Origin of the sequence: Flavobacterium celericrescens, from assembly GCF_011392075.1 — a bacterium.
Classification (GTDB): Bacteria; Bacteroidota; Bacteroidia; order Flavobacteriales; family Flavobacteriaceae; genus Flavobacterium; species Flavobacterium celericrescens.
The window spans coordinates 288,357-337,519 of the sequence record NZ_JAAJBV010000003.1; the positions used below are offsets into that span (position 1 = coordinate 288,357).

Consider the following 49,163-nt stretch of genomic DNA (forward strand, 5'->3'; position numbering starts at 1 on the left):
AAAGTATACAATGTTTCTTTTGGTTTGGGTCCAATAAATTTAGACATCAAAACAGGTGAAATCATCGGTTTAGTGGGTGAAAATGGAAACGGAAAAACAACTTTGCTTCGTAGTTTATGTGGCGAATTACATCCTACATCTGGAACCATAAATTACCAATTCCTGTATGATGATTTGTATGATTTACGAACTAAATTAGTTTACATTCCACAACGAACTGACACTTGGCGTGGTTCTATGTATGAAAATTTAGAGTTCACTGCAAGCTGCTACGGCTATTCGCCAGAAGAAAATAATTTGGTAGTTGATTTAGTCATAACACGTTTAGGATTGCGAAAATTCAGAAAACATTACTGGAATAATTTATCATCTGGCTACAAAATGCGTTTTGAATTGGCTCGAATGTTACTCCGTAAGCCAAAGATTTTATTAATTGATGAACCTTTAGCTAACTTAGATATTTTGGCACAACAAACAATTTTAGACGATTTTAGAAACATTGCTAATTCGGCTTTTAGACCAATTGCTATTGTGTTGAGTTCGCAACAATTGTACGAAGTGGAAAAAACATCAAATCAAGTGGTTTTCTTAAAACGTGGTTCACAAAAGAACTTGAATTCCGAAAATGATGTGGCGAAAAATTGCATTATCGAATTTGAAAGTTCATTGAATTTAAGCGATTTAAAACAAGCTTTTTCATCTTTAGAAGTAATTTCTTTAGAACAAAATGGCGGTACATTTATCGCTACTTTTCCAGAAAAAATTGAAATGAATGATTTCTTGAAAGTGGTCATAAACCAATCTATTCCAATGACTTATATGCGAAACATTTCAAATTCAACCCGCCGTTTTTTTGTGAACTAATAAAATAAAAATCATGTTTAAAGATATACAGAAAAAATTATTATTAAAATATCCATTGCTTTGGAATACCAAATTTGTTCCTATGATTGCAATTGGATTACTACTTCACATCATCTTTTTTGGATTAGGTTATTTAGACGGAACTATTGATTTTTCAAACAAAAACAATATTGATATAGAAGCAATATCTATTATGTTTGGTGTATTAATCAACATAATAATCACAATATTATGGTTAGTTAACTACTTTAAAAACAATTCATTAAAATCATTTTACAGCAAATCAAAATATAGTTTATTCTACGAATGGTTACAAATATTTATTATTAGTACATTATTTATTACGTTTTATTTGCCATTTTCAGTTGGGAAACAATTGCATCAAAAAAGTTATTATTCGCTTGAAGAAACCACAAATCGTTGCAAAACTATTGCTACTGCTGATATGTTTATTGATGGAAGTTTTGAAGATACAGAATTAGATTCAATACATAAATCAAAATTAAATGATGAAGAATACAATAGATATTTAACCGGTGAAATAGGAGTTAGCAGAGATTCAAATTATTATTATTTTAATAAAGATTACATCACTTTCAAAGAAAAAAAATACAATCAATTTTCGCTACTAAATAGAAATACATATGAATTTACTGTAATTTCAAGAGAGCAAGATTCGCTAAATAAAATACAAGTTCAAAATTGGTTGCATCAAAACGATCAAGCTGAAGTTAAAAAGCTAATGGACAATTATTTAAGTTTAATTAGAGAGCATAATTTAGCAACTAATCTAACTTTAGATAAATGGTTTGACATTGTATATAAAGCGCCTAAATTTGATGAATTTTTATACATTCAACCTTACTTAAAGCAATATGAAACCGAAAATTCTTACTATTATAATGATTATGAAACAGCAGTTGCAGTTCCAGAATATGAAAGAAAATACTCAAAATATTTTGCGCAACAAGACGTTTTAAAAGAAAAATATAACACTGTATCTGAAGCACATACAGATTCCTTTTTTAAAATTGAAATTATTTTAGGCCTTTTGTATGGTGCTTTAGGACTATCCTTATTAATATTCTCATTTAGAACAACCTCTGGGAAAAGTTGGTTAATTGCTAGTGTTACTACAGGTATAATCAATATAATATATGGGATTTTTACTGTGGTTTCAAGAGCTGACATGTTGTATTTTTATTTAATAATACCAACTATTTTAGCAATTATCCTTTACTTTTTTATCATATGTTATAAAAAGAAAAATTTACAATTAAGCAGAATTACATTGAATTTATTATTATGGTCATTTGCAACTATAATTCCTATTACATACTTTATCATAATTGAAGCAAATAGACCAGACTATTACGACAATTATGCTTTGCAACAATTTGAAAATAGAGAATTATATGATTGGTTAAATTATCACATTGTTCACATGTTTACAATAAATTTTATTTTATCAATAATAATCCTATTCTTTTTATCAAAAATCATTAGAAACTGGAAAGGAATTGCAGAAAATTAAACATGATAGTTTATATAAAAAAGCTCCCAAATTTGGGAGCTTTTTTATTTATGATAATCCAGTAATCACACCATTATTATCAATATCAATTCGTTCTGCGTTTGGAACCGCTGGTAAACCTGGCATTCGCATTACTTCACCTAAAAGCGGCACAATAAAGCCTGCACCACTCGCAATTTCAAACTCACGAACGGTAATATCAAAATTCGATGGGCGACCAATTAACTTCTCATTGTCAGAAAAACTCGCTGGTGTTTTTGCCATACAAATTGAAAAGTGACCAAATCCTAAATCATTAATCATTTTTAACTGTGCTTTCGATTTTGGAGAAAATTCTACCGAATTCGCTCCATAAATCGTTTTGGCTACCACATTAATTTTATGCTCAATACTGTCAGAAGGTTGGTACAATGGTTGGTAATTAGCTGTTCCTTTTTCAATTTCTTCAACTACTTTTTGTGCTACTTCAGCCGAACCTTTTCCACCTTGAGCAAATGCAGTACTAACAATAGCAGTTACTCCTTTTGTAGCACAAAGCTCTTTCAATTTATCATATTCCGCTTGCGTATCATCTGGAAAAGCATTGATACAAACCACAGGATTCAATCCAAATTGTTGCATGTTTTCAATGTGTTTTTCCAAATTACAGAAACCTTTCTCAATAGCACTTACGTTTTCCGTTTTAAAATCTTCCGCAGCTAATCCCGCATGGTGTTTAATGGCTCTAATCGTAGCTACTAAAACCACAGCATCTGGTTTCAAACCACTTTGTTCACATTTGATATGCAAGAATTTTTCAGCACCTAAATCGGCACCAAAACCTGCTTCTGTTACTACGTAATCACTTAATGACAAGCCCATTTTGGTAGCAATAGCAGTATTGGTTCCTTGCGCAATACTGGCAAATGGTCCACCGTGTAAAATCGCTGGATTTCCGTCTATTGTTTGAACTAAATTTGGTTTAATTGCATCTTTCAATAAAGTTGCCATGGCTCCTACTACATTCAAATCTCGAGCGAAAATAGCTTTTCCATCTAACGTTTTTCCAACAAATATATTTCCTAAACGGAATTTCAAATCTTCTAAATCTTTTGCCAAACACAAGATCGCCATCACTTCCGAAGCTGGTGTAATATTGAATCCGTCTTCACGCATGGTACCATTCGCTTTCGCTCCTACTCCAATAATAATTTGACGTAAAGAACGGTCGTTCATGTCCATTACACGTTTCCATGCAATTGATTTTGGGTCAAGATTTAAAGAATATTTCGTGTTTTGCAGATTGTTATCAATCACAGCAGAAAGCAAATTATTAGCTTTCTCAATTGCCGAAAAATCGCCAGTAAAATGCAAATTGATATCTTCCATTGGTAACACTTGCACATAACCACCACCAGCAGCACCACCTTTTAAACCAAAAACTGGCCCAAGTGAAGGTTCACGTAAAACGGCAATCGCTTTTTTACCGATGTAATTCAATCCATCTGTTAAACCAATCGACATCGTAGTTTTGCCTTCTCCATATTTTGTTGGTGACATTGCAGAAACTAAAATCAGTTTCCCTTTTGGGTTTTCTTGTTGTAAGTGTAAAGGTAATTTGGCTTTGTACTTGCCATAAAATTCTAAATCGTCTTCAGAAATGTTGATTTTTTTGGCAATATCTTTAATATGAGACATCATTGCGTTTTGCGCAATTTCAATGTCTGATGGAAATGTTGACATTTAAGAGTTGTGTTTTAATTTGGAACGAAATTAAGTGTTTTATTTGGAATGAAAAATGATAAAAATCAATAAAAAAAACCTGCAAAGTAAAAAACCTTGCAGGTTATAAATTATTCTAAAGACAACGTAATTTGTCCGTCGTCGTCTAATTCGATATTGAAATCTGTGATATCAGTACTTTCATTATCATCAGAAGCTTCTTGTTGTGTTTCTGGTTCTTCTAATGCTTCTTCGTAAGGCAACGGATCTAATAAATTAATCTGCTTCAGTTTATCTGTAGTCAATTGGTTCCCCAAAGCTTTAATTCCTTTCACAGAAATAAACTGCTCTAAATCCACTACTTGATTTTCTTTTTGAACACCTTTCACTTTAGCAAAAACTACCTCAGCCACTGGACGCCAATCGGTAGAAACGATTTCTAATTGTGATTTCTCGTGTTCGGTAATGAAGATTTCCTCTTTATTTTCGTTTTCAATTAAGAAACGTTTTACAAAATATCTGTCTTTTTCTCCATCGAAATAAATACAAGAAATCGGTTTATTTGGATTCCATTTTTCTAACACAATCATGTCTTCTTCAAAATGTGTAGAAAGTTCAGGAATTATTGTTTTCAGTTTCCCTGATTGGTTGACGATTAACAAACGGTCGTTTGGTTTAAATTCACCTAACAATTCGCCTCTTCCATCAACATTCAATCGTTGTACGGTATCATCAAACCAAACTTTTCTCGGACGTAAAGTAGAAATTCCTTTCTCTTTTAGTTCGATTTTTTTGATAGGGTATTTTGTAACCGTATTTCCGCGAGAAGCTCTTCCTTTGATGGCAATATCCGAAAAATCGACATCCCATTTCAGTTTTTTCACGCTTCCTACTTGTCGTAATAAAATCGTAACCACTTCGGCTTCTCCGTTTGGATTCGCTGAAAAATACGACACCATTGAACCTGGTTTTTCTTGTGTTAAATCATAAAATTTATCACGAGTTACCCCAGAAACATTAAAACGTTTGATAAATGTAGAACCATTTTTACCATCGCGATACATCATATTGTAAATGGTACGTTTGTCATTTTTATCGAAAACCGCTATGTGAATGATGTCTTTTCCAACAAACTTTTTATCGTCGATTTTGGTCACCATCATTTTTCCATCGCGTAAGAAAACAATAACATCATCAATATCCGAACATTCGCCTACATATTCGTCTTTTTTCAAACCCATTCCCACGAAACCTTCTTCTCTATTCACATAGAATTTTTGGTTACGCAATACTACTTTCGTTGCTTGAATATTATCGAAATTACGTAATTCGGTTAAACGTTCTCTTCCTTTTCCGTATTTGTCTTTTAAAGTGGTGAAATAATCTACTGCATAATCAATCAAATGATCCAAATGGTATTTCACTTGTTCGATTTCGGCTTCCAATTTCGCAATCGCATCGTCAGCTTTATCCGAGTCAAATCGTGTAATACGAATCATTGGAATTTGCGTCAAACGTTGCAAATCATCGTCTTCAATTTCGCGGATTAGAATCTTTTTGAAAGGCTCAAATCGGTCGTACATGTATTTGTAAAGCGAATCTCTATCCGAATACAATTTGAAGTCGATGTACATTTCTTCACGAATGAAAATCTTCTCTAAATTCGCAAAATGCCACTTACCTTCGAGTTCGTCTAATTGAATTTCTAATTCGCGTTTTAAAATATTCAACGTACGATTGGTAGAAATCTTCAAAATATCGGAAACCCCAATAAACAAAGGCTTATTGCAATTTTCAATCACACAACCTAGCGGTGCAATAGACAATTCACAATCAGTAAACGCATATAACGCATCAATCATTTTGTCTGGCGAAGTTCCAGGTTGTAAGTGAATCAGGATTTCAACCTCAGCAGCGGTATTATCTTCAATTTTCTTAATTTTGATTTTTCCTTTTTCATTGGCTTTCAAGATACTATCAATCAATTTGGTAGTATCAGTTGAAAACGGAATTTGGGTAATCACCAAAGTATTTTTATCTAAAGGTGCAATTCTAGCTCTCACGCGTACACGAGAACCTCGCATTCCATCATTATAGTTGGAAACATCGGCAATTCCGGCAGTTGGAAAATCAGGAAATAAAGTGAATGGTTTTCCTTTCAAAATTTTAATCGACGCATCAATTAACTCAATGAAATTATGAGGTAAAACCTTAGTCGATAAACCTACGGCAATACCTTCGCCACCTTGTGCTAACAACAATGGAAATTTTACAGGCAAATGAATCGGTTCGTTTTTACGACCATCATAGCTCAATTGCCATTGGGTAACTTTTGGCGAAAACAATACATCGTGACCAAATTTTGAAATTCGCGCTTCGATATAACGAGGTGCTGCGGCTCCGTCACCAGTTAGGATATTTCCCCAGTTTCCTTGACAATCAATTAACAAATCTTTTTGTCCGATGTTCACCATTGCGTCTCCAATACTCGCATCTCCGTGAGGATGATACTGCATGGTGTGCCCAATGATATTCGCCACTTTGTTGTAACGACCGTCATCCAACTCTTTCATGGAGTGCATGATACGACGTTGTACGGGTTTGAAACCATCTTCAATCGCAGGAACGGCACGCTCTAAAATTACATAAGAAGCGTAATCCAAGAACCAATCTTTGTACATTCCTGTAACTTTGGTAATGGTATCTTCTGGATTTTCGTTGTTTTCGTAAAAATGATGTCCCGTTGACACATGAATATCCTCAAAACCTTCCTCTTTTTGAGGCTGGTCTTGATTTTCTAAATTGTCGTCTTCTGGGATGATGTTATCTTCTTCGTCTTTCATTTTTATGCTGAATTATTTTCAGTATATTATTTATTTTCCGAGTAATTGTTTGCCTAATTCTTTTTCAATCTCTTTTATTTCAGGTGATTTGTCACTTGCAATTTTTAAACCAAAACTTTTTAATAATTGCTCCATTTCAGTTCCCTTTTCTACACAAAAAGCAGGAATATTTTTTAGTCTTTCTGCTTCAACACTTCCACCACATTCAATACAGAATTCATAAAACCCAATTAATTTCTCATTTTTATCGTAAAAAAGAATTAAATGTCTTGGAATATAACATGCTGCATGAGTTCCTGAATTACCACAAATATCATTTTTCAAAAGTGCAAAAAGTTCCTTCTTTTGATTTCCATTCAATTCAACGTTGTCTATTATTTTTGTCGTATCTAATTCGACTTTATTGTTTAGAATCTTTATTCCTTGTCTTTCTTTACCATCTTCAACGTCCCATAAACCCCTTGCAGGATATGACCAAATTTTCACTTTCGTAACCTCCTTTGCAAAAAGCTCAATTGCTTCTTCTTTTTCGCTTTTACACGAAAAAAAGAAAATGGGTATAAATAACAAAACTAAATATCTCATAATCTACTTCTCAACAACATCCAATTCTACTTTCAAATTATTGATGATGAACTCTTGTCGGTCTGGGGTATTTTTACCCATGTAGAACTCTAACAACGTTTCAATCGTGGTGGCTTTATCTAACATGACTGGATCTAAGCGAATGTCTTGTCCTATGAAATGCTTGAACTCATCTGGCGAAATCTCCCCTAATCCTTTGAATCGGGTGATTTCTGGTTTTGGTTTTAGTTTTTCGATAGCGTTTACTCGTTCTTCTTCGCTGTAGCAATAAATCGTTTCTTTCTTATTTCGCACACGGAATAATGGCGTTTGCAAAATATACAAGTGTCCGTCTTTAATTAACTCTGGGAAAAACTGCAAGAAAAACGTAATTAACAACAAGCGAATGTGCATACCATCGACGTCGGCATCGGTGGCGATTACGATGTTGTTGTAGCGTAAATCTTCCATCGATTCTTCAATGTCTAATGCGGCTTGCAATAAGTTGAATTCTTCGTTTTCGTACACGATTTTTTTCGTCATTCCGTAAGAATTCAAGGGCTTTCCACGTAAACTGAAAACCGCTTGTGTATTCACATCACGACTTTTGGTAATCGAACCTGAAGCCGAATCTCCCTCGGTAATAAAAAGCGTACTTTCTAAACTTCTTGGATTTTTAGCATCGGTTAAATGCACACGGCAGTCGCGTAATTTTTTATTATGTAAACTTGCTTTTTTAGCACGTTCTTTGGCTAATTTTCGAATTCCAGAAAGTTCTTTACGTTCACGCTCGGCTTGTAAGATCTTACGCAATAACGCATCGGCTACTTCAGGGTTCTTATGTAAAAAGTTATCTAAATTCGTTTTGATGAAATCATTTACGAACGTACGAACCGTTGGACCATTTGGACCGATATCGGTAGAACCTAATTTGGTTTTCGTTTGTGATTCGAATACTGGTTCTTCTACTTTCACGGAAACCGCAGACACAATCGATTTACGAATATCGGAAGCTTCGAAAGGTTTGTTGTAAAACTCTTTGATGGTTTTTACAATTGCCTCACGGAAAGCACCTAAATGCGTTCCACCTTGCGTGGTATTTTGTCCGTTTACGAACGAATGGTATTCTTCTGAATATTGCGATTTACTGTGTGTAATAGCAACTTCGATATCATCGCCTTCCAAGTGAATGATAGGATATACCATATCTTCAGCCGAAATATTTTCTTCCAATAAATCTTTCAATCCATAGTCTGAAACGTATTTTTCACCATTGTAATAAATCGTCAAACCGCGATTTAAATAGCAATAGTTTTTGAGCATCTTGATGATATACTCGTTTCGGTATTTGTAATTTTTGAAAATCGTATCATCGGCCACGAAAGAAACTTTGGTTCCTTTGCGCTTTGTAGTTTCTTGAATGTCTTCTTCCAGCGTTAGATTTCCTGCTGAGAATTCGGCTGCTTTTTGTTGGTTATCGCGAACTGATTCTACTCGGAAATAATTCGAAAGGGCATTTACGGCTTTTGTTCCGACACCATTTAAACCAACGGATTTTTTGAAGGCTTTAGAATCGTATTTTCCTCCTGTGTTCATTTTGGAAACTACATCGACCACTTTTCCTAATGGAATGCCTCGACCGTAATCGCGAACGGTTACCAATTTATCTTTGATAGTGACTTCAATGGTTTTTCCGGCACCCATAACGAATTCATCGATACAGTTGTCCATAACTTCCTTTAACAGAATGTAAATACCATCATCAGGCGATGAACCGTCACCTAATTTTCCGATATACATACCCGGACGCATACGAATGTGCTCTTTCCAATCGAGCGAACGTATATTGTCTTCGGTATATTGATTTTGCTCTAACATAGACAGATTTTGGATTTTGTGCAATATAGCATTTATCTCCAAAGATTGAAAGCCAAAAACCGAGAAGTTATTGACAAAATATGGTTAAGAAGATAGAAAAAAGTGGAAAGAGGAAAGATGAAAATTAATCCAACTTTAGCGTTTTATATCTTTGTAGCATTTCAGAATAATCTTTGTTTGGATAAACTTCCATAACTTTTATTTTCCTTGTAGAAATTATCTTTACATGTTTTTCAAAAGTCACTTCTTCACAGATATTTGCACGAGCAAAACCGAAATTTTTCCATTCATTATTCTTGAAAGTAAAATATTGAATCTTCCCCCAACAACCGATAAACCAATGTGGGAAAATTACAAACTCACAAAATCCATCTTTATTGATATCTCCTAAATTCTCAATTCCGGCACCAATTGCATTATAGATTACAATCTGTTGATCTGTAAACGAAAACTTAAACGTAACATCACAAGCGTTATTTACACAATCTCCGTCATAATCTTCTGTTGCATTTATCATTTGAGGATAAATTCGAAATATTGTATCTGGAATTTTATCCGAATTCAAATCTCCAATTAAAAGCGTATCAACATTTTTTATCGTATCTGTAACTTTATGATTGTTGAATTTGTTAGTATTAACTAAATCTTTTTTAGTCCCAAAAAACATAGTTGGAATCAGAGCAAATAAAAATAATTTCATTTTATAAAAATAATCATTCTGTTATTCATAATGCCTAAAAATCCCACTATCTGAAATTGTCCAAAGAGCAGCTTTTTGATTGGCTGCTTTTAAGGCTTGGTTTGCCCAAGAATTGCAAGTGTAAAATAGCGAATAACTTCCGTTGGCTTCATAAAAAACATCATGTTTTCCGTAAACGGCATCGGTTTCTATTTTTAGGAATTCTCCTGATTTGGTTTGGAAAGATTCGTTAATAAATGCAATCATTTTTTTGTAATTCTCTAACGAAATTTGAATCTTTTTACAAGATTTGTTCTCTTTCAAACTTTTATAAAACGTCACATGCATTGCTGATGAACTCAAGCCTGTAGCCGCTTTTACTGCTGTACTTGTTTTTAAGTCAGCCCAAGTTGGTGTTTCTAAATAAAAACCTTTGTCGCCCCAACCTAAAGCTACATATTGATACGTAGTGTCTTTTGATTTAGTATGGTCGAATTTGAGTTGGGAAGTCCAATCGTAATGTTCATTTTTAATTGGTAAAACAATATCCGTGTGAACGCCGTTTGTTAGAATGTAGATGGGAATTTCTTTCCTACTTTTAACCAAATCATCATTTACAGGAATATACGAAAGTAATGTTACAACTATCAAATATGTTACCAATGATAGAACGAAAATCGCAATATATTTCAGCAGTTTTTTGATAATTTTCATTTAGAAACTTTTTTATATTTGATATCGAAACCAAAGTTTGTAACTTCAAAAAATCTTTTAAATTCTGACCTTGATGGAGAAATTACATATGTTGTAGAATCTATTTTTTTGGATTTTATTTTAGTTATAGAATCTAGTTTTCTTAAATCGTCATCTGAATACAAATACTTGATTACCAATTCATTTTTATTCAAATAAACCAATTTAGATTGCCAATAAATAGAATCTTTATCACTTATAACCAACTTACCATTAATGCGTTTTGCTTTTTGTTTATCAGAGAAGATAAACAAAGTATCAATTTCCTTCTGAGAGAATTCTATAGAATCACCAATTATTTTATCTTCTAAAAATGTAGTTTCATTTTTAAATTTATATTTTCCATTAATTTTTATCAATTCATTACTTAAAGAATCTAAACTGTTTTTATGAATTCGGAATTTAAAAAAACTCTCTTCTGCAATCATTCTTTTTGAAACATTCAAATAGATAGAATCTTCATTTACATACAATCCTAAATATTTATTTGGAATTGAATTTAACTCTGAATCATTGATAGGCTGTGGTTCTTGATAATAATATGTATTACCAATAGGGTGTGCTGCTCGTTCTTTGCAAGAAAAAAATAAGAGCATTGAAGCTAATAAAATTAAAAGGTTTTTCATAGTGTTTGTTTTGTTTTGCCAATACAAACATCGTGCCTTTTTAAAAATTCTATTTAATAATTTTATATGCCATTAATGGTTCTCTATTAATTAAAATTATCAAAAAAGTGTTCTCTGATTTATTTTCAATTTGAACCTCAGTCGAAAAGTTTTTTGTATTTGTTTCTAAATAATGTGACTCTTTTTCGTCTGAAAACATATATTCGAAATAAGTTGTTTCAAAATCAAAATTATCAATAAAAAATTGAATTTTTTTGTCTAAACTTAAAGAAATTAATCCTGTTTTATTTGATTTAATTTCAAAATCTTTCTTAAAGTATAAATCAAAATATAAAGGGAATTTTTGATATTCGCTTTTTGAAAACGGAGCAATTTCTTCCTTATTATTTTCTGGATAATGATTTAGATAAAACAAGCTAGAATCCATCAAAAAATACTTGTCGTTAAACAAATACTCAAATTTACCTGTTTTGTTTGAAATAATTCCAGCAGAAAGCGTACAATCTATATTATTCCATACACCATTTATTTTAACAATATTCCATGCATGGTTTGTTATTGGTTTTAAACCAATCTGTCCAAGATCTCCTTTTAAATCCCCTCTAATAATATTAGATTCGATCTCTAACTTATTTAAAAGATATCCAACTATGGCTGCATAACCATTACAAACCGCTTTCTTAGATTTAAAAGTACTTAAAGCTAAATCTTCATTAAATTTTTTCTCTTTACTTATTCTTTCTTCTTCGGTCTTATATTTAAATACATAAATATCACTATCACTCATTTTTTTAAACAAATCCACATCATATTCAATGTTATTTGATACCCAATAAAAAACTGCCCTAGTTAATTCTATTTTTGAAGAAAAATCTTTTTTAAAATCTTTAATTAAATCATCTATTTTTAAATAATCTTTGGGATACTGCTTTACTTTTTCATCAATTAAACTATAGTCTTGTGAATATGAAATTATTGAAAAAAACAAACAAAAACTTAGGGAAAGATAATATTTCATAAATTAATTTACACATTAAATCTAAAATGCATTACATCACCATCTTTAACAATGTATTCTTTTCCTTCTACTCTTAATTTTCCAGCTTCTTTTACTTTTGCTTCTGATCCATAATTTGAGAAATCTTCAAAAGCAATTACTTCTGCACGGATAAATCCTTTTTCGAAATCGGTGTGGATTACTCCTGCAGCTTTTGGAGCTGTATCTCCGATGTTGATTGTCCAAGCACGAACTTCTTTAACACCAGCCGTGAAATAGGTTTGTAATTTTAATAATTTATAAGCTGCACGAATCAAAACTGCCGAACCTGGCTCAGTTAATCCCATGTCTTCTAAGAAAACTTGACGCTCTTCGTAGCTTTCTAATTCGGTGATATCTGCTTCTGCTCCTACTGAAAGAATGATTACTTCTGCATTTTCATCTTTAACTAATTCACGAACTTGGTCTACATATTTGTTTCCGTTTACCGCCGATGCTTCGTCCACGTTACAAACATACAAAACTGGTTTTGTAGTGATTAATTGGAATTCCTCCATCATCTCTACCTCATCTTGATTTTGAGGAACTACAGTACGAGCTGATTTTCCAGCTAATAAAGTTTCACGAATTCTATCTAACAACGCTTTTTCAGCTTGAGCTTCTTTGTTTCCTGTTTTAGCAGCACGATTGGTTTTTTCTAAACGTTTTTCAACCGTTTCCAAATCTTTTAATTGCAATTCGATATCAATCGTTTCTTTATCGCGAATTGGATTTACATTTCCATCAACGTGTACGATATTATCGTTATCAAAACAACGTAAAACGTGAATAATGGCGTTACACTCTCTAATGTTTCCTAAGAATTGATTTCCTAAACCTTCTCCTTTACTTGCTCCTTTTACCAAACCTGCAATATCTACGATATCCACCGTTGCCATTTGAACACGCTCTGGTTTTACCAATTCCTCTAAACGAGCAATACGCGGATCTGGAACGTTTACTACTCCAATATTAGGTTCTATAGTACAAAACGGAAAGTTAGCACTTTGCGCTTTTGCGTTTGATAAACAATTAAATAAAGTTGATTTTCCAACATTTGGCAATCCTACAATTCCTGCTTTCATAAGCCCCTAAATCCCCAAAGGGGACTTTAATTAAAAGTTAATATAATTTTTAAAAGTGTGCAAATATACTTCTATTAATCGAAAAAAATAATAAAATCAAAAAAGACAAAAAAAATCCCGATATAAATCGGGAACTTTATTTATTCGTTATGTAAAAACGATTGTCTATTTAACAATGTTTCTTCGCTTTCTACGTGATTATCATCCGGCACACAACAATCTACCGGACAAACAGCAGCACATTGTGGCTCTTCGTGAAAACCTTTACATTCTGTACATTTTCCTGGAACAATGTAATAAATATCATCTGAAATCGGCGTTTGAGCTGCATCTGAATCTACCTCAGTTCCATCAGGTAAAATTACTTTTCCGTTTAATTTCGTACCATCTTTCCATCTCCAATCATCTGCACCTTCATAAATTGCTGTGTTTGGACATTCTGGTTCACAAGCTCCACAGTTAATACATTCGTCTGTTATTATAATTGCCATATCTTCAAAGTTAGAAGTTAGAAGTTAGAAGTTAGAAGTTTTATAAAAATCTACTTTTAGTCTAACTAAATGATTATTTTTGTGCAAAATTACAACGTAAACCACATATAAACAAGTTACAAATGTTACAAAGTGAAATAAAATCGAGTTTTGTTGAATTAGGGAATTTCTTAGGTCAATTTTCTGAAGAAGGAAACGTTAAAGTAGCATCGGTTTTACAGAACGATTTGTTCTTTGATGAATTTGCTAATTTGATTGAACTTTCGCAATCGCACAACGGTTGGTTTACACCTGAGCAAGTACAGTTTAGCGTTCAATCTTGGGCAAAAGCCTTAACAGAAGACAACCTAAATCAGTGGCTTTCTAACTACGATTTCTCAAAAACTGAGCCTAAGAAAACAGGATTAATTTTAGCAGGAAATATTCCGTTAGTGGGTTTTCATGATTTTCTTTCGGTATTGATTTCGGGTCATGATGTATTGGTAAAAACCTCATCAAACGACCAACATTTATTGAAATTTTTAGCAAAATATTTAATTGCGATTCAACCAGAACTTAACTCAAAAATAACGTTTGTTGAAGGAAAATTAGAAGGTTTTGATGCCGTAATTGCCACAGGAAGCAATAACACAGCGCGCTATTTTGAATATTATTTCAAAGATAAACCGAGTATCATTCGTAAAAATAGAAATTCGGTTGCCGTTTTAGATGGAACAGAAACACATGAAGATTTAGTGGGTCTAGGCGAAGATATTTTTCGATATTTTGGTTTAGGATGTCGTAATGTATCCAAACTTTTTGTTCCAAAAGGGTATAATTTTGATAATTTCTTCAAAGCTATGTACGAATTTCGTGAGGTAATTCAGTATGAAAAATATGCAAACAATTACGATTACAACAAAGCGGTTTTCTTGATGAGTAATTTTCAATTATTGGACAATGAATTCATGACGATTAAAGAAGATTCAAGCTATTCCTCTCCTATTTCATCGGTATTCTATGAATTTTATGACAACTTAAATGAAGTCAATTCACGATTAAATAATGATTTAGAACAAATTCAGTGCATAGTTTCAAATAATCTAATTGAAAATAGTGTTTCTTTTGGACAAACGCAACAACCTAAGCTTTGGGATTATGCAGATAATGTAGACACTTTGTCCTTTTTGTCAAAAATATAATTACATTATTTGTATTTATTTGTAAAATATACAACGTTTTCGTTAATAACATAGCCTAATTATTATTAAATTATAACTCGATTTTTAGTAGCTATTTCCGAAATTTGCCTTTTTTAAAACACATACATAACTACAACAAATACAATGAAAAAACACAACTACAGCGCGGGTCCATGTATTCTTCCTCAAGAAGTTTTTGAAAAATCGGCGCAATCAATTTTAGATTTCAACAATTCTGGATTATCTATTTTAGAAATTTCGCACCGAAGTAAAGATTTCGTTGCCGTAATGGAAGAAGCAAGAGCATTAGTTTTAGAACTTTTAGGATTAGAGGGCAAAGGATACCAAGCTTTATTTTTATCTGGTGGCGCTAGTTTAGAATTTTTAATGGTTCCTTATAATTTAATGAAAGTTGACGGAAAAGCTGCTTATTTAGATACAGGAACTTGGGCAAACAGCGCTATTAAAGAAGCGAAACACTTTGGAGAAACAGTTGTTGTAGCTTCCTCAAAACCAGAAAATTATAATCATATTCCAAAAGAGTATTCAATACCTACTGATGCATCGTATTTTCACTGCACGAGCAACAATACTATTTTTGGAACCCAAATGAAATCATTTCCAACAACTAATGTTCCGTTGGTTTGTGATATGAGTTCAGATATTTTTTCACGTGTATTAGATTTTTCAAAATTTGATTTAATTTATGCTGGAGCACAAAAAAATATGGGTCCGGCTGGAACTACTTTGGTTGTAATTAAAGAAGAAATCTTAGGAAAAACTGGAAGAACTATTCCAAATATGTTAGATTATCAACAACATATTGCCAAAGAAAGTATGTACAATACACCGCCAGTATTTCCTATCTATGCTTCACTTTTAACCTTACAATGGTTGAAAAACTTAGGCGGAATTGCTGCTATTGAAAAAATCAACGAAGCAAAAGCAAACTTACTTTATACAGAAATCGACAGAAATCCATTATTTAAAGGAACAGCAGCTAAAGAAGATAGAAGTAACATGAACGCAACTTTTTTATTGGAGAACGAAGCACACCAAGAAAAATTTGACGCGATGTGGAAAGCAGCTGGAATTTCTGGTTTAGCGGGACACCGTTCGGTTGGTGGCTATAGAGCTTCAATGTACAATGCGTTACCAATTGAAAGCGTTCAAGTTTTAGTTGATGTAATGCAAGAATTAGAGAAAAATATTTAGTAATTAGTGACTAGTAAATAGTAACTAGCTTAAAAATAAAAACAAAATGAAAGTTTTAGCAAACGACGGAATTTCAAAAAGTGGTATCAAAGCATTAGAAAAAGGAGGTTTTGAAGTAATTACTACAAAAGTAGCTCAAGAGCAAGTGGCTAATTTTATCAATACTCATGATGTAAAAGTAATTTTGGTAAGAAGTGCAACAAAAGTTAGAAAAGATATCATTGATGCTTGTCCAGGCTTAAAAATTATTGGTCGTGGTGGTGTTGGAATGGATAACATTGATGTAGCTTATGCTCGTGAAAAAGGATTGCATGTAATTAATACGCCAGCATCTTCATCTGAAAGTGTTGCTGAATTGGTTTTTGCTCATTTATTTACTGGCGTTCGCTTTTTACATGATGCTAATAGAAATATGCCATTAGAAGGAGATACTAACTTTGATGGTTTGAAAAAAGCCTATGCAAATGGAATTGAACTTCGTGGAAAAACATTAGGAATTATTGGTTTTGGTCGTATTGGACAAGCTGTGGCTAAAATGGCTTTAGGATTAGGCATGAAAGTTATCGCTGCCGATAAATATGTGAACGAAGCTGTAATTCGTGTGGATTTTTATAACGGTCAATTTATTAACGTAGATATCGTTACAGAACCATTGGAAGATATTTTCAAACATTCCGATTTTATTACATTACATGTACCTGCGCAAGAGGGTTATGTAATTGATAAAGAAGAGTTTCAATTAATGAAAGATAATGTTGGAATTGTAAACTGTGCTCGTGGCGGTGTGATTAATGAAGTTGCCTTAATAGAAGCTTTAGATGAAGAAAAAGTATTGTTTGCAGGATTAGATGTTTTTGAAAAAGAACCAACTCCAGAAATCCAGATTTTAATGCATCCAAAAATTTCATTAACACCACATATTGGTGCCGCAACTGAAGAAGCACAAGATAGAATTGGTACAGAACTTGCTGAACAAATTATTAGCTTATTGAAAAATAACTAAAAATTAGTATCTTTATCTAAACAAAAAATCCCTAAAATTATGTTTGAACAACTTTCAGAATTAGTAAAACAATTTGGTGGCGATGCTGTAGTAAACAATCCAGCAGTGCCTAATGAACAAAATGATGCTGTAATGCAAGAAGCCGGAGGTTCAATCCTTTCAGGTTTAAAAGATATGGTAGCTAGTGGAAACATTAGCGATTTAACTGGAATGTTAAGTGGTAACACGCCTATCGACGGAAACAATCCAGTGGTACAACAATTGACGGAAAAAGTAACTGGCAATTTAGGTGAAAAATTTGGTTTATCATCTGATGCAGCTGGAAGCGTTGCAGGTGGATTAATCCCTCAAATTCTTGGCGGATTAGTTAATAAAGCTAAAGATCCAAACCAACCTGGATTTAACATGAGCGATTTAGTAAGCGCTATTTCTGGTGGTCAAGGTGGTGGATTAATGGACGCTGTTTCAAAATATGGTGGACAATTTGGTCTAGACCAAGATGGAGACGGAAAAGTTGGCATGAGTGATGCTGTGGCTGCCGTTTCTAAAAAAGGTGGATTAGGCGGTTTACTTGGAAAACTATTTGGAAAGTAAAATTTCAATTATAAGTGTTAAAAGCATCGGTAATATCGATGCTTTTTTTTATCTTTAACCTTTCTAAATAAGTGAAGTTATGAAATATGCTATTTTACTTTTATCGATGGTTTTTTCTGTACTTATAGCTTGTACTAGTTCAAAAACGCAAAAAACTTTTGAAGATAAGCCAACTTTAAAAAGCGACACTATTCATATTGCTAATGAAGCTTTAGAATATGAAGTAATTATAATTGATGGTGGCTTTACCTCTTGGTTTAATACACATGCAAGACCTAGAAATTACTATTCACAATCTTATTTAGAAGCTAGAAATAGATTTTGGGTTACCGAATGGAACAGAAGAGTGATGTTTCCTTCACAATACAATCCAAATTTGTATGAAATGGCTATTAATTATGACAATAGTACCGATTATGGATATGAAGTAAATTATATGATTTACAACTATTTGGTCTATTTTCAATTAACAAATAAACAACAATTAGGAGGATTTGTTCCAAGAATATAACATTTATGAAAAAACTTAAAGAACGCTGGAATGTCAAAAGTAATTGGCAATTAACCCTTATTTTTATTGTATTTGCAATTACTGGTTTTAGCTCATTACAATTGGCTAAACCTTTTTTAACCTTAATTGGTATTCCAGAAACGTTTCAACCGCATTGGTTGTATAGAGTTTTGCGATTGGTACTTATATTTCCTATTTATCAAGTATTGTTGGTATTGGTTGGTTTTCTATTCGGACAATTTGATTTCTTTTGGAAATTTGAAAAGAAGATGCTTGAGCGTATGAAACTGGGCTTTATCGCAAGGTTTTTTGATTCAAAATTTAAAAAGGAGCAATAAGCTCCTTTTTTATTCTTGTCCTTTACCGCCTTTGATAACGTAGGTATAAAACCAAGTGATTGTAAATGTTGGTACTACATCTACAAATGGAATCATTTCTTCTATAAAACCGAAAATACCTGCTAATTTACCCGCAGTTCCTTTAAACATCAACACTAGTAATAATCCTGAAATGGGTGCCCAGAAAATATCTATTGCTTCACCAAATACAGGGACTAGATAAGATAACATTCCTATTCCATCAAATAATAAACTCAAAATTAGCTTTGAGGCTCTATCATTTTTAACTGGTTGAACAGGGTTATTTATTACTGGATTAGTTACTTCTTCTGCCATTATAGTTTATGTAAATTCTATTACGAATATACAAAACAAATGCCAAATTATGCCTTATGAATCATTTTATAAAAATCATCACGGAATTCTTTCTGATTAAAAACACCTCCATACTGCAATGTTGAAGTATAGCTACTCTCATCTTTAATACCTCTACTTGAAACACACAAATGCGTCGCTTCCATTACAATGATTACATTGTCGGTTGCTAGTACAGCTTTTAACTCGTTGAAAATTTGCATAATCATACGCTCTTGCACTTGAGGTCTTCGGGCATAATAATCTACAATTCGATTCAATTTTGATAATCCAATTACTTTTCCTGAAGAAACATAACCAATATGTGCTTTACCAACAATAGGTAAAAAATGATGCTCACAAGTAGAATTAAAATTAATATTTGCTTCTACTAACATTTTATCATATTGATACGAATTTTCAAAAACAGATATTTTAGGTTTATTTGCTGGATTTAATCCCGAAAAGATTTCTTGTACAAACATTTTTGCTACTCGTTGTGGAGTTCCTTGCAAACTATCATCAGTTAAATCTAATCCTAATTCTTTCATAATGATTTCAAAATGCTCCGCAATAACTTCCATTTTAGCAGCATCCGATTTTACAAAAGCATCTGGACGTAGCGGTGTATCGGCAGAAGTCATTTGGTGGTTATCACCAATTATATCGTATATTTCTTTTTCAATAGTTGTATTCATAGCTATTTTTCCTTCTATTTTAACTTTGATTTGTAATATTTTCGGAGCTTTTCTAATTTTGGTGCAATCACCATTTGACAATAACCTTGTTCTGCATTTTGATTGTAGTAGTTTTGATGGTAATCTTCCGCTGGATAAAACACTGTAGCTGCTGATACTTTGGTTACAATAGCTTGCTCATATAACTTTTCCTTTTCAATTAGAGCTATGTAGTTTTCTGCTTGTTGTTTTTGAGTTAATGAGTGATAGAATATTTCACTTCTATATTGTGTACCCACATCAGCACCTTGACGATTCAGTGTTGTGGGGTCGTGTGTAGCAAAGAACACTTCTAACAAATCTTCATACGCTACTTCTTCTGGATTAAAGGTAATTTGAATTGCTTCTGCATGCCCTGTAGTTCCTGTGCAAATATTGCGATACGTAGGATTTTCAGTAGTACCGCCTATATAACCCGAAACTACTTTCTCTACTCCTTTTATTTCTAAAAAAATGGCCTCTGTGCACCAAAAACATCCGCCTGCAAATGTTGCTGTTTCCATACCTATTGTTGTGTTACTTTTTACTGGTTCTTTGAATTCTTGTATTATCACTGGCTTTTCTTTTGCGGTGCATGACATTACTAGCAAACCAAAAAAGAACGGCATCCACTTAAATTTACTTTTCATAATTCATTTTTTGTTTAACAAATTTAGTTATAAATTAAACACAAAACCTTTTTTAACGAAACTTTATACTTTGATTTACGACAATTGGCATCGAATAGTTTTTTTATTCCTCAAAAATCTTTGTTTCTTTGTAGAAATCTTGGATTATGATACTTGCAAAAAATCTGCATAAATTTTACGATACGTTACACGTTTTAAAAGGTGTTGATTTACATATTAAAAAAGGTGAAATTGTTTCTATTGTAGGCGCTTCTGGAGCGGGTAAAACCACTCTGTTACAAATTTTAGGCACATTAGATGCTCCTAAAAAAGAAGTTGGAACTGTATTAGAAATCAATGGTGAATCGGTATTGGATTTAAAAGATGTGGCCCTTTCTAAGTTTAGAAACACCCATTTGGGCTTTATTTTTCAATTTCATCAATTGTTACCTGAGTTTACAGCTTTAGAAAATGTATGTATTCCAGGTTTTATTGCCAATAGAGATAAAAAAGAAGTAGAAACAGAAGCTAAACGCTTGTTAACTTATTTAGGCTTGGCAGAACGAACACATCACAAACCAAGCGAGCTTTCGGGTGGTGAACAACAACGTGTGGCAGTAGCAAGAGCACTAATCAATAAGCCTGCAGTTATTTTTGCAGATGAACCTTCTGGAAATTTAGATACACATACAGCAGAAAACTTACACGAATTGTTCTTTAAATTGCGTGACGAATTTGGGCAAACCTTTGTAATTGTTACTCATAATGAAGAATTGGCCAACATGGCAGATAGAAAATTGACGATGGTGGATGGAAATATTGTAACTATTTAAATTGATAAACATATAAGTCACATAAGCTTAAATTCACTTTGAAACGTAACTAAAAGTACATTTAAGTTTTTTCCAAAAAGAACTTATATACCTTATATGTTAAAAAAATATGATACATTCCGAGTTAAAAGAATTTCTGGGCGAAAAGGTCGAATTGTACAATAATCCAAACTTTATTGAGAGTGATCCGATTCATATTCCGCATTTGTATACTTTGAAAGAAGATATTGAAATTGCGGGTTTTCTGGCGGCTACAATTGCATGGGGTAATCGCAAAATGATTATCAATAATGCGAAGAAAATGATGGATTTGATGGGTAATTCACCATACGATTTTGTGATGAATCACTCTGAATTGCAATTGGAAACCTTAGAAACTTTTGTTCATCGCACGTTTAACGGACAGGATTTTGTGGGATTTATCAAAGGATTGCAACACATTTATCAAAATCATAACGGATTAGAAGCTGTTTTTTCACAAGAGCATCCAACGCTGCAACACACGATTTCACATTTCAAACAACTTTTTTTTGAAGCCCCACATTTATCCCGTACCGAAAAACACATTTCTGATCCGTTGAATGGTTCGGCTGCTAAGCGAATCAATATGTATTTGCGTTGGATGGTGCGAAACGACAACAAAGGGGTGGATTTAGGTATTTGGAAAAGCATTGCACCAGCCCAATTATCTTGTCCTTTGGATGTACATTCGGGCAATGTGGCGCGAAAATTAGAGTTGTTAATTCGCAAGCAAAACGATGCGAAAGCTTTAGCCGAATTGGACCAAAATTTAAGAGCATTAGACCCAAAAGACCCAGTAAAATATGATTTTGCATTATTTGGTTTGGGTGTTTTTGAAGGGTTTTAAAACAAAAAATCCTGCCGAAACAGGACTTTGTGGAGAAGATGGGGCTCGAACCCACGACCTCTTGACTGCCAGTCAAGCACTCTAGCCAACTGAGCTACATCCCCATTATTTTTTTACGAATATAGCTTTTTTAAAGCTATAAGTTTCTTTTGATTCAATAAAAAATTGAAGTAGTTTTACGGTTCTAAAAAAAAATCATGCACGCAGATTATATTACCGACCAACATTTTACCGACATTGTATATGCTGAAAGCGATGTAAAGTATAAAGAATACGAAAATTGTACGTTTATCAATTGCGATTTTAGAGCGTGTTCGTTTATTGCCGTGACGTTTATTGATTGTAACTTTTTGGATTGTAATTTTAAAGGCACCAAGATTAACCATGTGTCTTTGCGTGATGTTTGGTTTACCAAATGCGATTTTACGTCGGTAAATTTTGCCATGACCGACCAGATTTTGTATGAATTTCACTTTAAAGACAGCTTGCTTGATTATGCCCAGTTTTATAGTTTGAAACTCAAAAAAATGCAGTTTATCAATTGCAGCATGATTGCGGTAGATTTTATGGAAAGTGATTTGACTGAAGCGCTGTTTGACAACTGTAATTTAAGACACGCTGTGTTTATAGGTACAACTGCCAACAAAACTGATTTTTCTACCAGCTATGATTTTATTATTGACCCTGAGAAAAACAAATTGAAACGCGCTATATTTTCTACAGAGAATTTAAAAGGTTTATTGCAAAAATATGACTTGGTGATTAAATAGTTTATCGTTGCATTAGTACCTCTGGCATACCTCTAGCATACTTCTGGCATACACTCGCCATACACTCCGCATACACTCTTGATACACTAGGCATACACTCGCCTACTTTTTTTGTGCCGAAATGTTAAAGCCTCACCCCCGTAAAAATACCTGGTTACCCCCGTAAAAATACCTGTTTTTAAAAACAGGTATTTTTACTCTATTTTTTGTATTGGCAAACACTTACATTTGGCTCAAAACTTTAACAAAATGTACAGAAAATCTGTAATGCGGTTTTGGAGCGGTTTTTTATATTTGAAAAAGTGCTAACTGGTTGATGATATATACAAGTTGGCAGTAATTTCAGAACAAATAAACAATTAAAGAACTTTACACACAATATGGATGCATCAAAATTACTTCATGTATTAAACGATCTTAGCGAAACTGACGAAAGTTATATTCAAGAGCTAATTCAAAACTTAAAAAGTTATATTCGCAATAATAATAGTGACGAAATTACAAATACAATTCAAGAAATAAAAAATGAAATTAAACTTTCTACAATTGAAAAGTATAATAAAAGTGATTTCGAAATTCTCGAAAAAATTGGAGGGAGAAATTATTATGGCAAATGGGGAGAATATACTTTAGATGATATTTTAACTATTAATTCATATAATGTAAATAAAACGATAGAAGACTTACAAGAGTATGCAGATGATAGAAAAGATTTTACTGACAGAATAGAGAGAGTTTTAGATGATTTAAATGAATTAGGCATAAAAATACATAAACCATCTGGCAATAATTTTGAGATAGGATTATTAATGCCAGATAGCTATACTCATAAAAAAATTCCTTTCATTACAAAAGATTTAAATCGTTGGGATAAAATCTTCAAAACTTTTAAAGAACTTAATGGAGAAACTCCAGACGATTCAGAATTAAATTTTGTAAGTAATGGTTCATTACAGTTCTTTATTGATAATTCTCCTGAAGTCGCTGTTTGTTTAGCAGTTGCAATTGAACGTATTGTTAACATTTATAAAAAAATAACAGAAATACGTGTTACAAGATTAAAACTTAAAGAATTAGGTATTAACACTACTGAACAAAAATCAATCGAAAAACAGGAAAAAGAGATTTTAAATAATGAAATTGACAAAATTTCTCTTGACATTATAAAGGATTTCGCAACAAAAAACATTGAAAAAGGTAGAATTAATGAATTAAAAATTGCAGTTAAAGGTCATGTGACTTATATTGCTAAATGTGTTGATGGCGGTATGACAATCGAAATTAATTCCCCTGAAGTGAATGAGCCTAAAACTGACGGTAAAGCTGCTTCAGAAGCGAACAAGTTAAAAACCGATTATGACAAAATTCTAAAACAAGTGGAATTAACACAAAAGTCAATGGACGTTCTAAAAACAATTGGAAAAACGGGAATAGACATTGTGAAATACTTAGGTAATGGAAATGCAGAGGATGAAAATGAAAATACAGAAACAGAATAATAGAAACTACTGCCAACACACGTTTGGCGCAATTGCGAATTTTGTAGTAAAATCAAGTTTATATTTCGCAAGAAATTTATAACTTAACAGAAAATAATCAGTTACGAAGTTCACAACTGACGCCAAGCGCGGGAACGTTAGGCACAATTAATTCACGACCCTATGATTAAAGACTTTCTTATTTCATTCACTGATAATTTTAGAGAAAAAACTAAAAATCCATTTTTAGGAACATATTTGCTTGTTTGGTTAGTTAGAAACTGGGAATTAGTGTACACTTTATTCAATTTTGACAAAGATTGTAATTTAGACGATAAAAAGGCATTTGTCCGAGATTATTATTCATCACATAGCTTTATCGAAAATTTATTTAGCAATATTTATTGGGCATTTGGCTTATTAGTCTTAACGTATCTTTTATTAAATCTTTCTAGATTGATTGTAAACCTTTCAGAAAAAAGGGTTACTCCTTGGATTTATAAAATCACCGATTCAAAATCAATTGTATTAAAATCTGTATATGAGAATTTACGAGCTGAAAATGACAACTTATTAGAAAAATTAGATAAGGAACGAGATTCTAAATCACGCCTCGAAACAAGAATGAAAACATTAGAAAATGAAATCACTGAATTGCTTTCAAACGCCGAAAAGAAAAAAACTTCAGAAGTGAGTCCAGAAAAAAATGAAAATGATAAAAGGGTTGAAGATGAAGCCTCAATTTTACTAAGAAAATTAAAAGAAAAAGAAATGCTTAAAGATTTTGTGAGTACTTCAATTTCGCTAAATAAAGGAGAATATATAGCTGTAAGTTATAAGCCTACAGATTTATTCATCGAACTTGGTTTAATTAAATATAAAGATTCAAGTTACTCTGGTAGTGCTAAAAGTTATACTATTACTCAAATTGGAGAAAAAGTTTTGAGGTTAGCTAGATTAGAATAAATTAACTGTGCCTAACAGCGGTTTCAAGAAATGGCGAAAAATGTAGCAAGTTCACGTTTATCATTTCCCTGTTCCCGAAGCGAATCCTTTCATATTAAAATAGAAAAATAATAAAACACAATAAACAAAATAAATGAGAAAAAAGATTTTTATTTTTTTAATAGGTTTAACATTTCATCTCAATGGGCAAAATTTATTCCCTGTAAAATTAGACAACTGTAAAACTGACCGATTTTGTCTTGATTGTGGTGATACCAAAGCTGGATATAATGAACATGAATTTTTAAAACTACAAGAAAAACTTAATAAAGAATTGAACCTAGAGGGAATTAATGGTAGTGCAAAATTCCAAGTACTCATTGATTCAAAAGGCCGAGCTTGTGTTTTAAGTCACACTGATCAATCAAACAATCCTATTACCAAAAAAGTTATCGAAGAACTCAATAAATTTAAAAATTGGACTCCAGCAATAACGGCTGGTAAAAAAGAAGAAAAATCATCAATCAATTTAATCTTCACTATTAAGGATAATAAAATAATTGGTAATATTGAACGGGTTGATGTGAAAGCATTTGAAAAATCATTTGCCAGGCCATCTAATCCTCAAATATCTAATAAAGATTATGCCTATAAAAATGAAAATCTTAAAAATTACAATATAACTGTTTGGAATAACTCAAATTCCAAACTATCTGCAGGATTAAGTGATAACCTAACTATAGACAAAAATGATAATGTTTGGTATGAAGTAAATCAAGAATTATTTTTTTTTAATGGATTAGAATTCACCCATTCAGAACAAAATATTATTCCTGTCGAAAAGTATTTTGCCTATTTTGATATGGCTGTTGATAATGACAACACTTACTGGGTTACCACTACAAAGGGAATCTTAAGCTATAAAAACAATAATTGGGAATTTCATTCACCTGAAAAAATTGGAATTAAAGGGTGTTATCACATCATTAATAACCCAAAATCAGGAGAAGTGTTTTTTTGTGCTGATGAAGGATTAGTTACTTTAAAAAATGGAAATTGGAGTATAATCAATAAAAAAAACTTAGCTGAACTTCCAGATAACAGAGTTTACTATGCAAAAAAAGATTCAAAAAATCGTTTATGGATTGGTACTTTTAAAGGAAGTTTAATGATTGATGAAAATGGTAAAATTACAGAGTTTCAAAAAACAGAATCTTTGTTAAAAGGAAGATGTATTACAAGTTTGACAGAAGATAACGAAGGAAATATTTATTTTGGACTTTACAAAAATGATAAAGGACAGGAAAAGAATTCAGATGAAGGAATAGCAGTTCTATCTATTGATGGAAAATGGAAAAAATTTATTACTGAAAATTCTGGAATTCCAGTTAATCATACAAGTAATATGATTTATGACAATAATGAAAATATACTATGGATTACAACAAGTATTTGTGGTTTAATAAGATTTGACCCGATTAATAACATTTGGGAAAATTACAATAATTTAAATTCAAACATTCCAACTTCATACATGCAAGATATTGAAATAGATTCAAAAGGGAATATCTACCTTGCAACAAGAAATGGAATGGTAAAAATTGAAAAAAAATAAAACCCCAAAAAAACTCCCACCACACGGGAGTTTTTTTATACCTTTTAAAAACCGCACTTTTTAAATTTCATAATCAAAATACAAATAGTATCTTTATCCAATAATTAATTTTAAAAATCACAATGAAAAAACTATTCTCTATCTTTTCATTATTGCTTTCATGTGTGGCATTAGCACAATCTACCGATTTAGACCGCCATGATTTCAATTATTCGTATGTACAATTACCGAGCAACCCTATAGCTGAAGTAAAAAACAGAACGTATTCGTTCACCACCAACATCGACCGCAACTTGATGTATGATAAATCTAAGTTCTTTTTTCAGAACCAAGTGAACATCAATGGGTTTGAAAAAAAGGAAAAAAACGGGTACATCAACATTGACATTACGTTGTTAACACCAACCATTACTAAGAAGAACATTGCTACTAGAACTAGCTCTTCAAAAGATAAAAATGGTGTTGTGCGCAACACGTATTACTACACCGCTGAGCTTACGTATGCTCAAAATGGTAGTGCAAAAGTGAGCAGCTCTGATGGAAAAATTCAAAAAACTATCGACTTTACTAGAAGTAATACCTTGAAAAGTAAAGAATATGATAGCTACTCAAGCGCTGATTCGTATTTTTACAACATCAACCGAACCATTTATAACAATTTTGTTACTGAAGTAGTGAACTCGTTAAACACACAATTGAATAACGATTATGGTTATTCGGTAAAAACAGGAACCGATTACCTTTGGATTTTAGCCAATAAAAAACACCCTGAACAAGCTGCAGAATACAAAGCATTTGAAGAAGTAAGAGCTGTTTTTGACAAAATGACGTTTAACAATCCGGTATCAAACTTTGAAGTAGAATTGCAAAGTCCAATTCAATACTTTGAATCGTTACCAAAAAAATATGCGGAAGATTCAAAAGCGCATCGCAAAATAAGATATAGTGCTTATTTCAACTTGGCGCAAATTTATAATTATTTAGATTTACCTAACAAATCTATTGAATGGTCGAACAAGCTTATTGAAAACGACTACGACAAAAGCGATGGTGTGAGCAATATTGAAGAATGCAACGATATGAACACGCTTTTTAAAGTAAATAAAATCAATACAAGACACTTTGCTGTTGAAACTAAAAACTTCTTTTTTGAAGAAGCGGCTCCAGTAGCAAGTTCACCAAGTTATACTACTACTAGCGCGCCATATAGCATAGATACAGATCCAAACTATATTTTGGCTTATTTGGCTACGATTAAAAAAGACACGATTGCAGGTTATATTCAAAAAAGTAGAACTTTAGCTTTAGGTGATGCTATTACGGTAACTGTAAAAGATTTTCAAGGGAAATTTTCGGAGAGAACTTTTAAAGCAAACGAAGTAAATCGTCTTACCTTGAGTAATGGTGAAGAGTTTGCATCTGTTTCATTTAAAGTAGCGGTTGATAATGGCGGTATTTCTATGTCTAGCGCTACAAAGAAATTTGTAAAAGAAATGTACACGGGTAAAAAAATCAGTGTGTACCAATATTTTAATGGCGAAATCATTATAAAAGGCGCCAACGATTCGGAAGGAAAATCGAATGCTTCGGCTTCGTGGATGCTTTCTCCTAAAAAGCGTTTTGAGGAATTAGCAGCAGGTTGTCCTGCCCTACTGGCTCGCGTGGAGAAGAAAGAATTTAAAAACAATTTAGAAAGTATTTTGCAATTTGCTGAAGCGTTAGACGCTTGTAACTAATTCTAAATTACTTTATAGTATCAAATCCCGAGTAGCCCTCGGGATTTTTTATTTTGTGCCATCAGCAACTACAAGGGATTTGCATTTATTTATCTAAAATAATTAAATTTTTATTGTTTTTCAATAAATTTTTATTGAAATTTGCATCATCAACTTTTAATATTTACTTCTATGGAAATTAAGATTAGTGCACAACAGATGCTAAATGTATTGTATGTATTGGCTTGGATTATCTTTATTGGTCTTTCAATTGATGCAGGTGGATTTCTCGTAAACACCTTTTTCACTTTATTTATTAATCCAATAGGTTCTTCCTATTTTTGGAACCAAATTGATTTGTCTTCATTATATGAATTTAATCAAAGTCATTTTGTAACGTTGACTTCATTAATGAGTATTGTAGCGGTTTTAAAAGCTATTCTGTTTTATTTGATTATCAAAATCATACATGACAAGAAACTCAATTTAGCACAACCATTTAATAAAGATGTTAATCGCTTTATTTTTAGTGTGTCTTACCTTACGCTTGGAATTGCGTTGTTTGCCATTTGGGGAACCAATTTTTCAGAAAACATGGTAAAACAAGGTGTTACAATTCCATCCATTCAGCATTTAAAAATTGCGGGTGGCGATGTTTGGTTGTTTATGGGAATTACGCTTTTGGTGATTGCTCAAATTTTTAAACGCGGTATCGAAATTCAAGAAGAAAACGACTTAACGGTTTAAATTATGGCAATAGTAGTAAACTTAGATGTGATGATGGCGAAACGCAAAATGTCGCTCAACGAACTTTCAGAGAAAGTAGACATCACTTTAGCCAATTTGTCGATTTTAAAAACGGGTAAGGCCAAAGCGGTTCGTTTTAGTACGTTGGAAGCCATCTGCAACGTTTTGGATTGTCAGCCGGGTGATATTTTGGAGTATGTAGCAGAATAAAGTATCATTATTGATTTTTCAATTTACACTTAATTTCATTCGCTTTTATATATCTTTACAGCCTATTTGAAACTGTATTCAGAAGTTTTTCATAAAAACCGATTCTTACAGCTTCAGCATATTAAAAAAACGACTATTTATGGCAGTTCAAATTTGTACGTGTGAAGGTTTAGATGTAAAGTGTAAAAAGTGTTTTGGGAGCGGTTATATCAATACCGACGCTCCAGAACCTGCAATACAATCAGTCCCTAAAAAAGGAACTGTAAAGCAAGAATCTTTTCTTCCTGAACATCTGCATTCATTATCGCGAAAAGAAATTGAGAATATAGTACCTAAAATTATAGATACTTTGGATTTGAAATCGAAGAAGCAAATGCAAATTCTTAATTCGATTCCATTTAATACCACGACTTTTAGAAGAGATTTTAAAGCTAAATTTGAACTCTTACAAAAAATAGAAGATGAAAAACAAGCGTTACGAAATGACCTGGATGTAATTTCTGATGCGTTAACTACATCAAAATACACTATAGCATTCAATTATGGTCATTTTTTATCTGACAAAGTTATGGATGTAACTTCTAACCGCGATCTTAAGACTTTAATCAGAACTTATAAAAAGCTTAAAAAGTAAAATCATAAACAGAAAAATCCCGAGTTATGCTCGGGATTTTTTGTTATAAGATTGTGTTTAAACTAATGTAATGTTTGATAAATTGTAAGGATTTTTTATTATTTTTGGTAAAGATAAAACTGATATTTGTCAGGCATATACACCCAAAATCGGATAGCTATGTATGATTTTATCAGACATATAAATAAGTTATGGGCAACCTTAGAGAAACCTTATGAAAAAGAAATTAATCATTCTAATATTAACACTAACAGTTACAAATAACAATATTGCTGCACAAACAATTGAAAAAAGTTTTTTAGGATGGTGGGGAGATACTTTATGGGAATTTCATTTTAAAAATAATGGCCGTTATGAAAGAATATCATCAGGACATTTTGGATATACAACCGCAAAAGGAAAATACAAAATTGAAAATGATACAATTAAAATTATTTCAGGTTATGAAAATTCTTATGGAACTGTAAATGAAAAATATAAAATTGATGAGAACGATATACTTATTGACTTGAAACTAGGTTATGGCTATAAAAGAATCTTAGAATCTGAAAGAAATAAGGAAATGGAATTTCATCAACTTTTATATCCTGAAATAGAACCTGTAAACATTAAAAGTGTTAATGACATTGAGGAAGTTTTAAATCTCGCATTTAATTCTTATAAAATTAAGAGCTATTTTCATTTTGACACTTTAACTTCTAGAAAATTCATTATAACAAACTATTTTAAACTAAAAGCAAATATTAATGTTGACGGCAAAAAAGCTGAATTTAAAAACAAAAAAGACATCGATGATAAATTCTACATAGAATTTGAATCAATAATCCGATTTTATGACCGAATTTCTTTTACCATAAAAATTCCTGATGAAGGAATTAAAATTAATTGTTATTATGGTAAAGAAAATGGGAACTGGAAGGAAGACATTATAACTGTTGTAGAATATTAAAGGCAGCCCATAACAGCGGTTTGCTTCAATGGCTACTTCCAGATTTTCCTATGGAAAATCTGCTGCTGAATGGAATGTTTTGTTATATTTGTAATGGCTTGGTGTTGGCTCAATGCCACTGAGAGCAAGCCGCAGAACGTTAGTGGCAAGGCTATCAGACCAAAAACCTTAAAAACAAGAGAGACAAATAGACTATATGGGAATAGAAATTATAGCAACCTTAATTTCCGCTTTGCTAGGTGGACTTTTACCACTGACAAAAACGATTGCCAAAAAATTTATAACTAATTCAGTTAAAGCAGGTAAAGTTGGAAAGACGGAAGAATTTATCGCCAAAGTTTTTGACCTTGAAATAAATGAGACAAAAACATATAAGCAAAGACTTGAAGATACACTAACTATTCTTAAAAGTGCATTTGCAGAAGTAGACAAAGCAACAATTGAGTTCACAGACTTAATGAAAGAAAAAGAGAAAAACATTGATGAATTAGAACAACGACTATCCAAACTTTCAACAGAAGAAAGTTCCTTAAAAAATAAAGTTGAAACACTACAAAAAGTACCACTTGAAGCACTTGACCATTTTGAAACCATTTTAAACAAAGGAGACAAGAGAAGTGCATTGAGAGATTATCTTCTTTTTATTTCAGGTATCATTGCATCAGTAATTGTTACTTTAATTTTAAAATTTTATTTCAATATTTAGAATATGGCATTAACTATTACAACACTTAATTTACTTAACCAATACATCAATGGTGTAATGGAAAGAGCAGACCATCACGGACAGAATGTAAATGAAATTGTATTAACATTAGCAGGTGCAGTAATTTGGAGAGCTACACAAGACGTTGAAGTTAGAACATATAATGATGAAACAGCAAACATTTTGTGGCTTACGATAAATGGACATAGATATGCAATAGCCTACAACCACAGCACTATGAATATTGAAATTAGAGATAGAAACCAAAATGGAACTGTCCTTGCAACATTTAATAATTCAAATACAGCATTAGATGTTAAAAATATATTTTCAAACTTATAAGTTGAAAAGCCCTGCCACTAAGATCGGTTTGGCAATATGGTGGCTGAAGTGCTTCTTGAAACCTTATGCAAGGTTCAAGGGCAGTAATTCTATTGAACTTTTGTGCTAAAAATCCGCCACATCGCCAAGACGAAAAACGTTAGCGGTAATTTTCACAACATTACGATAAATATGGAACATCGAAAAATAATTCAAGCCTTACAAGATGCAGATTTAAAAAACATTTCAATTGAAGATGTTAGAGCTCAACTAAAACAATTGGAAAAATTTGGTGCTATGGTTACAACGCTGCACCCAGGAAAAAGAATTGTCAGAGCGAGATTAACGGAAAAAAAATCTTTTGAAAATGTATCTGCCCTATCCTATAAACCACAAGAATTTAATTCAACCTTTCAAAGAGCAAGCACACCTTATAAAACTATGTTCTATGGTTCAATTGTTCCAGAAATTCAAGGTGCGAGTGAACCTTCAACAGCCAGAATAACAGTTTTATTTGAAATTACTGATTTTCTTAGAGATCCAAATTCAATAGGTGAATTGGACATAACTTTCAGCGCTTGGGAAGTAATTGAAGATATTGATTTAATTTCTGTAATTCATCACCAAAAGTTTGAAAGACCAACGCAATTATCAAGTTATTTGCAGGAACAATTTCAAAACTTGGTTAAAGGAAATCCGGATTTAGAAATTCAATCTTTAGAGATTAGTCAATTTCTTGCTCGTGAATTTGCAAAATCTCCAATTTCACATCACACCGACTATACAATTTCAGCAACATATTCAGAAATAATATCGGATTCTTACGATGGAATACTTTATCCTAGCGTAAGATTAGCAGGAGAAGGAATTAATATTGCTCTAAAACCTGAAACTGTCGATAAGAAACTTAGATTTGTTGCTGCTTCTGAATGTAGAGTTTACAAGAATAAATTAGAAACTTTTGTTGACAATCTAACTAAAACTGAAGCTTCTGATGGAAATTCTTTAAAATTTACACCTTTAGAAGCTCCATATTTTGTTGGCGAAGATTATTCAAGAAAAATGGTAGGTTTGAGCTAAGAACTACAGCTAACATCGGTTATCAGCTATAGCTGGTTTTTCTTTAGTTGTACTTCTTTTTTCACGTAAAAACTTTATCTTAGCAGACAGTACGCAGTTCGTTGGCTTCTCTATAGATAGAAAGATAGATAGCCGCGAAACGTTAGCGGCAAGCATTAACAAAACCCTTGATAAATAAACTTATGAAAATTGAAGTCTTAGAAAGTAATGAAAATTTTCAAACTTGGTTAAATCGTGATTATATTACAGAAGAACTAAAAACTGTGCTTAATAACGCATCGATTTTAATAGTGCCTTTTGAAAATTTAAGAGATTTTGAAAATCCACTTTTCCCAATTGAAACTAGCAATTTGCTAAAATATTTTCAACAAAATCTTAATCAAGAATTACTCATAGACATTTGTATAACAGATGAATTATACACTGAATTTGGTTTCTATAACAATTATAAAAGACTAGGGAAATTTGTTGTTCTAACAATTGCAATTCCAACTTTTGTGACAATATTGTCGGCATATGTTTACGATAAGTATATTAAAGAAGAAGAATCAAAACCTGAAATTAATATAATTGATAATTCGACCAAAATAATTGTAAATAATACACATATTAGTGAGGTTGCACAAAAAAAATATTTACAACCTGTTCAAGTAAAGTTTTCTGTAACAATAGTGGATACTTCTGGAAATTCAAAAGAGATAAAATTTGAAGGACCTGCTAAAGAAATTAATACGGCTCTTGAGGCTTTAAAAAAATATGAAGAATCACAAAAAGAACTAAAAGAAAATGAAGAACCAACAAATTTGGAATAAAATTGAAAAATTGGGACAATCTGATTTCCATTTTGAAAATGCAATTTCGGAGTTACAAACTATTAAAGAGCTTGCGGTCAAAGACGATTTGCAAAAAGAAGCCAAAGAAATCTGGATTTGTCAGACTATTGTTGAAATACATAAACTTTATACAAATGTTTTTAACTTACTAAAAAAGAAACAATATTACCAAGCTTGGTGTCAACTGGAAAGAACCGAAATAACAATGAGTTCTCTCAAAAAGCATTTTTCATTTAATGAGAATAAATATTATTTAAATTTTATTGAAAAAGCTGTCAGAAATTTGCAAGTAATATTTCCCTATAGACTTTTCGCTAGTATGGAAATAGTTAAAACAAGTATTCTGTGCAGTGTTTGTGAAAAAAAAATATCTATAAGAAATTCATGTGGTCATATTGTTGGTGAAATCTACAATGGTGAAATGTGCCACAGAATAGTTGATAAAGCTGAAGTATTAGGAATTTCATTAGTTGAAGATCCAGGAAACAAATATTCTGTAATGTTTATCACAGATTCTGAAACAGGTAAACAAAAAGATCATTATAGTTACGATGTAATTGATTACTTAATGCAAGAAATAGATTCTCTATATGAGTTTTGGGATTTAAAAGTCTTTCAAATAGAAATTAAAAAAGAAGATTTTGAAAATATGAATCAAAATGATAAATGTAATTGTAATTCAGGATTAGAACTTAAAGATTGCTGTTACAAAAAAATTGGAGAAAAATATCCTCATTATGAGTTTTTAGTACAAAACCCAAGCCAGAAAATAAGTTTACGAACAAACACAATTCAACATACCAGCCACTAACACACGTTGGGCGCAATTGCGAATTTTGTATTAAACTCATGTTTAAATTATATATTAATAGAAAATAATCGGTTTTTCGGAGCTTGCAACTTCATAATAATTTAAAACAAAAAAATCCCGAGCTCACACTCGGGATTCATTATTTAAAACCTATCAGGTTTGGATAAAATTTATTTCAAACTCGCTAAACTTTGTTCTAAAGTTGCAATTTTTGCTAAAGCGTCGGCTTCTTTTTTGCGTTCGTTGGCAATTACTTGTTCCGGTGCGCCGGCTACGAATTTCTCGTTAGACAATTTCCCTTGCACTGAGCGTAAGAACCCTTTGGTGTAGTTTAACTCCTCGGTTAATTTTGCAACTTCGGCTTCTACATCGATATTTCCTGTAATTGGAATAAAGTATTCATTCGATTTCACACGATATGATAATGCGCCATCTACTTTATCCGCAACATATTCTAACGTTGTCAAGTTTCCTAACTTCTGAATTACCGAATCAAAATACGTTGATGCTTTTTCGTTGTTCACTACTTTTAATTCCATCGCATCTTTAAACGGAATGTTTTTGTCTTTACGAATCGTTCTAATTCCAGAAATAACTTCGGTTGCGAAATCAAAATCCGTAATTAATTTTTCGTCAAATGCTTTTGCTTTTGGCCACTCGCCTACTATCAACGCTTGTTCTGGCGTTCTTTCTGCAATATGATGCCAAATCTCCTCCGTTAAAAACGGCATGAATGGATGTAACAATTTCAAGTTCGCTTCTAACATTTCAATCGCTTTTTCAAACGTTTTGCGGTCGATTGGCTGTTGGTAACCTGGTTTTATCATTTCTAAGAACCACGAACAAAAATCGTCCCAAACCAATTTGTAAATCGCCATTAAAGCGTCTGATAATCTGTATTTGTCAAAGTTATCTTCGATTTCGGCTAAGGTTTGTTGCAACTTCGCTTCGTACCATTCAATCGCAACTTTTGAAGATTCTGGTTGTGCAATATCCGCTACTTCCCAACCTTTGATTAGTTTGAAAGCATTCCAAATTTTATTAGAGAAGCCTTTTCCTTGGTTGCATAATTCTTCGTCGAATAAAATATCATTTCCAGCAGAAGAACTTAAAAGTAATCCAACACGAACACCATCGGCACCAAATTTTTCAATTAGTCCTAGTGGTTCAGGTGAATTCCCTAATTGTTTTGACATTTTTCTTCCTTGGCTATCACGAACTAATCCCGTTAAATATACGTTTGAAAATGGTTTTTCGCCTGCATATTCGTAACCTGCAATAATCATACGCGCTACCCAGAAGAATAAAATATCTGGACCCGTAACTAAATCATTCGTAGGATAATAGTATTTAAAATCTTCATTTTCTGGATTTAAAACACCTCCAAAAACTGCCATTGGCCATAACCATGAAGAAAACCAAGTGTCTAAGGCGTCAGCGTCTTGTTTTAAATCGGAAGCTTGAAGTTGTGCATTACCTGTTCTTACTTTCGCAAGTTCAACTGCTTTTTCGATGTTTTCAGCTACTACGAAATCTTCTTTTCCATCGCCAAAATAGTACGCTGGAATCTGTTGTCCCCACCACAATTGGCGTGAGATATTCCAATCGCGAATGTTGTTTAACCAATGCGCGTAGGTATTGTTAAAACGACTTGGATATAATTTGATTTCGTCTGATTCTAAAACGGCTTTGATAGCAGGTTTTACTAAATCTTCCATTTTTAAGAACCATTGGTCTGATAATCTTGGTTCGATTACCGCTTTGGTTCTTTCAGAAGTTCCAACTTTATTCAAATGCGTTTCCGTTTTTGCTAACGCTCCGATTGTTTCTAATTCTTTCGCAATCTCTTCACGAACAACAAATCTGTCTTTTCCTTGATAATGCAATCCGAAAGAATTCAAAGTCGCATCTTCATTGAAAATATCGATGATTTCTAAATTGTGTTTATCACCTAACGTTTTATCGTTGGTATCATGAGCAGGCGTTACTTTTAAACAACCTGTACCGAATTCTACATCTACATATTCGTCTTCGATGATAGGAATAACTCTACCGCAAATTGGAATAATGGCGCTTTTCCCTTTTAAATGCGCAAAACGTTCGTCATTTGGATTGATACAAATGGCAGTATCTCCAAAAATCGTTTCTGGACGCGTAGTTGCAACGGTTAAGAAATCTTCTGAACCTTCAATTTTATATTTGATGAAATATAATTTTCCTTGACGTTCTTCAAAGATTACTTCTTCATCAGACAAAGTCGTTTTAGCTTCTGGATCCCAGTTAACCATTCGGTAACCGCGATAAATCAAACCTTTGTTGTATAAATCTACAAATGAGTGAATTACCGATGCTGACATATCGTCATCCATCGTAAACTTAGTACGACTCCAATCGCAAGAACAACCTAATTGTTTTAATTGCTCTAAGATGGTTCCACCGTATTTATCCGTCCATTCCCATGCATGCTTTAGGAATTCTTCACGAGTTAAATCGTTTTTATTGATGCCTTCTTCTTTTAACTTTGCTACAACTTTAGCTTCGGTTGCAATTGAGGCATGATCGGTTCCTGGCACCCAACAAGCGTTGAACCCTTTTAAACGCGCACGACGAATTAATACATCTTGAATGGTGTTATTCAACATGTGTCCCATGTGTAAGACTCCTGTTACGTTTGGTGGCGGAATTACAATGGTGTACGGCGTTCTGTGGTCGGGTTTGGATGTAAAATAATCGTTTTTCATCCAATAGTCGTACCACTTTTGTTCTACTTCTTTAGCGTTGAATTGTGCAGGAATCATTCTGTTTTTTTCTTGTTTAATTGTTGAATCGTTGAACGGTTGAATCGTTCGTTTTAACATTCCCAATTTTACTTTGGTATGTTTTTTGTATTACTACGTGCAAAAGTAACTATATCACGAAAATAAAAAAAATGTTAGGAGTAGTTTGTTGGTTGCTTTTATTTAATTATTTTTACAACAACCTATTAATTTATAAGATGATGAAAAAATTACTTGTTTATTTAACTGTATTCGTTGGAATGGCATCATTTGCTCAAACTGGCCCAAAGATTGAGTTTAAAGAAGAAACTATCAACTATGGTGAGGTAGAAAAAGGAAAAGATGATGGTATTCGAATTTTTGAATTTACCAATACGGGTGATGAGCCTTTATATATTAAAAATGCAAAATCGAGCTGTGGTTGTACAGTACCAGAATGGCCAAAAGAAGCAATTGCTCCTGGAGGTAAAGGCCAAATTAAAGTACAATATAACATGAACCCAGGTCCGATAAGCAAAACCATTACAATTGAAAGTAATGCGGTGAATAAGCCTAATGGCATGGTTCCATTACGAATTAAAGGAACGGTGATTGTTAAGGAAGAAGTTAGTCCGTTAGTAAAAAAGAAAACGTTTCCCAACTCATAAAAAAAAAAGTCCCAATTGAATTGGGACTTTTTTTTATAGTAATTTTTCTAACTTGAACTTAAATGTTAATTGTTGTCCTAATCTTTCAATAATGATGGTTATTAATTTTCCATCTTCGGATTGAAATAAATCAGATATTGATTGTATGGTGAGCATATGAGATGATTTTCCATTTATTTTGACTATTCTATCACCAATTTTTAAGCCTATTTTTTCTGCTGGAGAATTTTTTCTAATAGCATAAATTTCATATACAGGCTTAAGTTCATATTTGTATTTTTTAGATTCGTCATTTAACATTAATTCGTTTAAATTCAATTGATTATTAGATGTATTTATTTTAATTTCTTCTTTAATCCATTGTAAACCTGAATGCTGCAATTCGATTCCTGACATATTATAGTTGAATGGTTTATTAAAAAAATCGTTTTTCTTATAATATACTTTTTGATTTTGGTAATCAATAAACCAGTTAAATCGTTTTGTAATTGCACCACCTAAAGAACCATTTCTACTTTTTACTAAATTATGTTGTGGAAAAGAAATGCTATCTGGAAAAGAAACTAAAGCCTCTTGAATTTTATAGTTTGCCATCTCAATTATTTTCACTCTTGAGCGTTTTCCAAAAATATCTCCAGCTAAACCACGGCCTAAAACATCATCAAAAAAAAGTTTTGGGGTTTTAATCGTATCATTTTCAAACAACCATAAACCATCACCTAGACCAGTATCTATTAGTAATTTAAAATTTTGCAATCTGTCATCAATTCCTAATTTTAAATCAATATATGGCTTGTCTTCAATAAGTTGAATGGTGTTGTTTGTATATTTTTTTGCCTTTTTGGAAAGTATATTTTCTTTATTTTTATGGAGAATAATTTCTTGTGTGTCATATTTTATTTCCACTAAAAAATCTTTAAAGAAACTAGCGCCAACTATTCCATTGATTGGGACGCCTAATTTATTTACAATATTGACTCCTTGGCTATCAATGATTAATATTTCAAAATTTGGGTCTTCATACTCTTTCGCTTTCATGTTGTTTTTTTGAGAAACAATAGCTTCAATTGGTTCTCCTAAACCAACACCTCTAAAGGTTACTTTTCTTGGATTGAAAATTTCTAATGAATCTTTTTCTGGAAAACAAAACAATAGGTTTCTATCAGAACCCGTATCCAAAATCATATTCAAAGGCACATCATTGAGTGTGATATTCATAATAATTAAATTATGAGTCAACTCAAAAGGAATTTTGATTTTAGTTTTATTGGAATTCCATTTCGCTTGTGCAAAAACTGATGTTATGGCAAAAAGCATTAGGGAAAATTGCACTATTCTTCTCATAACCAATTTTATATCATAAATGTAAGAAATTATTTCTTAATGGTTATATATTTAACACATTTTAAGCAGCAAAATTGCTTATATCACAAAAAAAAATCGCAATTTTGCGAATCTTTAAAAAATATATCATGCCAAAAGTTTCAATTAAAGGACAACAAATGCCTGAATCGCCAATTAGAAAATTGGTTCCCTATGCAGAAATTGCTAAGAAAAAAGGACATAAAGTATATCATTTAAATATTGGGCAACCAGATATTAAAACACCCGAAGTAGCGCTACAAGCTGTAAAAAATGCTGACATTAGTGTTTTGGAATATAGTCATTCTGCTGGTTTTGAAAGCTATAGAACAAAACTTTCGCAATATTATAAAAACCACGGATTACCTATAGACACGCAAGATATTATTATCACTACTGGTGGTTCTGAAGCTTTGCTTTTTGCAATGGGAAGCACTATGGATGCGGGAGAAGAGATTATCATTCCTGAGCCATTTTATGCTAATTACAATGGTTTTTCTACGGCATCTGGTGTAAAAGTTGTTCCTGTAATTTCTGGTATTGAAACAGGATTTGCTTTGCCTCCAATTGAAGCTTTTAAGAAATTAATTACACCAAAAACTAAAGCTATTTTAATTTGTAATCCTGGTAACCCAACAGGTTATTTATATTCAAAAGAAGAGATATTAAAATTAGCTGAAATTGTTAAAAAACACGATTTATTTTTAATAGCAGACGAAGTTTATAGAGAATTTATTTATGATGGAGAGGAGCATTTCTCAGTAATGAATGTTCCTGGATTAGAAGAACATGCTATTATGATTGATTCGGTATCAAAGCGTTATAGTATGTGTGGTGCGCGTATTGGGTGTATTGTTTCTAAAAATGCTGCAGTAATGTCTACGGCTATGAAATTTGCACAAGCTCGTTTAAGTCCTCCAACATATGCACAAATTGCTAGTGAAGCAGCTTTAGATACACCTCAAAGCTATTTTGATGCAGTTATTTCAGAATACAAAGATCGTAGAGATACATTGATTACTGAATTGCAAAAAATAGAAGGTATAACTGTAGCAACTCCTAAAGGTGCTTTTTACTGTATTGCGAAACTACCTATTGACAATGCTGATAAATTTGCACAATGGTTGTTAGAATCATACGATTTTAATGGTGAGACTGTTATGGTTGCTCCTGCGGCAGGATTTTATTCTACTCCAAATGTTGGTTTAGACGAGGTTCGTATTGCTTATGTTTTAAAGAAAGATGATTTGATTAAATCGGTTCAAATTTTGAAAGAAGCAATTTCTGTTTATAATCAAAAATAATTATAACTTCATATTAAAAAGAGCTCATAAAATGAGCTCTTTTTTTGTTCCCTTATTTTAAAAAAAGCGACACTAATTGAAGTGTCGCTTTTAAAATGTAATTCTTAAAACTACTATCTTACTAATGAAAAATGCGCTTTAAACTGTTTTGCAGCACCATTTTCCGTATAGTCAATTGTAAACCAGTAATCTGTTGAAGGTAATTGTTGGTTGTTAAATGTTCCATCCCAACCTTCACTGCCAGCTGTAGCACTTAGTTGTTTGATTAATTTTCCATATCTATCAAAAATGTACAACTTCGCATCTGCTTGGTCCATACCTATTATATTCCATGTGTCATTTTCTCCATCTCCATTTGGTGTAAAATATTTTGGATAATCAATCACCAATACTGTTTGTGTGATAAAAGTACATCCTTCTGTGTCTACCACTGTAACTGTATGTGTTCCTGCGCTTACTCCTGTAAATACATTTGATGGTTGCAATGCACCTTCATCCAATTGATACAATAAAGTACCCGTTCCATCTCCAGCGACTGTAATCGTTATGGTTGCATTATCTGTAAAGGCATTAGTTACTGTTGCTGTAAATGAAGTTTCTGGATAAACAAAATCAACCGTCGCAAATTCTTCCGCTGAAACACACGTAGTAGTTGTATTTGTTACAATTACCGAATAAACTCCTACTTCATCTGCAATATGTGTTGGTCCGTTTGCTGCTGGAATTAATACACCGTCTAAATACCAATCAAAGCTATAACCTGTTGCTGATAATCCTGTGTCTAATGTATAAGTTTGGTATACTTCTCCTGTAGCTTGTACGATACACAATGTACCATCTTCCAATACTGGTTGCGGTAAAGGATTTACAATTACAGTAACTTGAATAGGTGAACCAGAACAACCGTTTAATTCTGGAACCACTGTATAAACCGCAGTTCCTCCTAATATCGATGTTAAAGTTTGATCTATACTAGCACCTGTGCCATCACTTGCTCCTGAAACATTTGTTGTGATAACCGTCCATGTAAAATTGGTTCCTGGTAACGAAGCACTTAGATTAATATTTGTGGTTTCCCCACTACAAATCACCGGGTTTGAAATCGTTCCAAAGAATTCTGGACGTGCTTTAACATCTATTTGCACTGTTACAGAAGCACCTGTACAACCATTCAAACTTGGTGTAATGGTATAAACTACATTTCCATTTACTAATGGGTTACTTGTTGTTAATACTTGATCAATACTTGAACCCGTACCATTACTTGCTCCATTTACTCCTGTTGAAACCACCGTCCATGTGTAAGTTACTCCTGAAATAGCACTTGTCATATCAACATGAGCTGTATCTCCTGAACAAATCTCGGTGCTTGTTGCTACTGCTACAACATCTGGAATTGGGTTTACTGTGATTTCTATTTGTTGTGCTGGTCCTGCACATCCATTTGCATATGGAGTGATATAGTATGTTGCTGTACCAATATTTAACGCATTATCTAAATCTAATAATTGATTAATTGTGTTTCCTGTTCCACTTACAATATGAGTACCATCTAAATTAGAAGAAATGACATTCCATGTGAAAGTGGTTCCTGGTACTGTACTTGTTAATGTTAATGCAGTTGTATCTCCATCACAATAAGTCGCATTTCCTGAAATTGTTAATGTTGGTAATGGAGTTATAGTTATAGCTGTTGTAACTGGTGACGATGCACAAGCTCCAGCAACTGGAATCATATAGGTAACTGTATAATTTCCTGGCAAACTAGTACTAGGAGATATTTCACCTGTAGTCGGATTAATTGATAAACCAGTTGGGGAGGCACTATAAGTACCATTTGTATATGAACCTGTACCTGTTAAAGCAATATTTACATTAGAAGCACTTACACAATATTGAGTCAAAGGATAGCTAATTGAAGCTGTTGGATTTTGATCTATGTGAATTGTAGCTACACTTATATCATTAAGACATGGTGCTGCACCTAATACGACATACTCAAATGTACTTGTTGTTGCTCCTATTGCTGGAGTAAATGTACCCGCACCTGCATTAAACGTTCCACCTGTTCCTGAAGTTTGTGTCCATGTTCCGCCTATTTGTTCACCAGTAATTAAACTGAATAAATCTATTGGTGTTACACTTGAATCACATATTGTTGTATTTCCATCAACTCCTGCATTTGGCGTCGAATTAATAGTTACTACAAAACTATTTTCATCTGTACAGTTTGGAACTGTAGCTGTCTCAGCATAAACATATAATGTTTGGGTTGACGTAATACTTGAACCTACTGGTAACATTGTACCAGTTCCGCCTGATCCTGTATAATAGTTTCCTACTGTTAAAGCTGGTAATACATAACTATCACATGCTGTTACATTTGCTGGTGCATCTGCAACTGGCGTTGTGTTGATAGTTACTACAAAACTATTTTCATCCGTACAATTTGGAACTGTAGCTGTTTCTGCATAAACATATAATGTTTGGGTTGACGTAATACTTGAACCTACTGGTAACATTGTACCTGTTCCGCCTGATCCTGTATAATAGTTTCCTACTGTTAAAGCTGGTAATACATAACTATCACATGCTGTTACATTTGCTGGTGCATCTGCAACTGGGGTTGTGTTGATGGTTACCACAAAACTATTTTCATCTGTACAGTTTGGAACTGTAGCTGTCTCAGCATAAACATATATTGTTTGAGTTGCTGTTATACTTGAACCTACTGGTAACATTGTACCTGTTCCGCCTGATCCTGTATAATAGTTTCCTACTGTTAAAGCTGGTAATACATAACTATCACATGCTGTTACATTTGCTGGTGCATCTGCAACTGGCGTTGTGTTGATGGTTACCACGAAGCTATTTTCATCCGTACAATTTGGAACTGTAGCTGTTTCTGCATAAACATATAATGTTTGAGTTGCTGTTATACTTGAACCTACTGGTAACATTGTACCTGTTCCGCCTGATCCTGTATAGTAGTTTCCTACTGTTAAAGCTGGTAATACATAACTATCACATGCTGTTACATTTGCTGGTGCATCTGCAACTGGCGTTGTGTTGATAGTTACTACAAAACTATTTTCATCCGTACAGTTTGGAACTGTAGCTGTTTCCGCATAAACATATAATGTTTGGGTTGACGTAATACTTGAACCTACTGGTAACATTGTACCTGTTCCGCCTGATCCTGTATAGTAGTTTCCTACTGTTAAAGCTGGTAATACATAACTATCACATGCTGTTACATTTGCTGGTGCATCTGCAACTGGTGTTGTGTTGATAGTTACTACAAAACTATTTTCATCCGTACAGTTTGGAACTGTAGCTGTTTCTGCATAAACATATATTGTTTGAGTTGCTGTTATACTTGAACCTGCTGGTAACATTGTACCTGTTCCGCCTGATCCTGTATAGTAGTTTCCTACTGTTAAAGCTGGTAATACATAACTATCACATGCTGTTACATTTGCTGGTGCATCTGCAACTGGCGTGGTGTTGATAGTTACTACAAAACTATTTTCATCCGTACAGTTTGGAACTGTAGCTGTTTCTGCATAAACATATAATGTTTGAGTTGACATAATACTTGAACCTACTGGTAACATTGTACCTGTTCCACCTGATCCTGTATAATAGTTTCCTACTGTTAAAACTGGTAATACATAACTATCACATGCTGTTACATTTGCTGGTGCATCTGCAACTGGGGTTGTGTTGATAGTTACACTAGTAGTAGCTATTACTGCTGAACAGCCTGATGCTGCTGGAATAGTATAAGTTACTAAATATGTTCCTGGTGTACTTGTGCTTGGTGTTATATCACCAGTCACTGCATTTATTGATAAACCTAATGGTGCACTATAACTTCCTACTGTATAAGTTCCTGTACCAGTTAATGTAACAAGTTGCGCAGTAGCAGTTGTTGAACAAAATGGTGTTGCATAACTTATTGTTGCAGTTGGTGGTATACAATTATTTGCTGTACAAGTTTGTGTACTAAATGTAAAACATGTTCCAGCACCACCAGTTGGTGTTAAAGTTATTAAAACATTATCTCCTGGTACTAATCCTGAAACTGTATAAGATAAAACATTTCCTATGGCTCCAATATTTACAATTGGACCTGCATTTATTTGATAACTTACATCATATCCTGTTGCTCCAATAACTGCCGACCAAGTAAACTGAACAGATGAAGTTGTTGATGTACCACAATTAATTGTTGGTGCTAATTGCGGATTAATGTTAATTGTGGCAATACTTGTATCATTGACACATGGAGCTATTCCTACTAATGTATATGTAAATGTACTTGTAGTTGCTCCTACTGCTGGTGTAAATGTTCCTGCCCCTGCATTGAACGTTCCGCCTGTTCCTGAAGTTTGTGTCCATGTTCCGCCTGCTTGTTCTCCTGTAATTAAACTGAATAAGTTGATTGGTGTTACACTTGAATCACATATCGTTGTGTTCCCATCAACTCCTGCATTTGGTTGGGCATTGATATTGATTGTAGCAATACTTGTATCATTGACACATGGAGCTGTACCTACTAATGTATAAGTAAATGTACTTGTAGTTGCTCCTGCAGCTGGTGTGAATGTTCCTGCCCCTGCATTGAACGTTCCGCCTGTTCCTGAAGTTTGTGTCCATGTTCCACCTGCTTGTTCTCCTGTAATTAAACTGAATAAGTTGATTGGTGTTACACTTGAATCACATATCGTTGTGTTCCCATCAACTCCTGCATTTGGTTGGGCATTTACTGTAACAGTACTTGAATTAGAAATAGCTACGGTACAACCGGGCGGTGTATAAGTGTATTGTACACCATCAACCCAAACAATACCAGCTGTTCTTGTAACTGTTACAATATTCGTTGCAACAGTTGTAACAATAGTTATTCTTTGTAAAATATCATTAGGCCCTGCGTTGAATGTTGTTGACGCTCCGCCACCAGCAACAGTAACAGCTCCAGCATTATTATCGCGAGCTAAACTAACAATTATTGAAGTCCCAATTGGTACTGTATGTTGTAAAGTAATTGTAAGAGTTGAATTTGTATTATCTACAAACGCGCAATTTGTCCCATTAGCAGCTGCTCCTAAAGCGGATATAGCCCCAGTTGAGTTTACAGGAGTATTTCCTCCAGCTGCACTTAAACCATTCCCTGTAATTGGTGAACCTGTAGAAGTAATCGAAGTAGCATTTAAAGTAGTATTAGTTGTTACACCAGTAACGGTAACAGTTGCTATTCCTGAACCATTTAAAGTAACTGTTTGCGATGCACCACCATTAATATTATAAGTTACAGTTGCATTTGGCGTTCCTGTCAAATTATAAGTCGCATTAGCAGGACCACATAACGGTAAATTATTTGTAATACTAGTTAAAGTTGCTGGAGTTCCACTACTTGTCAATGTTACATTAGATGTTGCAGTAGTACAACCGGGAAAATTAGTCACAATATTTGTATAATTTCCTGCATTTAAACCCGTAATAATTATATCACCAGATGCATTACTAGTCAAAGTTACTGAAACTGGTGTGCCATCATCTAAATAAGTTACATTATACGATGCTGACGGATCTAAACCTTCAATTGTAATTATTCCATCTGAAGCACCACACGAAGGATTGGTCCCAGTTGCTACTGGGCAGACAATTGTACAATCTGTTGAGCCTGCTCCTCCAGCCCCAGCATTTGTTTGAGTCATTGTAATATAACCCGCTGCACCATTAAAATTTGTAATCAAGACCATGTACACCTCGCCTACTTGAGCATTAGGAATTGTTGCTGTTTCAGTTGCAGATATGCTATAACTACAATCAACAACCGTTCCTGTACATGTATGGTCAGCAGTACAATCTCCTAAAGTAAAATCCGCACAAGCTGCACTAGCACTAGAAAATGGTCCCCATAATGCGTAATCTACATCTAAAGTAGAACCAGTACCACCGGGCCCAGTTGTTTGAGAAATTTGTAAATTTAATGGTCCTGCTTGATCTATTTCTAGGTAATACCAAGCCGGATTGGGTGCAGAAGACAAACAAGTTTGAGCTACAATTACCGCTGGAGCGTCAGGAACGCAATCTGCATCACTTACATTTGGAAACTCCAATGGTCCTGCATCAGCACAAAAAGGGTCTGAACCAGAACATACTGAATTTGCAGGAGGTGTAGACCCTCCCGTAATCGGATCTCCTCCAGCTGTTGTAGTACATGAAATTGTAGCGGCCCATCCTCCCTGTTGCACTGATGAATCCGAAACAAAAGTAATAGTCACACAACCGGAAGCATGACTAGAGGCGATATAATTGGTCATTGCATTACAACCTCCAATGACTGGAGAAGTATCCCCATAAGTACCTATAATTGTTCCCGAAGTATTAGTCCCGTTATAGATTGTCATAAAGTCCCAAGGTTCTCCTTCAACATTCCATGTAGTAAAGTCAAATTGAACATAGCTTCCTGGTGTATTTGGACAAAAAGTCATAGTAAATGATTCACTAGCAGCATAATTACCCGCATTACCCCCAGAATCATAAAAAGTCCCAGAACAAGTATTTACTGTTCCGTTTTGCATATTATATGTTTGAGAATGAGCTATACCAAAATAGGTAAAAATTATAAGGAGTAAAATTTTTTTCATATTTATCAGCGCTAGTTTGTAGGTAAAATAGTGATTATATAATCTGTATTGTCAACTCTATATATATTCTTCTCTTTCGAGTTCATTTCAAAATTATATTTCAATGGATTAAATGTTGAAATTTCAACTACACTGTCCATTACCAAAGCATTATTATATTTATTGTTTAAACCCAAACTCGATAATAACTTAAATCCCTTTCCATTATACTCAGGTCTGTATTCAATTTTAAAACGATTATTTAAAAAATCTTTAATCATTTCATATCTACGAGAACTTGAATTAAAAACCAATTCATCTGATTGATTGCCAAAAACCTCAATGATGAAACTTTTAATTTGTTCATCAGAATATAAACTTATCTCTACAACTTTACATATCTGTCTATCTTCTTTTAATGCTTGATTATCATTTTCAGAAAATAATACACAAAAAAGTGCTAACGTATTAATTAATAATATTTTCATACACGTATTAGGTATTTGTTAATAAATAAGGGATTCTATCAAAATAAAATATTAATAAATCACAGAAAAGTCGTTTTCACCGATGTTTTTATATTTTTATCCGATTAATTATGCGACAATTTAACATTTTTTCTTAAAATACCAAATTATTTTCTTAATTTTCTACTAACACTAATTTTTATAACAAGAAAAAAGGGAGTACAAATTGTACTCCCTTTTTTCTTGTTATAAAATAAACTTTCTTAACGCACCATTGAAAAATGCGCTTTAAACTGTTTTGCAGCACCATTTTCCGTATAGTCAATTGTAAACCAGTAATCTGTTGATGGTAATTGTTGGTTGTTAAATGTTCCATCCCAACCTTCACTGCCTATTGATGGGCTGATTTGTTTGATTAATTTTCCGTATCTATCAAAAATGTACAGCTTCGCATCTGCTTGGTCCATACCCACAATATTCCATGTGTCATTTTCTCCATCTCCGTTTGGTGTAAAATATTTTGGATAATCAATCACCAATACTGTTTGTGTGATAAATGTACATCCTTCTGTGTCTACCACTGTTACAGTATGTGTTCCTGCGCTTACTCCTGTAAATACATTTGATGGTTGCAATGCACCTTCATCCAATTGATACAATAAAGTACCTGTTCCTCCTGCTACAGCAACTGTAATAGTCGCATTATCTGTAAAGGCATTGGTTACTGTTGTTGTAAATGAATCTGCTGGATAAACAAAATCAACCGTCGCAAATTCTTCCGCTGAAACACACGTAGTAGTTGTGTTTGTTACAATTACTGAATAAACCCCTACTTCATCTGCAATATGTGTTGGTCCG

At 33.0% G+C, this 49,163-nt stretch carries 44 protein-coding genes and 1 tRNA gene (1 of these 45 only partly in view); 26 read left to right on the forward strand and 19 right to left on the reverse strand.

Going from position 1 to position 49,163, the window contains the following annotated elements; genetic code table 11:
• Both G4L40_RS06175 and G4L40_RS06180 read left to right on the forward strand, forming a co-directional pair.
• Positions 1-864, forward strand: partial view of an ABC transporter ATP-binding protein gene (locus tag G4L40_RS06175; RefSeq protein WP_166236326.1) — the 3' portion only. Its footprint begins 279 nt before the window's first position; only the last 864 of its 1,143 coding nucleotides appear in the window; its start codon lies off the left edge, out of view; it ends in the stop codon at positions 862-864.
• 13 nt (positions 865-877) lie between these two features.
• On the forward strand, positions 878-2,398 hold the full coding sequence (locus G4L40_RS06180; RefSeq protein WP_166236327.1) for a hypothetical protein: 1,521 nt from the start codon (positions 878-880) through the stop codon (positions 2,396-2,398).
• 48 nt (positions 2,399-2,446) lie between these two features.
• On the opposite strand, the gene G4L40_RS06185 is transcribed toward G4L40_RS06180, so the two are convergent.
• From G4L40_RS06185 to G4L40_RS06230, 10 genes are all read right to left on the reverse strand, one after another.
• The gene (locus G4L40_RS06185) at positions 2,447-4,120 is read right to left on the reverse strand and encodes a formate--tetrahydrofolate ligase (RefSeq protein ID WP_166236328.1); all 1,674 of its coding nucleotides are present in this window, start codon (positions 4,118-4,120) and stop codon (positions 2,447-2,449) included.
• A 110-nt stretch (positions 4,121-4,230) separates the two neighbouring features.
• Complete coding sequence (locus tag G4L40_RS06190) at positions 4,231-6,942, reverse strand: DNA gyrase/topoisomerase IV subunit A (RefSeq protein WP_166236329.1); 2,712 nt, start codon at positions 6,940-6,942, stop codon at positions 4,231-4,233.
• Between the two features lie 30 nt (positions 6,943-6,972).
• A complete protein-coding gene (locus G4L40_RS06195) occupies positions 6,973-7,527 on the reverse strand; it encodes a hypothetical protein (protein ID WP_166236330.1) in 555 nt (184 codons plus the stop codon).
• Positions 7,528-7,530: 3 nt separating this feature from the next.
• Entirely contained in the window at positions 7,531-9,384 is a 1,854-nt protein-coding gene (locus G4L40_RS06200) for a DNA topoisomerase IV subunit B (RefSeq protein ID WP_026726247.1), read from the reverse strand.
• A gap of 124 nt (positions 9,385-9,508) precedes the next feature.
• Entirely contained in the window at positions 9,509-10,084 is a 576-nt protein-coding gene (locus G4L40_RS06205; RefSeq protein ID WP_166236331.1) for a hypothetical protein, read from the reverse strand.
• Between the two features lie 21 nt (positions 10,085-10,105).
• Positions 10,106-10,777, reverse strand: coding sequence for a TIGR02117 family protein (locus tag G4L40_RS06210; RefSeq protein ID WP_166236332.1), 672 nt, complete (start codon positions 10,775-10,777; stop codon positions 10,106-10,108).
• Positions 10,774-11,442, reverse strand: coding sequence for a hypothetical protein (locus tag G4L40_RS06215; RefSeq protein WP_166236333.1), 669 nt, complete (start codon positions 11,440-11,442; stop codon positions 10,774-10,776). The genes G4L40_RS06210 and G4L40_RS06215 overlap by 4 nt, the downstream gene beginning before the upstream one ends.
• A gap of 49 nt (positions 11,443-11,491) precedes the next feature.
• Positions 11,492-12,460, reverse strand: a complete 969-nt coding sequence (locus tag G4L40_RS06220; RefSeq protein ID WP_166236334.1) for a transglutaminase domain-containing protein — start codon at positions 12,458-12,460, stop codon at positions 11,492-11,494.
• Between the two features lie 8 nt (positions 12,461-12,468).
• The gene (ychF, locus tag G4L40_RS06225) at positions 12,469-13,563 is read right to left on the reverse strand and encodes a redox-regulated ATPase YchF (protein WP_166236335.1); all 1,095 of its coding nucleotides are present in this window, start codon (positions 13,561-13,563) and stop codon (positions 12,469-12,471) included.
• A 140-nt stretch (positions 13,564-13,703) separates the two neighbouring features.
• Positions 13,704-14,054 (reverse strand): 4Fe-4S dicluster domain-containing protein, encoded by a 351-nt coding sequence (locus G4L40_RS06230; RefSeq protein ID WP_166236336.1) that lies wholly within the window; start codon positions 14,052-14,054, stop codon positions 13,704-13,706.
• 122 nt (positions 14,055-14,176) lie between these two features.
• Here G4L40_RS06230 and G4L40_RS06235 point away from each other — a divergent pair, with 122 nt between their 5' ends.
• The 6 genes from G4L40_RS06235 (at position 14,177) to G4L40_RS06260 (ending at position 18,896) form a co-directional block, all read left to right on the forward strand.
• A complete protein-coding gene (locus G4L40_RS06235) occupies positions 14,177-15,235 on the forward strand; it encodes an acyl-CoA reductase (RefSeq protein WP_166236337.1) in 1,059 nt (352 codons plus the stop codon).
• Between the two features lie 144 nt (positions 15,236-15,379).
• Positions 15,380-16,450: a 3-phosphoserine/phosphohydroxythreonine transaminase gene (gene serC, locus G4L40_RS06240; protein ID WP_166236338.1), complete on the forward strand. Its 1,071-nt coding sequence runs from the start codon at positions 15,380-15,382 to the stop codon at positions 16,448-16,450.
• A 46-nt stretch (positions 16,451-16,496) separates the two neighbouring features.
• A complete protein-coding gene (locus tag G4L40_RS06245; protein WP_166236339.1) occupies positions 16,497-17,453 on the forward strand; it encodes a D-2-hydroxyacid dehydrogenase in 957 nt (318 codons plus the stop codon).
• A 39-nt stretch (positions 17,454-17,492) separates the two neighbouring features.
• Positions 17,493-18,047 (forward strand): DUF937 domain-containing protein, encoded by a 555-nt coding sequence (locus G4L40_RS06250; RefSeq protein ID WP_166236340.1) that lies wholly within the window; start codon positions 17,493-17,495, stop codon positions 18,045-18,047.
• A 79-nt stretch (positions 18,048-18,126) separates the two neighbouring features.
• Complete coding sequence (locus tag G4L40_RS06255; RefSeq protein WP_166236341.1) at positions 18,127-18,558, forward strand: DUF6146 family protein; 432 nt, start codon at positions 18,127-18,129, stop codon at positions 18,556-18,558.
• A gap of 5 nt (positions 18,559-18,563) precedes the next feature.
• Entirely contained in the window at positions 18,564-18,896 is a 333-nt protein-coding gene (locus G4L40_RS06260) for a DUF6787 family protein (protein ID WP_166236342.1), read from the forward strand.
• Positions 18,897-18,905: 9 nt separating this feature from the next.
• Here the strand turns inward: G4L40_RS06260 and G4L40_RS06265 are convergent, their stop codons facing one another.
• Genes G4L40_RS06265 through msrA form a run of 3 tightly spaced genes read right to left on the reverse strand, consistent with a single transcriptional unit; the run spans position 18,906 to position 20,490 of the window.
• Entirely contained in the window at positions 18,906-19,232 is a 327-nt protein-coding gene (locus tag G4L40_RS06265; protein ID WP_166236343.1) for a hypothetical protein, read from the reverse strand.
• A gap of 47 nt (positions 19,233-19,279) precedes the next feature.
• Positions 19,280-19,948, reverse strand: a complete 669-nt coding sequence (gene folE, locus G4L40_RS06270) for a GTP cyclohydrolase I FolE (protein WP_166236344.1) — start codon at positions 19,946-19,948, stop codon at positions 19,280-19,282.
• A 14-nt stretch (positions 19,949-19,962) separates the two neighbouring features.
• Positions 19,963-20,490: a peptide-methionine (S)-S-oxide reductase MsrA gene (gene msrA, locus G4L40_RS06275; RefSeq protein ID WP_207785339.1), complete on the reverse strand. Its 528-nt coding sequence runs from the start codon at positions 20,488-20,490 to the stop codon at positions 19,963-19,965.
• A gap of 272 nt (positions 20,491-20,762) precedes the next feature.
• On the opposite strand from msrA, the gene G4L40_RS06280 reads away from it, so the two are divergent.
• Positions 20,763-21,428, forward strand: coding sequence for an ABC transporter ATP-binding protein (locus tag G4L40_RS06280; protein WP_166236346.1), 666 nt, complete (start codon positions 20,763-20,765; stop codon positions 21,426-21,428).
• Between the two features lie 109 nt (positions 21,429-21,537).
• Complete coding sequence (locus G4L40_RS06285) at positions 21,538-22,296, forward strand: TIGR02757 family protein (protein WP_166236347.1); 759 nt, start codon at positions 21,538-21,540, stop codon at positions 22,294-22,296.
• A gap of 30 nt (positions 22,297-22,326) precedes the next feature.
• Here the strand turns inward: G4L40_RS06285 and G4L40_RS06290 are convergent.
• Positions 22,327-22,400 (reverse strand) — tRNA-Ala (locus tag G4L40_RS06290).
• Between the two features lie 93 nt (positions 22,401-22,493).
• Between G4L40_RS06290 and G4L40_RS06295 the strand changes: the two genes are divergently transcribed.
• From G4L40_RS06295 to G4L40_RS06360, 14 genes are all read left to right on the forward strand, one after another.
• The gene (locus G4L40_RS06295) at positions 22,494-23,066 is read left to right on the forward strand and encodes a pentapeptide repeat-containing protein (RefSeq protein WP_166236348.1); all 573 of its coding nucleotides are present in this window, start codon (positions 22,494-22,496) and stop codon (positions 23,064-23,066) included.
• A 380-nt stretch (positions 23,067-23,446) separates the two neighbouring features.
• The gene (locus G4L40_RS06300) at positions 23,447-24,565 is read left to right on the forward strand and encodes a hypothetical protein (protein ID WP_166236349.1); all 1,119 of its coding nucleotides are present in this window, start codon (positions 23,447-23,449) and stop codon (positions 24,563-24,565) included.
• A gap of 162 nt (positions 24,566-24,727) precedes the next feature.
• Positions 24,728-25,510, forward strand: a complete 783-nt coding sequence (locus G4L40_RS06305; RefSeq protein WP_166236350.1) for a hypothetical protein — start codon at positions 24,728-24,730, stop codon at positions 25,508-25,510.
• Positions 25,511-25,643: 133 nt separating this feature from the next.
• On the forward strand, positions 25,644-27,104 hold the full coding sequence (locus tag G4L40_RS06310) for a ligand-binding sensor domain-containing protein (RefSeq protein ID WP_166236351.1): 1,461 nt from the start codon (positions 25,644-25,646) through the stop codon (positions 27,102-27,104).
• 122 nt (positions 27,105-27,226) lie between these two features.
• On the forward strand, positions 27,227-28,840 hold the full coding sequence (locus tag G4L40_RS06315; RefSeq protein WP_166236352.1) for a hypothetical protein: 1,614 nt from the start codon (positions 27,227-27,229) through the stop codon (positions 28,838-28,840).
• A 171-nt stretch (positions 28,841-29,011) separates the two neighbouring features.
• Positions 29,012-29,566: a DUF2975 domain-containing protein gene (locus G4L40_RS06320; protein ID WP_166236353.1), complete on the forward strand. Its 555-nt coding sequence runs from the start codon at positions 29,012-29,014 to the stop codon at positions 29,564-29,566.
• Between the two features lie 3 nt (positions 29,567-29,569).
• The gene (locus G4L40_RS06325; RefSeq protein ID WP_166236354.1) at positions 29,570-29,776 is read left to right on the forward strand and encodes a helix-turn-helix domain-containing protein; all 207 of its coding nucleotides are present in this window, start codon (positions 29,570-29,572) and stop codon (positions 29,774-29,776) included.
• Between the two features lie 139 nt (positions 29,777-29,915).
• Positions 29,916-30,410: a hypothetical protein gene (locus G4L40_RS06330; protein WP_166236355.1), complete on the forward strand. Its 495-nt coding sequence runs from the start codon at positions 29,916-29,918 to the stop codon at positions 30,408-30,410.
• A gap of 214 nt (positions 30,411-30,624) precedes the next feature.
• Positions 30,625-31,359: a hypothetical protein gene (locus tag G4L40_RS06335; protein ID WP_166236356.1), complete on the forward strand. Its 735-nt coding sequence runs from the start codon at positions 30,625-30,627 to the stop codon at positions 31,357-31,359.
• Between the two features lie 196 nt (positions 31,360-31,555).
• Positions 31,556-32,065 carry a hypothetical protein gene (locus G4L40_RS06340; protein WP_166236357.1) on the forward strand — a complete coding sequence of 170 codons (510 nt, stop codon included), beginning with the start codon at positions 31,556-31,558 and terminating at the stop codon, positions 32,063-32,065.
• A gap of 3 nt (positions 32,066-32,068) precedes the next feature.
• The gene (locus tag G4L40_RS06345) at positions 32,069-32,407 is read left to right on the forward strand and encodes a hypothetical protein (protein ID WP_166236358.1); all 339 of its coding nucleotides are present in this window, start codon (positions 32,069-32,071) and stop codon (positions 32,405-32,407) included.
• 171 nt (positions 32,408-32,578) lie between these two features.
• Positions 32,579-33,466, forward strand: a complete 888-nt coding sequence (locus G4L40_RS06350) for an RES family NAD+ phosphorylase (protein WP_166236359.1) — start codon at positions 32,579-32,581, stop codon at positions 33,464-33,466.
• 182 nt (positions 33,467-33,648) lie between these two features.
• Positions 33,649-34,278 carry a hypothetical protein gene (locus G4L40_RS06355; RefSeq protein ID WP_166236360.1) on the forward strand — a complete coding sequence of 210 codons (630 nt, stop codon included), beginning with the start codon at positions 33,649-33,651 and terminating at the stop codon, positions 34,276-34,278.
• Between the two features lie 10 nt (positions 34,279-34,288).
• Positions 34,289-35,110, forward strand: coding sequence for a zinc chelation protein SecC (locus G4L40_RS06360; protein WP_166236361.1), 822 nt, complete (start codon positions 34,289-34,291; stop codon positions 35,108-35,110).
• Positions 35,111-35,280: 170 nt separating this feature from the next.
• Here G4L40_RS06360 and G4L40_RS06365 read toward each other — a convergent pair whose 3' ends face one another.
• Positions 35,281-37,908, reverse strand: a complete 2,628-nt coding sequence (locus G4L40_RS06365; protein WP_166236380.1) for a valine--tRNA ligase — start codon at positions 37,906-37,908, stop codon at positions 35,281-35,283.
• 200 nt (positions 37,909-38,108) lie between these two features.
• Between G4L40_RS06365 and G4L40_RS06370 the strand changes: the two genes are divergently transcribed.
• Positions 38,109-38,534, forward strand: coding sequence for a DUF1573 domain-containing protein (locus G4L40_RS06370; protein WP_166236362.1), 426 nt, complete (start codon positions 38,109-38,111; stop codon positions 38,532-38,534).
• Positions 38,535-38,567: 33 nt separating this feature from the next.
• Here the strand turns inward: G4L40_RS06370 and G4L40_RS06375 are convergent, their stop codons facing one another.
• On the reverse strand, positions 38,568-39,878 hold the full coding sequence (locus G4L40_RS06375; protein ID WP_166236363.1) for a PDZ domain-containing protein: 1,311 nt from the start codon (positions 39,876-39,878) through the stop codon (positions 38,568-38,570).
• A gap of 128 nt (positions 39,879-40,006) precedes the next feature.
• Here G4L40_RS06375 and G4L40_RS06380 point away from each other — a divergent pair, with 128 nt between their 5' ends.
• Positions 40,007-41,200 carry a pyridoxal phosphate-dependent aminotransferase gene (locus G4L40_RS06380; protein ID WP_166236364.1) on the forward strand — a complete coding sequence of 398 codons (1,194 nt, stop codon included), beginning with the start codon at positions 40,007-40,009 and terminating at the stop codon, positions 41,198-41,200.
• Positions 41,201-41,313: 113 nt separating this feature from the next.
• Here the strand turns inward: G4L40_RS06380 and G4L40_RS06385 are convergent, their stop codons facing one another.
• The 3 genes from G4L40_RS06385 to G4L40_RS06395 all read right to left on the reverse strand — a co-directional run.
• Entirely contained in the window at positions 41,314-47,793 is a 6,480-nt protein-coding gene (locus G4L40_RS06385) for a T9SS type B sorting domain-containing protein (protein WP_166236365.1), read from the reverse strand.
• A gap of 77 nt (positions 47,794-47,870) precedes the next feature.
• Positions 47,871-48,326 (reverse strand): hypothetical protein, encoded by a 456-nt coding sequence (locus G4L40_RS06390; protein ID WP_166236366.1) that lies wholly within the window; start codon positions 48,324-48,326, stop codon positions 47,871-47,873.
• A gap of 242 nt (positions 48,327-48,568) precedes the next feature.
• On the reverse strand, positions 48,569-49,163 hold a 595-nt coding region (locus tag G4L40_RS06395; RefSeq protein WP_166236367.1), incomplete at its 5' end, for a T9SS type B sorting domain-containing protein.

Coding starts and splice junctions, on each gene's coding strand:
- G4L40_RS06180 (WP_166236327.1), top strand. CDS start 878: ATGTTTAAAGATATACAGAAAAAATTATTATTAAAATATCCATTGCTT.
- G4L40_RS06185 (WP_166236328.1), bottom strand. CDS start 4,120: ATGTCAACATTTCCATCAGACATTGAAATTGCGCAAAACGCAATGATG.
- G4L40_RS06190 (WP_166236329.1), bottom strand. CDS start 6,942: ATGAAAGACGAAGAAGATAACATCATCCCAGAAGACGACAATTTAGAA.
- G4L40_RS06195 (WP_166236330.1), bottom strand. CDS start 7,527: ATGAGATATTTAGTTTTGTTATTTATACCCATTTTCTTTTTTTCGTGT.
- G4L40_RS06200 (WP_026726247.1), bottom strand. CDS start 9,384: ATGTTAGAGCAAAATCAATATACCGAAGACAATATACGTTCGCTCGAT.
- G4L40_RS06205 (WP_166236331.1), bottom strand. CDS start 10,084: ATGAAATTATTTTTATTTGCTCTGATTCCAACTATGTTTTTTGGGACT.
- G4L40_RS06210 (WP_166236332.1), bottom strand. CDS start 10,777: ATGAAAATTATCAAAAAACTGCTGAAATATATTGCGATTTTCGTTCTA.
- G4L40_RS06215 (WP_166236333.1), bottom strand. CDS start 11,442: ATGAAAAACCTTTTAATTTTATTAGCTTCAATGCTCTTATTTTTTTCT.
- G4L40_RS06220 (WP_166236334.1), bottom strand. CDS start 12,460: ATGAAATATTATCTTTCCCTAAGTTTTTGTTTGTTTTTTTCAATAATT.
- ychF (WP_166236335.1), bottom strand. CDS start 13,563: ATGAAAGCAGGAATTGTAGGATTGCCAAATGTTGGAAAATCAACTTTA.
- G4L40_RS06230 (WP_166236336.1), bottom strand. CDS start 14,054: ATGGCAATTATAATAACAGACGAATGTATTAACTGTGGAGCTTGTGAA.
- G4L40_RS06235 (WP_166236337.1), top strand. CDS start 14,177: ATGTTACAAAGTGAAATAAAATCGAGTTTTGTTGAATTAGGGAATTTC.
- serC (WP_166236338.1), top strand. CDS start 15,380: ATGAAAAAACACAACTACAGCGCGGGTCCATGTATTCTTCCTCAAGAA.
- G4L40_RS06245 (WP_166236339.1), top strand. CDS start 16,497: ATGAAAGTTTTAGCAAACGACGGAATTTCAAAAAGTGGTATCAAAGCA.
- G4L40_RS06250 (WP_166236340.1), top strand. CDS start 17,493: ATGTTTGAACAACTTTCAGAATTAGTAAAACAATTTGGTGGCGATGCT.
- G4L40_RS06255 (WP_166236341.1), top strand. CDS start 18,127: ATGAAATATGCTATTTTACTTTTATCGATGGTTTTTTCTGTACTTATA.
- G4L40_RS06260 (WP_166236342.1), top strand. CDS start 18,564: ATGAAAAAACTTAAAGAACGCTGGAATGTCAAAAGTAATTGGCAATTA.
- G4L40_RS06265 (WP_166236343.1), bottom strand. CDS start 19,232: ATGGCAGAAGAAGTAACTAATCCAGTAATAAATAACCCTGTTCAACCA.
- folE (WP_166236344.1), bottom strand. CDS start 19,948: ATGAATACAACTATTGAAAAAGAAATATACGATATAATTGGTGATAAC.
- msrA (WP_207785339.1), bottom strand. CDS start 20,490: ATGGAAACAGCAACATTTGCAGGCGGATGTTTTTGGTGCACAGAGGCC.
- G4L40_RS06280 (WP_166236346.1), top strand. CDS start 20,763: ATGATACTTGCAAAAAATCTGCATAAATTTTACGATACGTTACACGTT.
- G4L40_RS06285 (WP_166236347.1), top strand. CDS start 21,538: ATGATACATTCCGAGTTAAAAGAATTTCTGGGCGAAAAGGTCGAATTG.
- G4L40_RS06295 (WP_166236348.1), top strand. CDS start 22,494: ATGCACGCAGATTATATTACCGACCAACATTTTACCGACATTGTATAT.
- G4L40_RS06300 (WP_166236349.1), top strand. CDS start 23,447: ATGGATGCATCAAAATTACTTCATGTATTAAACGATCTTAGCGAAACT.
- G4L40_RS06305 (WP_166236350.1), top strand. CDS start 24,728: ATGATTAAAGACTTTCTTATTTCATTCACTGATAATTTTAGAGAAAAA.
- G4L40_RS06310 (WP_166236351.1), top strand. CDS start 25,644: ATGAGAAAAAAGATTTTTATTTTTTTAATAGGTTTAACATTTCATCTC.
- G4L40_RS06315 (WP_166236352.1), top strand. CDS start 27,227: ATGAAAAAACTATTCTCTATCTTTTCATTATTGCTTTCATGTGTGGCA.
- G4L40_RS06320 (WP_166236353.1), top strand. CDS start 29,012: ATGGAAATTAAGATTAGTGCACAACAGATGCTAAATGTATTGTATGTA.
- G4L40_RS06325 (WP_166236354.1), top strand. CDS start 29,570: ATGGCAATAGTAGTAAACTTAGATGTGATGATGGCGAAACGCAAAATG.
- G4L40_RS06330 (WP_166236355.1), top strand. CDS start 29,916: ATGGCAGTTCAAATTTGTACGTGTGAAGGTTTAGATGTAAAGTGTAAA.
- G4L40_RS06335 (WP_166236356.1), top strand. CDS start 30,625: ATGAAAAAGAAATTAATCATTCTAATATTAACACTAACAGTTACAAAT.
- G4L40_RS06340 (WP_166236357.1), top strand. CDS start 31,556: ATGGGAATAGAAATTATAGCAACCTTAATTTCCGCTTTGCTAGGTGGA.
- G4L40_RS06345 (WP_166236358.1), top strand. CDS start 32,069: ATGGCATTAACTATTACAACACTTAATTTACTTAACCAATACATCAAT.
- G4L40_RS06350 (WP_166236359.1), top strand. CDS start 32,579: ATGGAACATCGAAAAATAATTCAAGCCTTACAAGATGCAGATTTAAAA.
- G4L40_RS06355 (WP_166236360.1), top strand. CDS start 33,649: ATGAAAATTGAAGTCTTAGAAAGTAATGAAAATTTTCAAACTTGGTTA.
- G4L40_RS06365 (WP_166236380.1), bottom strand. CDS start 37,908: ATGATTCCTGCACAATTCAACGCTAAAGAAGTAGAACAAAAGTGGTAC.
- G4L40_RS06370 (WP_166236362.1), top strand. CDS start 38,109: ATGAAAAAATTACTTGTTTATTTAACTGTATTCGTTGGAATGGCATCA.
- G4L40_RS06375 (WP_166236363.1), bottom strand. CDS start 39,878: ATGAGAAGAATAGTGCAATTTTCCCTAATGCTTTTTGCCATAACATCA.
- G4L40_RS06380 (WP_166236364.1), top strand. CDS start 40,007: ATGCCAAAAGTTTCAATTAAAGGACAACAAATGCCTGAATCGCCAATT.
- G4L40_RS06385 (WP_166236365.1), bottom strand. CDS start 47,793: ATGCAAAACGGAACAGTAAATACTTGTTCTGGGACTTTTTATGATTCT.
- G4L40_RS06390 (WP_166236366.1), bottom strand. CDS start 48,326: ATGAAAATATTATTAATTAATACGTTAGCACTTTTTTGTGTATTATTT.